This is a genomic window from Allobosea sp. 2KB_26, assembly GCF_052115715.1.
GTDB lineage: Bacteria > Pseudomonadota > Alphaproteobacteria > Rhizobiales > Beijerinckiaceae > Allobosea.
In genome coordinates this window covers 113,958-170,676 of record NZ_JBFRHE010000011.1, presented here as the reverse complement: position 1 = coordinate 170,676, position 56,719 = coordinate 113,958, and the positions used below count along the sequence as shown (strand labels likewise).

Genomic DNA, 56,719 nt, shown 5'->3' with positions numbered 1-56,719 from the left:
GGTGAAGACGCGCAGATCCTCGATGCCCTGCTCGCGCAAATCGTCGAGCAGGGCTTTGACATGGCGGAAATCCTCGACCCAGAGCGAGACCGGCGAATGGTCGAACAGGCCGCGCGCATAGGCCTCGCTCGCCACCAGCTCGCGCCGCGCCTGCTCGCGTTCGGTGATGTCGTCGATGGCGACCAGCACCCGGTCCCAGCTCGCCTCGTGTCCCGGCAGGATGCGCCCCTTGATCTGGACGTCGAGCCGGCCGCCCGCCAGCGTGTAATTGACGGTGCGGCTGCTGAAATCGAGCTTGCCCTCCCAGAGCTGGACGAGCTCGTCGGCATGGCTATTCAACATGTCGGCCCGGAAGACCTGGTCGAGATTGGCCATCAGGTGCTCGGTGTCGTCAGCACCGAACAGGGCCAGGGTCTGCTGGTTGACCTTGAGCAGGCGGATGCGGCTCGAGCAGGCCTTGACCCGCCCAATATCGGCTTCGAGGAAGGCGCGCAGATCGCTGACGCCTTGCCCCCGCCATTCCGTAAACAGCGCCCGTATCCCGCTGTAATCTTCCAGCCAGAGCGAGACCGGCGCGAGATCGAACATATGTCGATCATCTGCCGCAACGGGAGAGATGGCAGGGAGCACGCTTGTCATCGACCGTTCCATTTCCGGTTTGCCCGGAGAGCTTAAGCCGCCAATCGCCGCGCCAGCCAAGCCTGATTCGTTGGCACCATGATACCGCAAGTGCCGGCGCAGGTTGGCCCGTCGGGTCGCTGGCCGATCGGCCGGCCCGAAAACTGACGTCACAGATGTCGGCAAGGGGCCGCGCGCTCGTCCTCTTTGCCGACATCCGCGACGGGTGGATTGCCCATGGTCGCGGCCCTATCTGCGGGTGACGATCGCCGCCCTCGCCTGGAGAGGGTGACCTTCAGATCGGAGGCTTGTTTCCTCTGGGGAAGGCTGGCCAGGCGAAGCTGGCGGCGCTCAGACGCTGGGCTCGAGCATCGGCCCGAAGAAGTGGATTGCGGTTCTCGGGAAAGCCGATGCAAACACAAAGGGTTAGATCATTGGACCGGATACGATATCCGGTCCTAATGGCGCGTCCATGCGACGACCCAAGCATTCGCGCGCCCACCGAGAGCACCGACCTTCGCCGCCAGTCCAAGCAACAGCGTGAGTGTGCCACAGACCAGCATGATCCGCCCGGTTATCGGGGTGCCGGGATAGAGTTCGGCTTCGATCGAGAAGCCCCACCAACAGTAAACCAGCAGGCTCCCAGCCAATAAGGCAAAGCGGTGTATGTCAGACCAATCCCCCGCCCCGGAAGACCAGCTGATGAGGGCGATCGAGCCTCCAGCGGCAGCCAGGATCAACAGGACTTCCACGATCGGGAAAATCCCCCAATCCGCCGCGGAATCGTGAAGCAGGTAGAAGCCATATCCGGTGAGGAAGGCGACCACCCCGATCAACCATGGTTTCGGTGCCCGGCGGAGGGCGCTGGGGGGCCGTTGAAGTTCAGCCTCGGTCCGCGGCGGAAACAGCCGAAACGCCGCAATGACCAACGCCACCACGATCGCGCCACTGATCCCGAACTGTCGCGGTGTTGCGACAAACGACGACTTCCAGATCATGAAGGCCATGATCAGGATCAGACCGAATACGAACAAGGCTCCGACCAATATCAGCCCACGCCGCCCAAGCCATGGATGGTTCCGGCGTTCGCGGAACAGGAGTTCGGTCAATGCGATCGGCGTTGCGATACTCCACACGACATGGAGCGTGACAGTGAAGACGGTCCACGGCCCACTTATTCCCAGTGCGGGCACGTAACCATAATCGAGCAGCCTCAATCCCTCGAAATTCGGATTGAAGATCGACTGAGTGGCAAACGCCTCTTCAAGGACGCCATAGGCGGTGGCCAGCATCAAAATGCTGGGCCACCCCCGACCGGTTTGCCGGGTCACCTCACGGATGAGGACGGCCCCTGAGCCATAGAGCAGGCTCAAAGGGGGCAGCAGCGCGATCATCGTCGTCGGCACATTTCCGAGAAGGTACTCGGCGATCAGGGGAGCGATGACAAACAGGACGATAACAGGTGCCACGTGCGTTGTTCCCGACCGTCCCCTTCAGCCGCCCGCCCCCCCGATCGGGGGCGGAGGCAAACCTGCAGAACGGACACTGTTCAGACCATTCTGCGTTCAGCCCATTCAATACGGTGCCGGTGAAGGCGCCGCGCCCGTCGCGCAATGGAACGACGAACTCACCAGGCGTCGGGCTCGCGCACCACGTGAACGATATTCGCGGGGTTCATGATCCATCCCCCGCGGAACTCTTCGCCGGGCGCCTCGAGCGTCTCGATCGGGTCGCAGCGGATCACGTCAGCCCTGGCGAGATGATCCGAGGCGCCGGGAAAATCCTCCGTGAAGAGCTCGAGCCATATCTCAGCCTGGCTCACGGTTGGTACGTCGTCCAACCAGAGTCGATTGGGCCCCAACTCGAAGCCGATGGCCGGGGCCTTGGCCGTAATGGGCTTCAAACCGATCACGTCCCGATAGAATGCAACCGTTGCGGCGTGCTGATGCGAGGGGATCTTCATCGCAATGTTGAGCCCCCCTCTGATCGCGGCAGTCATGAGATCCCTCCAGGTTCAGGTTGTAAAAATCAGAGATTGTCTTCGCTTGCAGGCACGCCCTTGAGTTCGCTGCGGTAATAGCCCTCCCTCAGATTGATGCCGTATTCGAGATAGGCCTTCATGCAGCAGAGCATCTGCGACCAGCCTGCGCAGTTGAGATAAGACCGGCCGACCGCCTTGGCGTCCGTGCGCCAACCGGTCTCAGCGATCGTGACCAAGGTGGCTCCGTCCTCGAGCGGCTCAAAACTCATGTCGATCCGCGTCTTGTAGGAGGCCTCGACGCCCGCTCCGTCCCATCGCAACACCAGGCGGCTGCACGGTTCGACCTCGTCCACTTCGACGGGAACCTCCCCCCACCAGACCACCGTCGAACCCGGTACCAACGGGGCGCTGGCGCCACCCACGGTGGTGAAATAGCCCGAAAGCGTCTTCGGGTTGACGACAGCGTCGAAGACATCAGCCACCGGCTTCGAAATGCGTGCGGAAACTCTGAATTCCGGCGTCATGGTCATCCTCTGCCCTTGCCCTTGCATGAGCAGACCATATGTTATAAAAAAATAACATGTCAACAGACTCGCTCGATGACCTGGTTTTCAAGGCGCTCGCCCATCCCCGGCGGCGCGGAATCCTCGATTTGCTGAAGGGTGAGCCGTTCACCACCGGCATGCTGGTCGACGCGTTTCCAGACCTGGATCGGTGTACGGTCATGATGCACCTGAAGGTGCTCGAAGCAGCCGATCTCATCATTGTTCAACGTGAGGGTCGCGAGCGCTGGAACCACCTCAACGCGATGCCGATCAAGCAGATCCATGATCGCTGGATCGGCGAATATGCGACCCATGCGCTGAACATACTCGACAGGCTGAGGTCTGATCTGACGGAGTGAAGCGCGATCTCGCTAGCGGCGCCTGGAGAGACGAAGCGGGCCGACTGAAACTGCAGGCGCAGGGCTCCGCCCCCCCTTTGTGTTTGCATCGGCTTTCCCGAAATCCGCAATCCATTTTTCGGGCCGATGCTTAGTACGATCGCGAAGCGTCCGGCGATTGCTCGGCCTTGCCACGCAATATGGCAACATCTCCTCCCGCCTTGGCGGCCTCGGCCATGAGGAAGCGCAAGCGAGCCTGGCGCGAATTCGACCGACCCGTCCGGTCCAGCCAGGCGGTATAATCCCTGGCCCGAAGGGTAATCAGTTGAATTGCGTGTCCCTTGGCGAGAAGACGTTCCGTGGCTGCCGTGGCTGCCCGTTTCCAACTTTCAAAGTCCGTCGGAAGTCGCGGTTCGTCGGACGCCAACCGCACCAATTCGGCGAAGTCAGCTTCCTCGTACCACGGCACGACAATCACCGTGCTCAGCCGATTGCTTCGCTCCAAACCCATCCCCTCGTCTGCGCCGGGGCTCCTGAACCATGTCAGTCACCCGTCCAGGTCAACATCGCCGTTCAGCGCGGTTCTCACAACCCAGGACTGTGTCAGCCCAAGAATTCCCGCGCCTCCCGGGATATCGCAAGGGGGGATCCTGCGCTGCGCGTGAGGGAGTCCGACCGATGGCGGCGTTCGCGTTTCGCCGCCTCACCCAACATGACTTCGTGGCCTGCTTGGGGGGCATCGTCCCCTATGCGGCAACGCCGGACATGCGGGGGAAGCGGATGTCAGCATCTGCAATGGGCGGCGCATACTGTCCGAGACGCTGGATTATCCTCCGAAGACCCGATCCACTGTCCCGGTCATCCGGTGGGCGATGCCTCCCGCCCCTCATAGGCGAGGATCGCGGCCTTTAGCGCTGCCCGCTCGAGTTCCTCGAGCGTGTCGGGTTTCGCATCCTCGATCTCGCCGATGCGCTGACGCGCATAGCAATAATCCTCGTGGCAGGTGATGCAGACAGTCGGCGTTTCCGATTTGAGGGCGGGAACCGCGGTCATTGGATTTCTCCTTCCGTGGCTGGTGCCGAGACTTTTCCCGAGGCTCGTCCGTTTCAAGTCGGACGCGGCCCCGGGGAGCCCCGGCTCTTCGCTGGGAAGCGGAACCAGGGCGGGATCGTCCTGAATGATCGCGTCCCCAGGGGTGCGAAGGCCGTGGTGCTGCCAGCCTGAAGCAGGACGGTGCGAGGGGGGATAGCTCAGGGCGCCTCGCCCATGAGGGCGTCGATACCGGCCGCCAGTGCCTCCCGCGAGATCTCGCCGGTATGGAGCGAGGCGAGCGTGCCGTCGCGGCGCAGGAACAGCGTCACCGGCAGGCCAGGCGCTGCGTAATGGCGTGACAGTGCCATCGCGGCATCGAGCAGGACATGGTCGAGCTTCAGCCGGTCGGCGGAGAGATAGCTCCGGATCTTCTCGGCGCTCTCGCCCTGGTTCACGAAGACAAAGCCGACATCCGCCCGCTCGGCCGCTTCGCGCGCCAGCATCGGCATCTCGCGGCGGCAGGGCGGACACCAGGTCGCCCAGAGATTGAGAACGAGCGGCTTGCCCTCGTAGTCGCGGATCGAGCGGACGGTGCCGTCCAGGGTGGCCATGCGGGTTGCCGGCGCCTGCTGGCCATAGGTCGCCTTGGTCAGCTCCAGCGTCACCAGTCCGACGAGGCCGGCGACCAGCACCGCCCCGACGGCCCCGGCGGCGAAGCGAAGCGACCGAACATAGATTGCGCTGACAAACGCCATCCCGAGCAACCCGGCGGGGATCGAGAATCCGCCTTGCCAGATCGCCAGCATTCGCGACGGCTCCTCGGCAAAGCTCGACCAATGCAGGACGACATGGCCGAGGCGAGCGGCGACGATCGCGGCAAGGATCGCCGACGACGCCCACCCGTTCAAGCGGGCGTCCAAGCGCCGGGACAGGAGCGCGGCTGCCAGCAGCAGGGTCGCGATCGCGAGGATCGCGGCGAAGCGGTCCGGCGCGAAGACGAAGGGACCGATGCTGACTGCGTTCATTCGATGGCGCTCCTGCTCTCGCGCGATAAGGCCGGCCGATCCGAGGGCCGGTTCCGGCTGCATCGGGCGGGCGCCTTAAGCCAGGCTTAAGCTCAGTTTCCTCTCGGGCTTCGCAGGCAAGAGAGCAAGGCATCGCTATGACGCAAGACGACATCCGGCAGGACAGCAGGCCCGCGAGCCCGATCCTGCATCGCCGCCAGGTCCTGCTGGGCAGCTTGCTGCTGGGCGGATCGGCCGGGGCGATCTCGCTGTTGCCGCCGCGGGCGCTGGCGGCTCCGCCGCCCTTCGTGACCGAAGCCGGCGGGCAATTCATCGAACTCGACCCGCGCGAGGATGTCTCGGCCATCTCGCTCACGGATTTCAACGGCCGGACCCGGTCGTTCGCCAGCTATCGTGGCCGTCCCTGTCTCGTGGCCTTCTGGGCGAGCTGGTGCCCGCCCTGTCTTCGCGAGCTGCCGATCCTGCATCGCCTGCAGCAGAGACGCGATCTCGGCTTCGCCGTCGTCCCCGTCTCGATCGACCGCGACGCGGCCGCGGCCCAACGGCTCATCGACCGCCTGGGCTTGGGCGGCTTTGCGAGCTTCATCGATCGCGACGGCCGCGTCGCCTCGGGTCCGAAATCGCAGATGCAGACGCCCTTCCAGCTCTACGGGATGCCGATGAGTTATGTCGTCGATGCCAGGGGCAGGACGGCCGGCCATCTCGCCGGCGCGGCGGACTGGGGCACGCCGGAGGCGATCCGGTTCATGCACTATTTCGCGCGCGAGGGCTGACCAGGACGCACTTCGCCCGCATACTGGAGCCTGTTGGCTTCGGCGTCATGGGAGATGCCCGAAGAACAGGCGGACGAACGAAAGGACCGAGGTCTCGACCCGCACCAGGCCGCGCGGCGCGCTCGCCGTTCGAGGCCCTCCGCCTGGCATCAAAGTGCCGTGGGGCAGGAACTTGCGAGACCGTCATCGGTTGAATGTTCGGGGGCTGTCGTCGACAACCTCCGACGACGTGGGATGGTTGCCATGATCGAGAGAGACGGCGATGTATTCCGTTTATTTTCAGAGGATTATCGAAGCTTTTCGCAGGAGGAGATGAGCCTGCGGGAATACCTGCTGGCCTGCCGCGAAGACAAATCGATGTATGCCTCCGCTCCTGAGCGGATGGTCGACGCGATTGGCGCGCCAAAGCTTTTCGATACGAGCCAGGACGAGCGCCTCGGCCGGATATTCTCCAACCGGACGGTCAAGCTCTACCCGTCCTTTACCGATTTCTTCGGCATGGAGGATACGATCGAGAGGATCGCCGGCTATTTCCGCTACGCATCGCAGGGCCTGGAGGAGCGCAAGCAAATCCTCTATCTGCTCGGCCCCGTCGGCGGCGGCAAATCCTCCCTCGCCGAGCGGCTGAAGAAGCTGATGGAGGAGCGCCCCTTCTACACGCTCAAGGTCGGGGACCGGATCAGCCCGGTCTTCGAATCGCCTCTGGGCCTGTTCCGTCCCGATCGCATGGGCGATCTCTTCGAGGACAAGTACGGGATCGCGCGGCGCCGACTGACCGGCCTGATCTCGCCCTGGGCGGCGAAGCGGCTCGACGAGCTCTCGGGCGATATCTCCGGGTTCAGCGTCGTCAAACTGAACCCCTCGCGCTTGCGGCAGGTCGGCATCGCGAAAAGCGAACCAGGCGACGAGAACAATCAGGATGTCTCGACGCTCGTCGGCAAGGTCGATATCCGCCAGCTCGAAAACTTCAGCCAGTCGGACCCGGACGCCTATTCCTACAGCGGCGGGCTGAACCGGACGACGCAGGGCCTGCTCGAATTCGTCGAGATGTTCAAGGCGCCGATCAAGGTGCTGCATCCCCTGCTGACCGCGACCCAGGAAGGCAGCTACAACGGCACCGAGAATTTCGGAGCCTTTCCCTACCAGGGCATCGTCCTGGCGCACTCCAACGAGTCCGAATGGCTCCAGTTCAAGAACAACAAGAACAACGAGGCGTTCCTCGACCGCATTCTGGTGGTCAAGGTGCCCTATTGCCTGCGCGTCACCGAAGAGCGGCAGATCTACGAGAAACTGCTGCGCGAGAGTGAACTGGCCGGCAGCCCCTGCACACCGGAAGTGCTCGACATCCTCAGCCGCTTCTCGGTCTCGACGCGGCTGGCCGAGTTCGAGAACTCGCCGCTCTATACCAAGATGCGCGTCTATGACGGCGAGAACCTCAAGGAAGTGGAGCCAAAGGCGAAGGCCATCCAGGAATATCGCGACGCCGCCGGGGTCGACGAGGGCATGACCGGCGTCAGCACGCGCTTTGCCTTCAAGATTCTCTCGCAGACCTTCAACTACGACACCGGGGAACTGGCCGCCGACCCGGTGCACCTGATGTACATCCTGGAAGGCGCGATCAAGCGCGAGCAATTCCCCAAGGAGATGGAAGCGGCCTATCTCGACTTCATCAAGTCGGAGCTCGCGACGCGCTATGCCGAGTTCATCGGCCACGAGATCCAGAAAGCCTATCTGGAATCCTATGGCGAATACGGTCAGAACCTGTTCGACCGCTACATCGCCTATGCCGACGCCTGGGTCGAGGATCAGGATTACAAGGATCCCGATACCGGCCAGCTCCTCAACCGGCAGGTCCTGGACAATGAATTGTCGCAGATCGAAAAGCCGGCGGGCATCGCCAATCCCAAGGACTTTCGCAACGAGGTCGTGAAGTTCACCTTGCGCGCCCGGGCCAGGAACAATGGCCGCAACCCGTCCTGGACCAGCTATGAGAAGCTGCGCCAGGTGATCGAAAAGCGGATGTTCGGTCAGGTCGAGGATCTGCTGCCCGTCATCAGCTTCGGCTCGAAGCAGGACAGCGTGACCGAGAAGCGCCACCAGGGATTCGTCCAGCGCATGGTCGAGCGTGGCTATACCGAGCGCCAGGTCCGGCGCCTGGTGGACTGGTACATGCGTGTGAACAAGGCGGGCTGAACGCGGCCGGAGCGTGCCATGCCGATTTTCATCGACCGCCGCCTGAACCCGAAGGACAAGAGCCTGGGAAATCGCCAGCGCTTCCTGCAGCGCGTGCGCGCGGAGCTGAAGCGAAGCGTCCAGGAACAGATCCGGGCCGGCAAGATCGCCGATGCAGACGGGACGCACGCCGTTTCGCTCCCGGCGAAGCGCACGAGCGAGCCGCGCTTCCGCGATGCCGGGGACAGCGGCCGGCGCCAGCATGTCCTGCCCGGAAACAGGCATTTCGCGCCGGGGGACAGGATGCCGAAGCCGGGTCGGGGCGGCGGATCCGGATCGGGTTCGTCACCCGGCCTGGAGGAGTCCGAGGACGATTTCCGCTTCGTGCTGTCGCGCGAGGAGGTGCTCGATCTGTTCTTCGAAGATCTCGCGCTTCCCGACATGGTCAAGCTCAATCTCAAGGAGATCGTCGCCTTCAAGCCGCGGCGGGCCGGCTTCTCGGCGAGCGGTTCGCCGACGAACATCAACATCGCCCGCACCATGCGAAACAGCCATGGCCGCCGCATCGCCCTCCAGCGGCCCAGGCGCGAGGAGGTCGAGGCCATCCTGCGCGAACTGGCCAGGATCGAGGCCGACGAGCCAGACGCCGCCCGCGCCGACGTCGCAGCCCTGCGCGCCGAACTCGACCGGCTGGAACGCCGGCGCCGGGTGATTTCCTTCGTCGACCCGGTCGATATCCGCTTCAATCGCTTCGACGCGCAGCCTCAGCCCAACGCGAACGCGGTGATGTTCTGCCTGATGGACGTCTCAGGCTCGATGGGCGAACGCGAGAAGGACCTGGCCAAGCGCTTCTTCGTCCTGCTGCATCTGTTCCTGAAGCGGCGCTACGATCGCACGGACATCGTCTTCATCCGCCATACCCACCTGGCGCAGGAGGTGGACGAGGACACCTTCTTCTTCAGCATGCAGAGCGGCGGCACCGTGGTTTCCACAGCTCTGGAGGAGATGCAGCGCATCATCGCGCAGCGCTATCCCAGCCGGGAATGGAACATCTACGCCGCCCAGGCGTCGGACGGCGACAATCTCGCGACCGACTCCAGGCGCTGCCTCAAACTGATGGATGGCGAGATCATGCGCCTGTGCCAGTATTTTGCCTATGTCGAGATCATCGACGAACGCGAGAGCGAGATCTTCGGCTCCACGGACAACGGCACCTCGCTCTGGCGCGCCTATCTCACGGTCAAGGAGAGATGGCCGAACTTTGGCATGAGCCGCATCGCCAGGGCCGCCGACATCTACCCGGTCTTCCGGCATCTCTTCACCCGCCAACCGGCGCGGCTGCGCAAGTGAGGGAAGCGCCGATGGCGAGGCAAACGCCCCGATCCGATCTGCTGTTCTCCGGCTCGGACTGGAACTTCGCAACCTTGTCGCATGCCTACGACGTCATCGAGGCTGTGGCGAAGGAGGAACTCCGGCTCGATGTCTACCCGGTGCAGATGGAGGTCATCTCCTCGGAGCAGATGCTCGATGCCTATTCGTCCATCGGCATGCCGTTGATGTACCGCCACTGGTCGTTCGGCAAGCACTTCCTCCGCGAGGAACTGCTCTATCGCAAGGCCGGTCGCGGCCTCGCCTATGAAGTGGTGATCAACTCCAATCCCTGCATCGTCTATCTGATGGAAGAGAACACCATGGCCCTGCAGGCCCTGGTGACCGCGCATGCAGCCCTTGGCCACAACCATTTCTTCAAGAACAACTACCTGTTCCAGCAATGGGCCGATGCCGGCGCGATCCTCGGCTATCTCGATTTCGCCAAGGGCTTCATCGCTCGCTGCGAGGAAAAGCATGGCATTGCCGCCGTCGAGGCCATTCTCGACGCTGCCCATGCACTGATGGAACAGGGCGTGTTCCGCTATCGCCGCCCTCCCCGGCTCTCGTCCGACAGGCACCGCGAGGGGCTTCGCGAGCGGCTGGAATACGAAGAGCGTTCCTATAACGACCTATGGCGCACCGTCCCGCGCTTGGCGGACGACGCCAAGCCCGACGAGAGCGAGGCCTCGATCGCCGAACGGAAAAGGGCGCTCAATCTTCCCGAGGAGAACCTGCTCTATTTCCTGGAGAAGAACAGCCTGATCCTCGATCCCTGGCAACGCGAGATCCTGAGGATCGTCCGGGTCATCGCGCAGTATTTCTATCCCCAGCGGCAGACGCAGGTGATGAACGAAGGCTGCGCGACCTTCGTGCACTACACGATCATGAATGCGCTGTTCGACCGTGGGCGGATCAGCGAAGGCGCCATGCTGGAAATCCTGCGCAACCACTCGAACGTCGTCTTCCAGCCAGCCTTCGACGATCCCCGCTTTTCCGGAATCAACCCTTATGCGCTGGGGCTGGACATGATGCAGGACATCCAGCGTGTCGTGACCGAGCCGACCGCGGAAGATCGCGACTGGTTTCCCGAGATCGCGGGAACCGGCGACTGGCGCACGATCCTGCTCGACGCCTGGGCCAACCACCGCGACGAATCCTTCATTCGCCAGTATCTCAGCCCGGCCCTGATCCGGAAGTGGCGGCTGTTCTTGCTCTCCGACACGGCGAACGACTCGTTCTACAGCGTGGCTTCGATCCATAACGAGCGCGGTTACGCGTCCATACGCACGGCCCTGGCCCAGAAATACGACATCGGTGCGAGCCATACGGACATCCAGGTCGTGGATGTGGACCTGCTCGGCCAGCGGCATCTGCGCCTGCAGCACAAGGTCAATGACGGCATCCTGCTGGAAAGCACCGGCTGCGATGCGACGCTGCGGCATGTCCATGAGCTATGGGGCTATGAGGTCAGCCTGGAAGGCGTTGACGCGCAGACGGGGGTCACGGTCTTCGAACGGTCCAGCCGTCAGCTTGCCTGATCACTATGGCTCATTGCACCGGGACGCGCATTGCGCCGCGCCCCCAGGCGGTTGAGGCAGCCCGTTCCAACCCTTTCATCAGAAGCAGGTGCTCATGATCACATAAAGCCCGGATTACGCGGCAAGTACCGCGTCCAGGTTCCAAACCCCTGCGATGCCATCAGCAGCATCGGAAAGGTGATGCGCATGCCCTGGCTGACGGCAAGGCTCAACGCGCTTTCGCATGTGCCGGGCAGGAACGCCGATACGGTCTCGCAGGGCCTGTCGGCCGCTATCCTCAATGCCGCCGCAAAGACAGCCCCGAGGTCGTCGACCTCCCTGACGGCGAGAGGTCCGATATGCCCGCTGGAACTGACATAGCTGTAGCCGAGACAATCTTTGCCGGCGCAGAGCAAGACCCCGGTGGTGGCCGGGTCATCGAGCAGGTAGCGGTGATGCTTCTCTCGCGGGACGCCGATCGCACGGGAATCGATCTCGGCCAGCCTCTCCAGGGTCGCAGCGCTGCCGTCGATCGGGATGCTCTGCAACGCAGGCTCCGGCAGTCCCTCCATCACCCGCTCTCGCGCCGCACTGAGAAAATAGATCGGCATCCTTGGAAAGAGGCCATGCCGGATGTAGAGACCCTGCGAGACCCTGTTGAAGGTGAAAGTGATGAGTGCCTTGTGAGCCACGGCTGATGTCCGGGCATGCTCCAAGGTTAATTTCAGTAACTCATTGCCGATGCCACGACCCTGCTGGGCCGGATCGACGAATAACTGGGCAAGAAACCATAGATCCCCGCACACCCAACTCCAGGCAAAACCCAGGAGATCACCGTCATCCTCCGCGATCCATAAGCCGTCAGGGTCGTCCTTGAGTGAAAACAGTTGAAGGTTGGGAGCGCTCGGCGTCGCCATCAGACCGAAACCATGGCGCGTGGTCAGATCATTGATGCTGGCAACGACGAGGGCATCGGCCGTCGCCAAATCCTCCGCTCGGGCAGGCCTGTAGACGAGTGACATGGGACAGCTCCGTCAGAGCAATTCAGATCAGTCTTGGCGTCGAATCTCCCGCTGACAAGGCCAAGACTATCGCGCCGCGTTACGCTCTGGTCGAAAACCCATGACACGCTCCGCCTTGGACTTGGCTCGGGTCGTCCTGCCTGATCGACGCGGTTGCGCCGCACTGGCGTAGTGCGCTCGGATCACAAGAAGATGCGTTCGTCCCGACACCGAACGGCCGGGCACCGGACGTCCATCGATCCTAGCGCAATCCTCGGGTGTTTGCCGTCCATGAATTCTGAATCGCCCAGCAGCACAGCCGCGAACCGATCAAGCGCAAGCGCGACAGGGCCCAGGCGGAAGTGGTCGGGGTCACGGTGGCACGGGACTTCCCGCACCTGCCGTTTACGCCAGACGAACTGCCCATGCTGCCGAAACCGCTCGTCGAAGCCGCAGGCCCGCTCTTTCGCGCGCCTGCCTGACGACCGAGATGCGTCGCACCTTCCCCCCGCCGGCTTGGCCAAGAGGACCCGAGGATAGGGTCCAGCCCCCTGGTGCCCGCCCCGCGCTACTTCACCTTCTCGACATCGCCGGGCACCCAGCTCTGGTCGAAGAAGGGCTTCGTCGGGCCGTAGAGGCGCAGGATCACGAAGAAGCCCTGGCCGGAGACCGTCTTCAGCCAGTTCTTGTCCTTGCCTGACGGTGCATCGGGTCCGAAGTAGAGATCGAGCGAGCCGTCTGCATTCATCTCCGGCTTGTCCATCGTGTTGAGCGACGGGAAGGGCTGACCATTGGCCAATCCCGAGGCTGTCTCCGGCCGATAGACGGTGACCGACCAGAAAATCCCGGCCGGAATATCCTTCGGCAGATGCAGCTTGTAGGATTTGCCGCCCGAAAGCGGGTCGCCGTCGGCATCGGTGAAGGCGACAGGATATTTCGCCCCCATTCCGGCCATGTTGACCGCCATCGCCGGGCTTGCCGAATAGGCCAGCGCGAAAAAGCCGGTGCGCAGATCGAGATATTTGAAGGACGGCCCGGTGAATTCGGTATTTGCCGGGAACGGGTTTACCCATTGCCTGTCTTTGTACCAGCGGGTGTTCGGCACGATCGGCGGCGGGTCATAGGCGATGGCGCGGCCGATGCGGAAGGCGGTGCGCCCGGCGCGGTCGAGGATCTCGCGCGCCCGTGCATCCGGCGCGAAGGGCTGGCCCTTGATGATGCCGATGCTGGCGAGCATGCCGCGCATGTCGGCATCGGTGGGATCGACATATTCGCTGTCGATGAACCGCGAGAGCATGTCGAACGCGCTGCCATCCGTCGGATAGAGCATGTTCGGCGCCGCCGCCGAGCCATCGGGGAATTGCATCGGCTTGGCGCTGTCCTTCTTGCCGAGCGGATAGATGCGGGTCTGCGTGACGAGATTGACCGGCCCCGACAGATCCTTGGGATCCTTGAAGAACGCACGCCAGAAGACGAAGACATTATAGGTGCGCGACTTGTAGACGATATGGTCCTTCGGGATCTCCCCGGTATAGTCGGGCGGGATCACGAGGTAGTTCGCGCCCTTGCCCTTGTCCGGCCCGGGCAGGCCGACATCGCCGCACCAGATGTCCTTCGAATAGGGTTCCGGATACCAGGTCTTCTCCTCGACGGGCGCCGGATTGCAGATCGGGCGCTGGAAGAAATCGTCGAGAATGCCCTGAAGGCCCGGCGGCACCTCCAGCACCATCGGCCCGTCCTGCTTCAGGTCGAGATAGCCCATCGCGTAGATGACGTCAGAATTCGGCGTGGTGACCTGGGTGTTGGCGTTGAGGCGTTCCTTCCAGACCGGAAGGACGTTGTAGCCCTTGCCGAAGAGCTTCTCGGAACCTTCCTTCATCGCAAAGATGTTCAGCGCCGGCTGGGCCCAGAGATAGGATTGGACTGCGCGCTGGAACAGCAACTCGTCCTTGAGCTTCGCCGTGTCGGCCTTCGACAGGTAGCCTTCCGTCAGCGGCAGGGTCGACAGTTCCTCATAGTGCGACGACTGGGCCTGGGCGGAGGGGCCGAACCCCAGCGCGGCGGCAAACGCTGCTGCGACAATCGTCCTGGCAAGATTGAGCGTCATGCTGCTGTTCCTCACTTGGCGCGGTTGACGATCGGCGGAGCCCATTGACGCCTAAGGACAGCCTCCTTCGGCCAATAGGCCCGGATATAGAGCTCGAAATCGCCCGTCGGTGCCGGCAGCCAATTCGAGACCTTGTCGCCGCTCGGACGATTGCGCTGCACATAGAGTGTCAGCGAGCCGTCGGGATTGAGCTTGAGGTCCTTGTTCTTGGTGCCCAGCGAAAAGCGCCTGAGCTCGTTGGGCGCGAAGAAATGGTCGGCGTCATAGAGCGTCAGCGACCAGAACCCGTCGACCGGCGGCACCTCGCCCTTGGCGAAGGTCACGGTATAGGCGCTTTTGCCGTTCAGTCGCTTCTTGTCGCCATCGTATTCCTGATAGAAATACGCGGTCTCGTTGGGCGCATTGACGAAGATGTTGGTCCGCGCGACGGCGGTTCGGGTGTAGTAGTCGGTGCCGAAATTCGCGCCGTTGAGCGGCGAGGTCCAGCCGTTCTGAACCGGCACTCCGGAATAGCGGAAGGCCTTGAGCGGGGTCAGGATCTCCTTGTCGGCCTCGAGCGCCGCCTGTTTCAGCGTCGCCTTGAGATCGGGATCCTTGGCTGCCGCCTCGAGGATCGAGCCGAGCCAGCCATAGAGCGCCTCCTCGCCGGGCAGCGGCGGCACTTCCTTGAGGATGGCCGGCAGCTCGTCGAAGAATCTGTCCGGCTTCACCCATTGCGTTTCGGCACCGCCGCCCTGCTTGCCTCAGGCGGGATCGGCGAGCTTCGGGATCTTGCTCCAGTCCTTGGTCATCTGCTTGCCGTCGAACTGGCTCAGCGGATAGGCCATGATCTGGCTGATCACCGGCTGGATCGCCCGCTTGTCTTCGGCCGTATCGTCGACGAAGGCGCGCGGGATGATATAGGCCAGATTGGTCGGCGACCGGAAAACACCGGCGATGCCGTCCGGAACGGTGCCGTTCCAGTCCGGGCCGACGACCATGTAGAAGCCCGGCTTGGTGCCGTACATCTTGCCGGCCTGGCCGATGGAGTCGGTGCGCTGGTTGCCGAGCTGGTAGACCCAGAAGCGGTCGCCGAAATCGGGTACCTGGAAGACCGCCGGCTCCTTGTCGAGCGAGAAGATGCCGAAACCGTACACGACATCCTGGTTCGGGCAGGCGACCGCCCTTTCCTCGGGCGCGATATAGTCGGTCAACATCGTCAGGTGGTTGAGCGGCGCGACGGGCAGGACGCCGTCACCGAGACCGGATTCAGGAACCTGTGAAAAGACGAGCCGCCGGTTGTGCAAGTTGACCAGCGGCCAGCCCCAGACATAGGCGGCCTTTGCCATCTCGCGCACATAGGCCTTCTGCAGCACGGTGCCGGGCACCGGGCCCGCAGGCCGCGCCTGGGAGAGCGCCGGAACGGCTGGCTGAGCCATGGCTGCCGGAACAAGCAATGGACCGGAGAGGGCGGCACCGAGACATGTTGCCACGAGCGCCCTTGCGCGGATCTGCCAAAGCATCGTCGATATCCTCGCTGGTGATCCCCCCGGCGACGAAATCTAGAGCCTCGACACTCCTCTCGCACGAGAGCAGAGAGGTTGTAACAGTTACGGTCTGTTTTGCGTCGGGTGCAGCGATACCATGGGCAATTGGGTGTTGGAGAACGCCCCTGCCGTAACGTATCGGCAAATCGCTGACCTGGCCTGGAGCCGTCCAAGCTCTCCATCGGGCACCTGCCCTGACGTAGAGAACAGTCCCGGTGGCGCAACGCCCGCTCTAGCGCGGGAGGCCGCCGCGCGACCGCAAAGCACCCTCCCCGGCCGGCCTGATCGCCGATATCCGGCGCCCCGCCGGTGCGCGCCTTGAGCCCGGCGCAATGGCGCCAAGCGTGCCGCCGGGGGCAGAACGCTTGCGCCGCGACGGGGCCGAAGGCACAGGTTGCGCCGTGCCGAAGGTCATGAAGACCGCATGATGAGGGAATGCCAGTGCAGCGCGATCACGCCTCCGAAATTGCCGCGATCACCCGCCATCCGGCCTTCAAGGAGGCGGTCAGGGTGCTCGAAGCCGAGCATGACCGCACCATTGCCGACATCATCACGCTGACCGAGATTCCCGCGCCCCCCTTCAAGGAGGAGAAACGCGCCGCCGCCTATCTGGAGATGCTGCAGGCGCATGGCCTGGAGGATGTCGAGCAGGACGAGATCGGCAATGTGATGGGCCTCAGGCGCGGCACCGGCAACGGTGGATTGATCGTCATCGCCGCCCATCTCGATACGGTTTTCCCTGAGGGAACCGATGTCACCGTGCGCCGCGAGGGCACGAAGCTCTTTGCGCCGGGCGTTGGCGACGACACCCGCAGCCTTGCCGTGCTCCTGGCCTTCGTGCGCGCGATGGACGCCGCCGGGATCCGGACCCGCAACGATATTCTGTTCGTAGGCGATGTCGGTGAGGAAGGGCTCGGCGACCTGCGTGGCGTCCGGCATCTCTTCACCAAGGGGCGGTATCGCGACAAGATTGCAGCCTTCATCACCGTCGACAGTCCGCAGGTGGAGAAGATCGTCGTCGGCGGCGTCGGCTCGAAGCGCTATTCCGTCAGGTTCAAGGGACCGGGCGGGCACAGCTTCCAGGCGTTCGGCATCGTGAACCCGATGTATGCCATGGCGCAGGCGATCGTGGAGCTTGGCCGCATCCAGGTGCCGGCGACACCGCGCACCACGTTCTGCGCCTCCATTGTCGGCGGCGGCTCATCCGTCAACGCCATCCCTGAGGAAACCTGGATCGACATCGACCTACGGTCGGAATCGGCGGACGAGCTTGCCAGGCTGGACGCCCGTTGCCGCGCGATCGTGGCTGCTGCGGTGGAGCAGGAGAACGCGACCCGCTCGACCAGCGAAGGGGCGATCACCGTCGAAATCAAAGCATTGGGCGACCGTCCCGCGGGCAACACGCCCGTGGACGCCGATATCGTGCAATACGCGACCGCAGCCCTTCAGGCCCATGGCTTTGCGCCCAGGCACGAAGCCTCCTCCACCGACGCGAATATTCCGATGAGCCTGGGCATCCCGGCCATCAAGATCGGTTCGGGCGGCACCGGCGGGAGGGCCCATTCTCTCGGCGAATGGATCGATGTCGAAAAGACAGCCAGCGTATCCGGCATGACGGCCAGCCTTGCCACGATCCTGGCCACGGCGGGCTTCCCCACCGAATGAACAGTCTTGCCGACCGGTCGTTGCCGCTGGACTCGATCTTGCGGCTCGACCGGTTGCGGCGCGCCTTGCGAGCAGACGATATGGCGTCTTGGGTCATCGCGGCATGTTCCGCTCTGTCCCCTAACGGCGGCCTCCCACCCAAGCCAGCCCTTGAGCTCGGTCGGGTGTTTCGGGGGGCCGCGTAGCGGCTGCTCGGGGCGTCGTGGTCTGGCACCTCGCAGGCCGCCATGGGATCGCACGTCCCTGCTGGTGACCTTGCCAATCGCCCTCGCCGGCCGAGGGCATGCCGTCCCGGGGTCGAGACCGTCGACGAGATCCAACCATTGGTCTTCTTCGCGTTCGCGCGTTTCGGCGTTCAGACTGCCTGCCCCCCCAAGGCGGGCCTCGTCCTGGCCGCCCACATGTCCGCGGCAGCGTCGTGGGGATCTGAGGAGGCAGCCACATTGCCCCCACGCAAGCAGGCTATTGGAGATTCGTATTGTGATTCGTACGCACTGCCTGCCATTTTGAAAGTACAGAGGATTGACATGGTAAAGGTGACCAGAATTGCCACGACCGCTTGTGCCCTTGGTGCCTTCCTGGCCACAGCTGGATTAGATCAAACGGCATTGGCCCAAACTCAAGCCGAGGCCACTACTGTCGCACCCTTGGCCACTGGCTTGACCGATGGCGGGTCCGCGGAAGCCCAAGTCGTCGAAGCTGTCCGATCCGGCGATATTCTTACGATCAAGCTTCGCTTCAAGCCAATCGCCACGAACAAGCTGGAACGGCTCTATGATTCGATCAGCAAGGACGCCTATGAAAACAGCTTCTATGTTCTTGCCGGCAAGAAGAAATACCTGCTTCTGACAGATAGCAACGACAAGCCGCTGACAAATCCTAACCTGGTCATCAAGGCCAACAAGGATTCTCCGATCGCGGGCTCATGGCATGGCAGGTTCCCTGCTCCACCGAAGGACGTCACGGACGTGTCGCTGACGATCCCGGGGGTCGAAACTCTCGACGCGATCAAAATCACCGACCGATAGCCATGGCCGGTGCTACCAAGTCCTCCATCGCGATCATCGTGTTTCTGGCAGCGACAAGTGGCTCGTTTGCCCAAGAGCCCCCTGACCATCGCGAAATACGCGATCTCAAAGCCACGGTTCTGGATCTTAAGGCCACGGCTCTGGATCTGAAGGGCCTCCCCTCCGACGTGAACGGCGCGGTATCCGATCTGTCGGCGAAAGCCGGCGGACTTGCCGCCCGGCACGGTGGTCTTTCCGTACGACAGGATGCGACGACCGTCAGGGTGTCGATGACGGGCGATATCCTGTTCGATTTCGACAAGGCCGATATCAAGTCGGCTGCCGAACCGACACTCACGGATATCGCGCGTCTCATCGCATCTGCCCCCGCCGGCACGATCGTCATCGAGGGGCATACCGATTCAAAGGGGTCAGCTCGGTATAATCAGGACCTGTCCCTTCGACGGGCTCGGGTCGTCGCGCAATGGCTTGCGAGACACGGAGCAGATCAAGCACGGCTTTCGGTCAAAGCGCTCGGTGATAGTCGTCCGATCGAACCCAATACGCTCAAAACCGGAGCCGACAATCCCGAAGGGCGTGCTCTGAACCGACGCGTCGAGTTCGTCTTGCCGAAGCAGTAGACGATGGACTCTGCGGGCCGACAACAACACGTCGGCCCGCTCCCGGCCTTCGGCAAAACCGCCGCTCCGCCACATCCACTTAGCGCCGGAGGCGATTTCAGGACCGACTCTATCAACGGCATCGCCCCGTTGCGGACCATTCGGCGACGAAGCATGAAGTAATTCTGGAGGTATCGGGACGTGGAAATGACCAATATCCAAGAACGAGCGCAGCAAATATTGCGCTCCGAAGCGGCAGCCATCGCGGCCGTCGAGGTGAATTCGGCTTTCGATGCTGCGATTGAAGCCATAGAAGCCTGTCGCGGCAAGGTGATCGTCACCGGCATGGGGAAAGCCGGTTTTTCTGCAAATCGTTTTGCAGCCGTCCTCTGTTCGACCGGGACGCCAGCGGTCTTTGTGCACCCGGGCGAGGCCGCACATGGCGACCTGGGCGTCGTCGGCCCAGGGGATTGCCTGTTCGCATTCTCCACTTCAGGAAAAACGCGGGAAGTGGTTGAGATGGTCGAACTGTCCCGGCATCTGGGACCTCACAAGGTCATTGCCGTTACCTCGCATCCTCAGTCCGATCTTCGTCTTGTCAGCGATATCATCATCGACATGGGACAGATCGCAGAGCCCTGTCCCTTGGGACTGACCCCGACTGCAAGCATTGCAGTGATGTCGGCAATTGCGGATGCCCTTGCGCTGATCGTCATGGAGCGGCGCGGCTTCACGCGAAAGGACTATGGCCTCCGGCACCATGGGGGTTACCTTGGCGCCAAGGCCCGTTTGGACAACGTCTAAAGCATCGGCCCGAAAAGCGGATTGCGGCGTTCGGGAAAGGCGATGCAAACACAGACGGTTAGATCATTGGACCGAACGCGATATCCGGCCCGATGATCCAAGTGCCTGACTCAAACTCTACGAGGGATAGCGATACCTTGCGAGGCGGGCGAGTGAGGAGCCCGAGAGTTGCGACGAGGGTCCCGGCCTCGGCACTGGCGATGGTTCTCTCGACGCCCTTTGCGAGCCTGCGGCACGGCCGAGCCAAGCGTATCCCGATCGCTCAGATCGCTTGAATAGCGCATCCCTCGCCGTGCATAATCGCGCCGAGCGGTCTCGGTCCAGGGCATCGTCGCCTCCATCAAGTCTCGCAACCTGACGGAGTCGCAGCCCACTGAACCCGCTCGGCTCTTTTCGGGGTGGGCTCCAATGGCCGACCTGCGCAGCGGAGTTGCGAACGCCCATGATGGAAACGCCGATGAATTGGATCACCGCGGTGGTGCGTCCAAAGGTCCGCACTCTTCTGCGGAAGCAAACCTCCGAAAATCTCTGGATCAAGTGCCCGGAAACCGGCGAGCTCGTCTTCCAGAAAGATGTCGAGGCCAACCTGTGGGTGATTCCGGGCTCGAAACACCATCTGCGCATCACGGCAGCGCAACGCCTGTCGATCACGCTCGATCTGGGCTCCCAGGAGGATGTGCCCTTACCAGACGTGCCGGTTGATCCGCTGCGCTTCCGCGACAAGAAGCGCTATGTGGACCGCCTCAAGGAGGCGAGAGCGATGACCGGGCTGCAGGACGCCGTCAAAGTGGCCCGCGGCACACTCGAGGGCATTCCTGTTACGGTAGCGGTCCAGGACTTCCATTTCATGACCGGCTCGCATGGCATGGCGGCCGGTGAAGCCATCATCACAGCAGCAGAAGCCGCCATCTCGCACCGCACGCCTTTGATCCTGTTCGCGTGCGGCGGCGGGATGCGCATGCAGGAAGGAGTGCTGTCCTTGATGCAGATGCCGCGCACCACCGTGGCCGTGCGGCGTTTGCGGGCGGCGAAATTGCCATATCTCGTGGTGCTGACGGACCCGACGACCGGCGGCATCACGGCTTCCTATGCAATGCTGGGGGATGTGCATCTCGCGGAGCCTGGCGCCCTCATAGGCTTCGCGGGACAGCGGGTCATCGAGCAGACGATCCGAGAAAAGCTGCCGGAGGGCTTCCAGAGGGCCGAATACCTCAAGGAGCACGGCATGGTCGATATGGTCGTGCCCAGAGCCGACATGCGCGCCACGCTCGCGAGGCTTTGCGGCTTGCTGACCCGCAGACCGGCTGCCAAAGCCGCCTCCGTCGTGAAAAAACCCATCTTGGCGGCCGCCGCCAAGTAGTCGTCAGCCTCGATCGCACGCTTCGCCCGCCACGTTATGGGGAGGCAAGGCTCGACAGTCCACGGCGCTCCCTTTGCGGGCGGTTTGGATGCGGGACTGGGCACAGCCGCCGCGCGCGTGTTCCGGGCCGCCGCCCCCCCCTCCGCTCATGGCTCCGCCCTGCCTACCCGCCCGAGCGCAGCATCCGCCTCCACCACGGGATCGTTGAAGGTCCAGCGCGGGATCGAGCGCATGCGGTCGAGGCCGGCAAAGACAGCCGCAAAGCCGCCATCCGGCGAAACCTCGCGGAGCGCGGCATCGAACGCCTGGCCGAACCCGTTGAAGCCGTCGGCTTCCACTTCGCAGAGATGAATCTGGTTCCAGTCGGTCCTCAGCGCTGGGTCACGGTAGAGCACAGCCGCCGTCTCCATTGTCCTGAACGTCCCAATCCTGTTCGCCTGGACGAGCTTCGCAGCGGCCGGTCCGATATAGTTGCGCATGATCTCCCTGTATTCGCCGAGATAGGGCGAGTGCACCTCGATATATTCCAGCGATGCCTGCCGTTCGGGCCGATCGGCCGAGCCCTGCCAGTTTCGCGGCATGACGAAGGCCGAGGGGGTGGTCAGGAGAATCTCCGCGCGCAGCAATTGGACCTCCGGCGGTTGCTGCTTGACCACGAGCTCGTGAATGGCGTCGGCAGGAACGATGTCTTGGAAGTAGCTCAGCTCCAGATGGCTCCACACAGCCGCATCGGAAGCGTTCCGAAAGACGGAGCGATGGCGATAGAGTGCCTGCCCGAGACATGTTTCCCCAAAGCGCGCCCAGTCGACGACGCGGTGCTTGAGTTCGGCTTCCGCTGCGGGATCCGCTTGTAGCGTCCGGGCAAGCACCACGAGGCGGTCCTCGGGCTCGATCCGGGCCAGATGCGCCCCGTCAAGGGGATGGATATTCTCAGCCATGGGACGCCTCAGTTCAAAACCTGTCTGGAAGGGTTGAGCGGCAATCGCGTGATTGCAAGGCGTTGTTCGACGCATCAGGGGACGCGGGCGATGTGGCCTCCTGCCCCTCGCCGGCAGCATAGTCGCGCGGGGCTTCGAACGGATGTCCGCAATCTGGTTGGACGCCGATATCCGCTCCCGACGCTTGCCGGACGCTACCGGCGTCCGCTTCGGGAAGCGCCAGAGGCTGCCAAGGCTGGGATAGGCGTCCGGAGCCGCAGCATGGGCCCGGACGCCAGGATCAGAAGGTCAACCCGCACGCTTGACGGATGGCGATCTGAACGGGCGAGGGAGGCAAGGACGGATCAAACTCGCTCCGTGGCAACAGCGGCGGCTGCGCCATGAATCGCGGATGCTGGCCGCAATGGGGTTGTGCTGCATGGACCAGGAACGGGTGGCACAGGTAGACCGTGCCCGCCGTTCCGGTTGCGATTTCGACCGCACAATCCGCGGTCGAGGCGTAGCCGTTCGCAGAGAGCTGCCGGAGTGTGGCTCCCGCCTCGCCATAGGGCAGAAGCTCCCGGGCGATCATGGCATGCGAGCCCCGGCGAATTCTCGTGGGAGCATCGTCGGGCCCGACATCCGATAGCAGGAAAAGCATGAGCAGGGCTCGTCCGCTGCTCCTTACATTGGCTCGCCATTCCATGAAATCCGGATTGTCCAGGCCAAAGCTCACATCCACATGCCAGCCATCGTCCCCCGGGGCTTGCGCCGAGGGGAACCGGATCGGGAAGGTCCCAAGCCCCTTAGGGGCAATCCAACGCTCTGTGCCGACGAGCTGATCGAAGGCTCTTTGCAGGAGCAGCGTATTGGCCGCCTGGATGAAAGGGGGCGAGGATTTCGAGCTCACCCGGATGACCGGTCTCGTCCAGCCTTCCGGTTGGCTGGGTGACAAGCCGATATCCGCCCACAATTCATCCCTGCATTGCCTTGCAAGGTCGGCACTGAAGGCGTTCTCGATTTTGACGAATCCGTCGTCGATGAAGCTCTGGACCCGACGGGATGTCAGGCCAATCTGCGCATCATGGGGCATTGCGCGTCTCTCCGCTCGGCTAGCGCATCAGCGAAGCCGTTTTGATCTGATCGGCGCAACAGCGCCGGACGGCTGGGGCCGTTCAGATCAGGGGAAAGAATGTCGAGGTGAACATCATGACGAGCCCGCATTACACGGCAATAGGAGCGGCCTCAAGGTCACCATTGTCCGACTCTTCCCCATCAAGACGCCAAGAGGTAACTCTGGGTCATCGCCCGGAAGCGGTCGTTCCGGATCAATCTGTTCAAGACCCGGTCTCGAGCCGTGGGGATTCCCGGCGGTCTTCTCGACAGGCTAGTCAGTGCTCGCCTCGACGGGCCATCGTGATAGGGAGGAGGCTATGGCCTTCACCCTCCACTGCTTTGCCGACATCCCCACCTCCGACTGGCTGGCTCTGCTGAACCATCCTGATGTCATCCGTCACATGCCGCTCGCCGATGGCAGCTGGACTGAAGCTTCTGCCCGCGACTGGGCCAAGGGCAAGGACGCCCAGTGGCATCAAAACGGCTATGGTCCATGGTCCATCCGCATTGACGACCGCTTTGCTGGCTGGGGTGGTTTTCAGAAAGAGGCAGATGGCGCTGATCTCGCCCTCGTTCTGCTTCCCCAATTCTGGGGGCACGGCGCCGAGCTATTTCGCGGCTTCATGGACCGTCGGATCGCGCTTGGCATCGGCAATGTCAGCATCCTGCTGCCGCCGAGCAGGTCGCGAGTGAAGGGCCTTGCCCGACTTGGCTTCATTGCCGACGGTGAATTGGATTACGAAGGCCAACGCTTCATGAAGTTCCGGACGACGGCGTGAACGGTCGATCATCCCTGGGTCGTGGTTGCCGCCGCCAGCCGAATGATGCCCCTCGCGACCGGGCTTCCCGTGACATGAACCACGATGTGCCCCGCTCCATTTGCTTTGCGGGGCTCGGACGGACGGCCTCAACGCTCTGTCATGTGCCAGGTGTCGCGTGTGCACGGAGCAGCACGGCTGTCGTAAGACAATCCGAGGCTGCCGGAATGTGCCGCGCGCCGGAGACGGGCGCGCGGCACAGGGAACCGAGACTTCAGCGATAGTCGCGGTAGTCGTAGGCCGGGGCATAGTAGCGCCTGCCGTAAACCGGCGCGGCATAAACCGGCCCGCCATAGACCGGTGCGGCATAGTAGCCATTGTCGTAATAATACGGGTCAGCATAGGCGCGGCGGTTCGCGGCGATCGCTGCGGCACCCAGAATTCCGAGGCCAACGGCGCCCGCTACGGCAGCGCCACGGCCGCCATACCAGCCGCTCCGGTAGCCACGATAGCCACCGCGATACCCGCGGTAGCGATATTGCGAATATTCCGCCGCTGCCTTGTCCAGCCGCGACGCATCCACCACCGGACGCGCTTCGCCAGCGAAGGCCGGCACGGCCGAGCCTGCCGTGACCACGCTCGCGGAAGTCAGCGCGATGATGGCGGTTTTCCTGAGAGACATCATGATCAAATCTCCTTTTATCGGGCTCTCCTCCTCCCGAAGATGAGGACAGGTTCGCGCCGGCCGGTTGAATGGCGGGTGAACCAATCGCGGCTGGATTGCGGCAGAGCGCAAAGCCATCTGCCTCGCGCGCATGTCGCCGGACAGCCGCCGTGACAGGAAGCGATCGACGCTTCCGAAGCTGCACCTGTTCATCAACGACGGGCGCAGCCCGTTGTTCCGGCTCGTCCCGGATGGGCACCATCCGTCAAGCCGCGTCCAGCGTCCCGAAGAACTCGCCGACTTGGCTCCTGATCCGCCTTGCCTCGTCATCGAGATCGCGGGCCAGCGCCATCACATCGACCGCGCTGGTATTGGACAGGTCGGCCGCCTCGCGCACGGCCCTGGCGCTGGCCAGCACGCCCTGCGCCGCCCGGATGGTCAGCGCGATCTGCGCGGTCGAGCGGCTCTGCCCGGCGATCCGGTCGGAGACGCCCTCGCCGATCGTCTGCGTGTCCAGCATCCGGCCCGGGATGCTCTCCACTCCGTTGCGGACTTTCGCTCTACGCAGCCCATGTTTCGATTTCGTGCAAAGCCTTTAGTCCGGGATAGTCGAGTTTCTCCGGGTAGAGATGCCGGTGATAGGCATCCCAGTAGCTGGTCGCGCGCGCCCGAAGCGTCCGAAACGGAGTCCGGTTCTCGCGAACAAGATTTGCATAGAGCTCCCGGTTCAATTCCGGCAGGCCGTTGTGAATGACTTCCACTATCTCACGCACATAGTCGGCGAGAAGCGTCGCGACGTAAGGGGCAGCCCAAGCTTCTTCGACCCCGAGAAGTGACGCGACTGCGCGTTGCCGCAAGTATCCGTCGGTCGCGCGGGCAACCAAGCACAGCGCTGGCTGGGGCATGCTGTCGATCGCAATATGGGGCGGGATCAGGCCGGGAAAATGCAGGCGGCCAGGAAGCCGAACGCGCTGCCCCAAAATATCAAGTTCCGATGATCGGATTCGGTAGGTGTCATCCACAAACGGAGTCAGATAGGAAATGGCCTGTTCTGCCAAAGCACGATTGGCTGCCGGAAATGCTGCTCGTGCAGCTTCCGCAAATGGCTTCGGCGAGTTTTGGTCCATGATCGGACACATTCTAGGGGGCGCCGCTAAAGTCTGCAAACCACCCCAGCCAGTCATTGAGCGCTGTCGGGTGTTTTGGGGGCCTCGGTGGTGCCACACGCGGATAGGGCCGGTTGCCGAGAATCGGTCATCGCCCCGCCATGACTGCGAGAGCGCCAGAGCGTACGCCAGCGGCGCTGATGCCGGTAGACGGTCACGGACCTGAAACCGGGCGTTGCCCGTCACACCATACGCAGCACCATATTTCGCTGGCAAAGCGTCCGGCATGCTGTAAAGCGCGCGGCGCGACCGTCGAAGTCTTTCGGCTCGCCGCCCACGGAGTGAGCCATGCGCATCGGCGTCATCGCGGACATACACGGCAATCTGCTGGCTCTCGAGGCGGTGCTGGACCGTCTTCAGCGCGCCTCGCCCGATCTGATCGTCAATCTCGGCGATTGCGCCTCGGGGCCGTTATGGCCGGCAGAAACGGTCGCGCGTCTCAGGGCAGTCGAGATGCTTCACGTCCGCGGCAACCATGACCGCGCCATGGGAGCAGCCTCGCCCGACGGGCTCGGTCGCTCCGACCGCTTCGCCTGGGAGAGGCTCGACGTGGCCGATCGCGCCTGGTTGTCCGCGCTGCCACAAGAGCAGTTCGCCGCCGGTGCGCAATGCGTCCATGCCTCGCCCGGCGACGATGAAGCCTATCTGATGGAAGCCGTTGCGGGGGGCCGCCTCCTTCCCGACACGGTCGCCGCCGTCGAGGCGCGGCTGGCCGGCACGAAGGGGCCGCTCCTGCTCTGCGGCCACAGCCACCTGCCCCGGGTCTTGTGGCTCTCCAGCGGCATGGTCGTCGTCAACCCCGGCAGTGTCGGGAACCCGGCCTATCAGGACGAGACGCCGCCTGCCCATGTCTGCGAGAGCGGAAGCCCGCATGCCCGCTTCGCGATTGTGACGATCGCGGGCGCGATTTCGGTCGAGCATCACGCCATCGCCTATGACTGGGAGGCGGCCTCGGCCGAGGCCCGGCGGAATGGGCGGGATGACTGGGCCCATGCTCTGTCGACGGGCACCGCGCGCCGGTGAGCCTCGCGATCTTCCTCACCGTGCTCGCGGCAGCAGCGATGCATGCGGGCTGGAACGCCTTCGTGAAGGTGAAGCTCGATCCGCTTCACGCCATGGCGATGATTTCGCTCACATCCGGGCTTCTCGCCCTCCCCGCGCTGCTGGTGACGGGCTGGCCGAGGCCCGAGGCCTGGCCCTGGCTCATCGGCTCGCTGATCCTGCATCTCGGCTATTATGTCGGCCTGTCCGGAGCCTACCGCCGTGCCGATATGAGCCAGATCTATCCGATGGCGCGCGGCGGCGCCCCGCTCCTGACCGCGGCGATCGCGCTCGCCGTCTTCGGCGAGCATCTCGCCCTCCCGCAGCTCGCGGCCATCGGCCTGCTCGGCACCGGCATCATGCTGATCTCAATTCTCGGACGCCGGCACGGCGCCGCCTTCGATCCCGGCGCGCTCGGCTTTGCCGCGCTGACGGCCGTCATGATCAGCGGCTACACCCTCGTCGATGGGCTCGGCGCACGCGCGGCGGGTGACCCGCACGCCTATTCGGCGGCGCTGTTCGTGATCAATGGCACGCCGCTGATCGCCTATGTCGCCTTGCGCCATGGACGGGATGCGCTGACGGCGATGCGACCGTTCTGGCTGGAGGGCGCGGCCGGCGGCGTCCTGTCGCTCGGCGCCTATTGGATCGCGATCTGGGCGATGACGGTCGCGCCGATCCCGCTCGTCGCGGCCGTGCGCGAGAGCTCCGTGCTGTTTGCCGCCGTGATCGCCCATGTCTGGCTGAAGGAGCCGTTGCAGGCCTCGCGCCTGGTCGCCTGCGGCTTCATCGTCGCCGCGCTCGCGCTGATGCGGCTCGCCTGAGTTCAGCGCGCGATCGCAGCCTCGGCCTCGACGAGGTCCTGGACCGTCTCGAAAAAGCCGCGCACCAATGGAATGCGCCGGCGCTCGGCCCGGCAGGCCGCATATTCGCCGACCGCGAAATCGGCGCCGGTGATGACCAGCCGCTTCAGCGCGGGGTCGGGCCGGAACTCCGCCTCGAAAATCACGCCGATGCCGAAGCCGGCGGCGACGGCCTCGCGCACCGCCTCGCGCGACTGGACCTCGAGCAGATTCGCCGGCTTGATGCCGGCCTCGGACAGGCGGGCCTCGAAGGTCTCGCGCGTGATCGAGCCGCGTTCCCTCAACACGATGTCCTGGCCCGCGAAGGCCTCGATCGGGATGCTCTCATGCTGCGCCAGGCGGTGCTCGTTCGATGCGAAGGCGACCAGCCGGTCCGAGCGCAGCTTCACCGTATGGAGGCGCGGATCCGAACTCTGCCGCGCGGTGATCGCCACGTCGGCGGCGAAGTCCATGATCTGATCGACGACCTCCGACGAATTCCCGATCGTCAGCGAGAATGTCAGGCCGGGATAGCTTTCGCGCATCCGGGCGAGCGCGGCCATGACATGGGTGGCGCTGTCGGCGGCAATGCGCAGATGGCCGCGCTGCAGCGTCCGGCTGCCGGCGAGCAGCGATTGCGCCTCGTCCTGGGCGGAAAACAGCCGGGCCGTGATGGCGAAAAGGCTCTGGCCCAACGGGGTGAGTTTTGTCTTGCGACCGACACGATCGAACAGGCGCACGCCGTAGGCGTCCTCGAGCGAGCGAACCTGCGCCGAAAGCGTCGGCTGGCTGACATGGCGCGCCTTGGCCGCTCCGGTGAAGCTCTCGGCCTCCGCCACCGCATGGAACGCCGACAGGCCGGAATAGCTGATCGCCATGTCATAGATCCCTTCTATGGATCGCATGGATAAGATGTATTGGAGCTATGTCAAATCCCGCCCTACCGTTTCGCCATCGGCTGCAACGACACAAGCGAGATCGACATGGCCCAAGCCCGCCGCCCCGCCGTTTCCGAGACCGGTGATCCCCTCCTCCTGACGCCCGGACCGCTGACGACCAGCAAGGCGGTCAAGGAAGCCATGGTGCATGACTGGGGTTCCCGGGACGCAACCTTCGTCGGCATCAACAAAGCCGTGATGGAGGAGCTGCCGAAGGTCATCCATGGCGAGGGCAGCTTCGTCACCGTGCCGATGCAGGGCTCGGGCACCTTCGCGGTCGAGGCCATGCTGACGAGCTTCGTGCCGCGCAGCGGCAAGGCGCTGGTCCTGATCAACGGCGCCTATGGCCAGCGCGCCAAGCGCATCCTCGAGATCGCCGGTCGCGACGTCGTCGTCCACGAGACGGCCGAGGACATGCCGCCCGATCTTGCCGAGGTCGACCGGATGCTCGTCGCCGATGCCGCGATCAGCCATGTCTTCGTCGTCCATTGCGAAACGACGAGCGGCATCCGCAACCCGATCGAGGCGGTGGCCGCACTGGTCAAGCGCCATGGCAGGCGCCTGCTGGTCGACTCGATGAGCGCCTTCGGGGCGCTGGCGCTCGACAGCCGCGAGGTCCATTTCGACGCGGTCGCCGCCTCTTCGAACAAGTGCATCCAGGGCGTGCCCGGTCTCGGCTTCGTCATCGCCCGCCGCAGCGCCCTGGCGGAGACCAAGGGCAACGCCACCACGTTGGTGCTCGATCTCCACGACCAGCACGCCGCCTTCGAGCGCACCGGGCAGTACCGCTTCACCCCGCCGATCCATGTCATCGTCGCCTTCCATGCGGCGCTGCAGGAATTCTGGACGGAAGGCGGCGTCGCCGGGCGCGGCGAGCGCTATGCCGACAATGCGCGCATCCTGATCGAGGGCATGCAGGAGCTCGGCTTCCGGACGCTGCTGCCGGCGCATCACCAGGCGCCGATCATCGTCACCTTCCACATGCCGCAGGACAAGAACTTCGTCTTCCAGCGCTTCTACGACACGCTGAAGGATGCCGGCTACGTGATCTATCCGGGCAAGCTGACCGTCGCCGACAGCTTCCGCATCGGCTGCATCGGCGCCCTCGGCGCGCAGGACATGAAGGCCTTCGTCGCCACGGTCTCGGACGTGCTTGCCGAGATGGGCGTCGGCCTGAAGTCGGCGGCGTGAAGGAGCAGATGATGAACATGCATTCAAAGGTCGGGTCGGATGTCGTGGCGAACGGGCGGGCCTATGCCCGGCCGCAGCGTGCGACGGTCGTGATCTGCATGGACGGCTCGGAGCCGGCCTATATCGAGGCCGCAAGCGCCAAGGGCCTGACGCCCAATCTCGACCGGATCATGCGGGCTGGCGCCAGCACGCATGCCTATTCGGTGATCCCAAGCTTCACCAACCCGAACAATCTCTCGATCATCACCGGCCGCCCGCCGGCGGTCCATGGCATCGCCGGCAACTTCTTCTATGACCGCGAGGCCAAGGAAGAGGTGATGATGAACGATGCCCGCTTCCTGCGGGCGCCGACCATCCTGGCGGAGTTCCAGAAGGCAGGCTTCAAGGTCGCGATGGTGACGGCGAAGGACAAGCTGCGCACCCTGCTGGGCAAGGGGCTCGACTTCACCAGCGGCACGGCGATCGCCTTCTCCTCCGAGAAGGCCGACAAGGCCAACCCGGCAGAGAACGGCATCGACGGGGTGCTCGCCTTCGTCGGCATGCCGGTCCCCTCGGTCTATTCGGCGGATCTCTCCGAGTTCGTCTTCGCGGCCGGCGTCAAGCTGCTGGAAAGCTTCAAGCCGGACCTGATGTATCTCTCGACGACCGATTATGTGCAGCACAAGGCGGCGCCGGGCTCCGAGACGGCGGACGCGTTCTACGCCATGTTCGACTCTTATGTCGGCAGGCTCGATGCGCTCGGCTGCACGCTGGTCATCACCGCCGACCACGGCATGAACGACAAGCACCTGCCGAATGGCGAGCCGGACGTGGTCTATCTGCAAACGCTGATGGACGAATGGTATGGCAAGAGCACGATGCGCGTGATCCTGCCGATCACCGACCCTTATGTCGTGCATCACGGCGCGCTCGGTTCCTTCGCCACGGTCTACCTGCCCGAGGGCGCCGACCAGACCGAGGTTGCGGCCCGCATCTCAGGCATCGACGGCATCGCGCTCGCGGTCACCGCGGCGGAGGCCTGTGAGCGTTTCGAGCTGCCGGCCGACCGGATCGGCGACGTGGTCGCGATCTCGACGCGCTCGAAGGTGATCGGCACCTCGCCGGAGCGGCACGATCTCTCGGGGCTGACCGAGCCGCTGCGCTCGCATGGCGGCATCACCGAGCAGCGCGTGCCGATGATCGCCAACCGGCCGATCTCCGTGCCGGAGGGGCGCACGCTCCGCAATTTCGACGTCTTCGACGTCGCCCTCAATCTGGTGCTCTGAGATGAACGCGAATGTGAATCCGCCCGTGCGCCGCGAGACGATGCGGATCGCCGGCAAGCTCGTCTCGACCGACGACATGGTCGAGGTCCGCAACCCCTACGACAATTCCGTCGTCGGCCTGGTGCCGGCGGCGCGGCCCGAGCATGTCCGCGAGGCCTTCGCCAAGGCGCGCGCCTTCAAGCCGACGCTGACCCGCTATGAGCGCCAGCAGATCCTGCAGAAGACGGCCGAGCTGCTGCGCGACCGCAAGGAAGAGTTCGCCCGGCTGATCACGGCCGAAGCCGGGCTGTGCTGGAAGGACTCGCTCTACGAGGCGAGCCGCGCCTATGACGTCTGGTCGTTTGCGGCCCAGCTCACCATCAAGGATGATGGCGAGATGTTCTCCTGCGACATCTCGCCGAACGGCAAGGCACGCAAGATCTTCACGACGCGACAGCCCTTGCTCGGCGTGATCTCGGCGATCACGCCGTTCAACCACCCGCTCAACATGGTCAGCCACAAGTTGGCGCCGGCAATCGCCACCAATAACCGCCTCGTGCTGAAGCCGACGGAACTGACCCCGCTGACCGCGCTCGCACTGGCCGACGTGCTCTACGAGGCCGGCCTGCCGCCCGAGATGCTCTCGGTCGTCACCGGCAACCCCTCGACCATGGGCGATGCGATGATCACCGATCCCGATGCGGATCTGGTGACCTTCACCGGCTCGGTGCGCGTCGGCAAGCACATCGCCAACACCGCCGGCTACAAGCGCATCGTCCTCGAGCTTGGCGGCAATGACCCGCTGATCGTCATGGAGGATGCCGATCTCGACAAGGCGGCCGAGCTCGCGGTCACTGGTGCGACCAAGAATTCCGGGCAGCGCTGCACCGCGGTGAAGCGCATCCTGGTGGTCGAGAGCGTCGCCGACGCCTTCGCCAAGCTGGTCGTCGAGAAGGCGAAGAAGCTGAAATGCGGCAACCCGATGGATCCGGCGACCGATGTCGGCACCGTCATCAACGCCCGCTCGGCCGCGCTCTTCCAGGCCCGCGTCGACGACGCCGTGAGCAAGGGCGCCGAGGTGCTCTACGGCAAGCGGGCCGAGGGTGCGCTGTTCCATCCGACCGTGGTCGACCGCATCCCCTATACCTGCGAGCTGGTGCATGAGGAAACCTTCGGCCCGGTGATCCCGATCATCCGCGTGCCCGACGACATCGCCGAGGTCATCCGGATCTCGAATTCCACGGCCTATGGCCTGTCCTCGGGCGTCTGCACCAACCGCTTCGACTATATCCAGCGTTTCGTCGCGGAGCTCGAGGTCGGCACCGTCAACCTCTGGGAGGTTCCCGGCTACCGCATCGAGATGTCACCCTTCGGCGGCATCAAGGATTCAGGCCTCGGCTACAAGGAGGGCGTCGTCGAAGCCATGAAGAGCTTCACCAACGTCAAGACCTGGTCCCTGCCCTGGACCGCATGACGAAGAAGACCAGCGCAGGCGGAGCGATCCGCCTGCGTTTTAGTATCTCAGGGGAAAACGCCGAAAGAGCGCTCTAATCGATCACCACGAGGGGATGAGAACATGAAGAACTGGCTTGCTTCCTGCGTCATCGGGGCATTCGCGCTCGCAATTCCCGGCGTCGCCCTGGCGCAGAAAACGAAGGTAACGATCTACACCGCTCTCGAGAACGACCAGCTCGGACCGTTCAAGGCCTCGATCGAGAAGGCCGTGCCGGAGGCAGAGGTGGTCTGGGTCCGCGACTCCACCGGAGTCATCACCGCCCGCTTCCTGGCCGAAAAGGACAATCCGCGGGCGGACATGGTGATGGGGCTCGCGGCGTCCAGCCTGCTCATGTTCGAGAAGGCCGGGCTGCTGGAAACCTACAAGCCGGCCGGCGCCGATGCGCTGAAGCCGGTCTTCCGCGATCCCAACAGTCCCTATACCTGGACAGGCATGGACGCCTATCTCGGCGTCGTCTGCTACAATACGGCCGAGGCCAAGGGCGTGCCCGTGCCGGCCTCGTGGAAGGACCTGCTCAACCCGGCGTTCAAAGGCAAGATCGTGATGCCCCACCCAGCCTCCTCCGGCACCGGCTATCTGATGGTCGCCGGCTGGCTGCAGAGCATGGGCGAGGCCGAAGGCTGGAAGTTCATGGACGGGCTACACGAGAATATCGGCGCCTATCTCCATTCCGGTTCCGCGCCTTGCGTGCAGGCAGCCCGCGGCGAGCGCACCATCGGTCTGGCGCTCGACATGCGCGGCGCATCCGAGAAGACCAAGGGCGCGCCGATCGAGGTCGTGATTCCGAAGGAGGGCGTGGGCTGGGAAATGGAAGCCAGCGCCATCGTCAAGGGCAGCAAGAACCTCGCCGTCTCCAAGAAGATCGCCGACTGGTCGACGACCAAGGCGGCGAACGAGCTCTATTCGCAGACCTACGCCATCGTGGCTGCGCCGGGTGTCGAGAACAAGCCGGCCAACTATCCCGTCAATGCCGAGGCCGGGATGATCAAGAACGACCTCAGCTGGATGGCCGATAATCGCGAGCGCGTGCTCGCCGAATGGTCGAAGCGCTACGAGTCGAAGTCGGCGCCGAAGAACTGAGCCTTTGCCAGGCCGTCGGCCCACGCAAGCGGCCGGCGGCATGGTCTGTGCAAGACGCCAAGCGTGCGGCCTCGCCGTTGCCGGCGAGCCTGATCACTGCCTGTTCAGATGAAGGTCGGTCCCGATGTCCACGACTGCCCCCCCGTTCCTCTCGATCCGCGACCTCTCCAAGAATTACGGCGCGTTCCGGGCGTTGCACGATATCGATCTCGACATAAGCCGCGGCGAGTTCGTCTGCTTTCTCGGGCCGTCGGGCTGCGGCAAGACGACATTGCTGCGGGCCATCGCCGGCCTCGACCAGCAGGATGGCGGCACCATCCTCATGGGCGGGCGCGACGTGTCGCGGGCCAGCCCGTCGGAGCGCGATTTCGGGATCGTCTTCCAATCCTACGCGCTCTTCCCCAATCTCACCGTCACCGACAATATCGGCTATGGCCTCGTCAACCGGCGTCGCTCGTCCGCCGAGATCGCCCGCCGCGTCGAGGAATTGCTGACGCTGGTCGGCCTGCCCGAGCAGGGCAAGAAATATCCGATCCAGCTTTCGGGCGGCCAGCAGCAGCGCGTGGCGCTGGCGCGCGCGCTTGCCACCTCGCCGGAGCTGCTGCTGCTCGACGAGCCGCTTTCGGCCCTCGACGCCAAGGTCCGCGTGCGCCTGCGCGATGAAATGCGCTCGCTGCAGCAGCGGCTCGGCGTGACCACGATCATGGTGACGCATGATCAGGAGGAGGCGCTTGCGATGGCCGACCGCATCGTCGTGATGCGGGACGGTGGCGTCGAGCAGGTCGGTACGCCCGAGGAGATCTACCGGCGCCCTGCCACGCCCTTCGTCGCCGATTTCGTCGGGCATATGACCTTCATGGATGCGATCGTGACCGGGCCGGGCCGGGTCCGTGTCGACGAACTCGACCTGCTCGTCGCCAATGCCACCCCCTTCGCCGTGGGCACGCCGGTGCGGCTGGCGATGCGGCCAGAAGAGGTTCGCACCCGCAGCATCGGGGAGGATACGCCGAACCGCTTCGAAGCGCGGATCGGGGACCTCGCTTTCCTCGGTTCCTACTGCCGGGCGCATCTGGAGCCGACAAGTTCCCGTTCGACCCGGATCGCGGCCGATTTCTCGACCAATGCGATGCGCGATCTCGGCATCACGGCGGGACAGGTCTGCACCGTCGCCTTTCCGCCCGAGGCCCTGCATGTCTTTGCGGGGGGCGCACGATGAGCGACCTCGCACCACGGCTGACGATGATCGATGCGTCCGTGAAGGTGGCGCCGGTGCGGATCAGCGAGCGCCATGTCGCCGGGGTCCTGATCGTCGCGCTCTGCGCGGTGCTGGTCCTGATCATCGCCCTGCCCCTCTGGGCCCTGCTCTCCAAGAGTCTCGAGGACACGCACGGGAACTTCGTCGGCCTGGCGAATTTCGTCAGCTATGCGACGACGCCGACGCTGTTCTTCTCGCTGCTCAACAGCCTCGCGGTCGCCAGTGCGACCACGGTCATCGTGGTGCCGCTCGCCTTTCTCTATGCCTATGCGCTGCGCCGCAGCTGCATTCCCGCCAAGGGCGTCTTCTATGCGGCGGCAATGATCCCTGTCTTCGCCCCGTCCCTGCTGTCGGGCCTCGCGCTGATCTATGTCTTCGGCAACCAGGGGCTGCTCAAGTCCTGGATGATGGGCGCCTCGCTCTACGGCCCGGTCGGCATCATCGCAGCGGAGACGCTCTACAGCTTTCCGCACGCCATGCTGATCCTCGTCACGGCGCTCGCCCTTTCGGACGGCCGGCTGCGCGAAGCGGCCGACGCGATGGGTACCTCGCGCTGGCGGATTTTCCGGACGATCACCCTTCCCGGCGCGCGCTATGGCGTGATCAGCGCCGTCTTCGTCGTCTTCACGCTGGTCATCACCGATTTCGGCATTCCCAAGGTGATCGGCGGGCAGTTCAACGTGCTGGCGACCGACGCCTACAAGCAGGTCGTTGGCCAGCAGAATTTCCCGATGGGCGCCGTGGTCGGCATCATCCTGCTGGTGCCGGCGGTGCTGGCCTTCTTCGTCGACCGCGTGGTGCAGCGGCGCCAGGGCGCCATGCTCTCGGCCCGCGCCGTTCCCTATGTGCCGCGCCCTGACCGGCGCCGCGATCTCGCCCTGCTCGGCTTCGTCGGCGTGATCGCCTTCGCGATCGTCAGCCCCTACGCGATCGCCTTCTGGGGCTCCTTCGTCAAATATTGGCCCTACAACCTGTCCCTGACCTTGAGCAATTACAACTTCGCCGCGGTCGAGCCGGATGGCTGGAAGACCTATGGCAACTCGTTGCTGCTCGCGTCCCTGACGGCGGTGATCGGCACGGCGCTGATCTTCATCGGCGCCTATCTGATCGAGAAGGTGAAGCTCTACCCGCGGCTGCGCGCCTTCGCCCAGTTCCTGGCGATGCTGCCCATGGCCGTGCCCGGCCTGGTGCTCGGCCTGGGCTATGTCTTCTTCTTCAATGCGGGGTGGAATCCGCTCGGCTTCCTCTACGGGACGCTGACGATCCTCGTGATCAACACCATCGCCCATTTCTACACGGTCGGGCACATCACCGCGCTGACGAGCCTGAAGCAGCTCGACAGCGAGTTCGAGTCGGTTTCGGCCTCGCTCAAGGTGCCGTTCTGGTCGACATTCCGACGGGTGACGGCGCCGATCTGCATGCCGGCGATCCTCGACATCGCGGTCTATGTCTTCGTCAACGCACTGACCACGGTCTCGGCCGTGATCTTCCTCTATGGCGCCGACACCAAGCTCGCCTCGATCGCGATCGTGCATATGGATGAGGCGGGCGCCATGGCCTCGGCGGCCGGCATGGCGAGCATCATCATGTTCACGGCCATTGCCGTGAAACTCGCCCATGCCGGCCTCGACCGTCTGGTCTTCGGCCGCCTGCAGCACTGGCGGCAACGCTAGATCGTCGGGCGGGATATCGCATCCGGTCCGATGATCCAGCCTTCTGTGGCGCATCGGCTTTCCCGAAAACCGCAATCCACTTTTCGGGCCGATGCTCTAGCGGCGCATCGGTTTTCCCGAAAACCGGCATCCACTTTTCGGGCCGATGCTTTAGCGGCGCGCGGGAGAACGCGATCATGACAGGGCAGACGCCGACCCAGATCCTGCTCGCGCTCGCCGGCGAGGTCGCCCTGCTGCTCTGGAGCGTGCAGCTGGTGACGGCGGGGGTCACGGCCGCCTTCGGCAGCCGGTTGCGCGCGCTGCTGGCGACAGGTCTCGACAGTCGCTGGCGTGCCTTCGGCGCGGGGCTTCTGGTGACGGCCGGCCTGCAATCCAGCACGGCGACCGCGATGATGATCGCCTCGTTCTCCGGCGCCGGATTGATCGCGCTGGCGCCGGCCCTGGCGATGATGCTCGGCGCCAATGTCGGGACGACGCTGATCGTCCAGCTCGTCGGCTTCGACACCAGCATGATGGTGCCGCTCCTGCTCCTCGTCGGCTATCTCGGCATGCGTCGCTTTGGCCGGCTGGCCGCCAATGAAATGGCGAAGGCGCTGTTCGGGCTGGGCCTGATGCTGCTGTCCCTGCGCCTGATGCAGGGCACGATGGCGCCGGTCGAGCACTCGCAGGTGCTGCGCACGGTTCTCGGCGCGCTCTCGGGCGATCCGCTGATTGCCTTGCTCCTGGCCGCGGTGCTCAGCTTTGCCGCTCATTCCTCGCTTGCGGCGATCCTGGTCGTGATGAGCCTTGCCGCGACCGGGGTCGTCGGAACCCAGACCATGCTGGCGATGGTGCTGGGCTGCAATCTCGGCACGGCGCTCAATCCGCTCGTCCAGGCGATGAACGGCAATGCCGCGGCCAGGCGCGTGCCGGTTGGCAACCTCGCCAACCGCCTTCTGGGCTGTGCAGCCGGCCTGCTGCTCCTGCCCGTGCTCACACCGCTTGCGGAGCGGTTCGCGAGCCATCCCGCGCAAACGGCGGCGCTGTTCCACCTTGGCTTCAACATCGTGATGGCTGCGCTCTTCCTTGTCCCGCTGCCGGCTTTCGCGGGCGTCCTGACGCGCCTCCTGCCCGATCCCGCGCCGGAAGCGGACCCTTCGCGCCCGCGCTATCTCGATGCCGCGGCGCTCACCACGCCGACGCTCGCGCTCGCCAACGCGACCCGCGAAGTGCTGCATATGGCCGATGTCGTCGACGGGATGCTGAAGACGTCGCTGACGGCGTTCAGGGGCGACGACCCGGCCCGGGTGGCCGAGGTCAGCCGGGCCGACGACGTGCTCGACAACCTCTATAACCAGATCCAGCTCTATGTCGGCGCGATCGCGCACGAGACGCTGTCGCAATCCGACGAGCACCGGCTCTCGGAGGTGCTGACTTTGGCGATCAATCTCGAGCATATCGGCGACATCATCGAGAAGAACCTGATGCAGATGGCCGGCAAGCGCATCCGCGACCAGCGCCGGTTGCCCGAGGACGCGCTTGCCCGCATCGCCGATACCCATGACCGGTTACGGGATCATCTGCGCCTGGCGCTCACAGTCTTCATCTCGCAGGACGAAGCGACCGCGCGCCGGATCGTGCGCGAGAAGGAAACCTTCCGCGAGCTGGAGCGGGAAGCGATCGAGGCCCATCTCGCGGAGATGCGCACCGGCAGCCGCGAGGCCGTGATCGTCAGCGCGCTGCAGCTTGATATCGCGCGGGATCTGAAGCGCATCGACGCCCATATCGCCGCCACCGTGCACGGACTTCTCGAACAGCGCGGCGCCCTGATGGGAAGCCGCCTGATGCGGGCGGCCGAGTGAAGGCAGCGCACTGAAGGCGGCCGAGTGAAAGCACTTACGGCCCGCGCTCTGTTTGGATGCGATGAAATCATCCCGTTCCCGCACCCGGCCGACTTTACCAGCAGCATGGTGACCGTTATCGGCGACGCCGCCCAGAACCGGCGTGATGGAGGGGCTCCTGGAGCAATTCCCACAAGACTGCGTCGCGGCTTTGCCTCCGGAACTGCGTGAAGACAAAGCGCTAAAGGATTGCAGGTGAATCCGATTTTCGAGGGACGTTCTAGCGGAAGATGACGGTCCGCCGGCCGGCCAGCATCACCCGCCGCTCAACATGCAGGCGCAGAGCACGCGCGAGCACGACCGCCTCGATATCGCGCCCGACACTGACGAGATCGTCGGGAGCCAGCGAATGATCGGCGCGCGCGACGTCCTGGTCGATGATCGGGCCCTCGTCCAGATCCGGCGTCACGTAATGCGCCGTCGCGCCGATCAGCTTCACGCCGCGGTCATAGGCCTGATGGTAGGGCTTGGCGCCCTTGAAGCTCGGCAGGAAGGAATGGTGGATGTTGATCGCCCGCCCGTCGAGCGCGCGGCAGAGATCGTTGGAGAGCACCTGCATATAGCGGGCGAGCACGACCAGCGACGCATCGGTCTGTGCAACCAGCTCCAGCAGCCTTGCCTCCTGCTCCGCCTTGGTCTCCGTCGTGACCGGCAGATAGTGGAACGGGATGCCGTAATTCTGCGCCAGAGGCTCGAAATCCCGGTGGTTCGAGACGATCGCGGGAATCGTGATGTTGAGATTCCCCGTCGCCTGGCGGAAGAGCAGGTCGTTCAGGCAATGGCCGAAGCGTGACACCATCAGCAGGACGCGGGCCGGGCGGGCCGTGTCGACCGCCTCCCAGCTCATCTTGAAGGTGCCGGCCACGCCGTCGAACTCGCGTCGAAAGGCCGTGTCGTCGAAACGGTCGCCGGCGGCGAAGGCGACGCGCATGAAGAAGCGGGCGTCGCGCGGGTCGCTGAACTGCGCGCTTTCCAGGATGTTGCAGCCGTGCCGATAGAGCACGCCGCTGACGGCATGCACGATGCCGGGCCGGTCCTCGCAGGAGAGGTTGAGGACACGGGCGGGCTTGCGCAGGACGATGTCCCTGGGAATGGCGGGGGCGAGCGGCGTGAGATCGGTCATCCCCTCAGGCTCCGCGCGCCTGCAAACGGTCGAGCGGTGCAGCCAGGCTCGCCGTCACGGGTATCGCCGTACCCGCGAGATCGATCGTCCAGTTGCGCGCGTCGAGCCAGGCCTGGTCGATGGGCTCATCGCTTTGGGCCCAGCCGAGCGCGACGATGCCGTCGACGCTTGCGCCGAAGGCCGCGGAGGTGATCTCGCCGACCGGCCTGCCATCGGCCAGGATCGCCTCGCCCCCCCAGGCCATCTGGCCGTTCGGACGGGGGCCGACAAGCGCGACCAGCCGCTTGGTGCGCGGCGCCGCGCGGGCGATGGTGAGGGCGTCGCGGCCGATGAAATCGCCCTTGTTCAGCTTCACGGCAAAGCCGAGGCCGGCCTCGTAGGGATTGATGTCCGGCGTCAGCTCGCGGCCCCAGGCGCGGAAGCCCTTCTCGATGCGCAGCGAGTCGACCGCATAATATCCGACATCGACGAGCCCGAGATCGGCGCCGGCCTCGTGCAGCAGATCGTAGATCGCGGCTGCGAATTCCGCCGGCACGTAGAGTTCGAACCCCTCCCCCAGATAGGAGCGGCGGCAGGCCCAGGTCGTGGCATAGCCGATGGTCATCTGCCGGATCGCGTTGGCCGGGAAATCGACGGGATCGAAGGAGACGGGCGAGACGCGAGCGAGGATCTCGACGACCTTCGGGCCGGCCAGCGAGAGCACGGCATAGGCCGATGTCACGTCGGTCAGCGTTGCTCCCTCCGGGAGCTGGCGCCTGATCCAGTGCGCGTCGCGCGTCGCCTGGGCGGTGCCGGTCAGGAGCAGGTAGGTGTCGGGCGCGATGCGGGCGGCCGTGAGGTCGCTTTCGAAGGTGCCGCGCGCGTTGAGCAAGGCCGTGTAGACCGAGCTGCCCACCGGAACCGCCACATCATTGGCGGAGAGGCGCTGCAAGGCCGCTTCGGCCTGCGGACCCTGCAGCAGGAACTTGGCGAAGCTGCTCATGTCGACGAGCCCGGCCGCCTCGCGGCAAGCACGATGCTCCGCGGCGACCGTTTCGAACCAGTTCTGCTGGCCGAAGGAATAGCGGATCGTGCGCTCATCCTCGGTGCGGGCAAAATAATTCGCGCGTTCCCAGCCCATCCTGGAGCCGAAGACAGCCTGTTTAGCGGCCAGGCGCTCATAGAGCGGCGAGCGGCGGAAGGGCCTTGCGGTATCGAGTTCGCGGTTCGGCCAGGGCATGGCGTAGTGAAGGCCGAGCGTCTCCTTGATGCGATCCTTCAACCAGGCCGGATTGTTGTTGAAATTCGCGAAGCGGCGGATGTCGACGGGCCAGAGATCGCTCGTGGCCTCGCCCGCGACGATCCATTCGGCCAGTGCGCTGCCGGCGCCGCCGGCGGACGCGATCCCCATCGAGTTGAAGCCGGCGCCCACATAGATGCCGGCCACTTCCGGAGCCTCGCCCAGGAGGAAGTTGTTGTCCGGCGTGAAGCTCTCGGGACCGTTGAGGAAGGTCTTGATCTGCGCCGTTTCCAGGGCCGGCACGCGCTGCAGCGCGTTTTCCATCAGGATCGCGAACTGGTCCCAGTCATCGGGCAGGAGCTGGAACTCGAAGGGATAGGGGATGCCGTCCATGCCCCAGGGCTTCGCATCGGGCTCGAAGCCGCCCATGACGAGGCCGCCGACCTCCTCCTTGTAATAGGTGTAGCCATCGGGATCGCGCATCACCGGCAGGTCCGGCGTCACGCCCTCGATCTTGTCGGTGACGATGTACATGTGCTCGGCCGAATGCAGCGGCACCGAGACGCCGCACATCTGGCCGACCGCGCGTGACCATTGCCCGGCGCAGATGACCAGGACCTCGCATTCGACCCGGCCCTGGTCGGTCTGCACCGCCCTCACCCGGCCCTTCTCAGTCTCGATGGCGGTGACGCGGATGCCTTCGCGCACGATTGCGCCGCGGCTACGGCCGCCGCGCGCCAGCGCCTGGGTGATGTCGGACGGGTTCGCCTTGCCGTCTCCGGGGAGCCAGACGCCGCCGACGAGATCGTCGGTGCGCATCACCGGCCATTTCTCGCCGGCCTCCTTAGGGCTCAGCTCCTCGATCTCCACCCCTTGAGCGCGCGCCGCCGAAATGGTCCGGCGCAGCTGCGTCATGCGTTCGGGCGTGCGAGCGACCGAAACCGAGCCGCAGCGCTTCCAGCCCGTGGCGAGCTCGGTCTCCTGCTCCAGCGACCCGTAGAGCTCGGTGGAATAGCGGATCAGGCGCGTCATGCTCGACTGGCTGCGCAGCTGCCCGACCAGACCGGCCGCGTGCCAGGTGGTGCCGGAGGACAGGCGCCCCTGCTCGAGCAGGAGCACATCGCGCCAGCCGAGCTTGGTCAGATGATAGGCGACGGAACAGCCGACGATACCGCCGCCGATGATGACGACACGAGATTGGGTGGGAATGGACATGAGCGCCTCCGCGATGGAGGCAGCCTAGCAGCTCAAATCCACAAAACAACAAAAAACCACAAAACGGGCAAAATCAGGAAACGAACAGACGAACCCCGTTCTTCGTCAGGTTGGCAGTGATCGGGTCCGGCGGAAGCCGGTCGAGCAGCAGGCCCGCGCAAGCTTCGTCTCCGCCGATCCGGCTCGGCAGGACAAGGCCGAACTTGCTGCTGTCGGCCATCAGGAAGCCTTGCTCGGCGGCGCCGAGCAGCGCGCTCCGGATGGCTGCTCCGGCGCGCGTGTAGTCGGTGAGCCGCCCCTCCGCATCGACGCCGCCGACGCTGACGAAGGAGACATCAGCCGAGAGGCGCGCGATCGCCCGCAGGGCCTCCGTGCCCGAGGTCGCATCCTCGTTGGGGTCGAATTCGCCACCGATCAGGAAGACGCGGGCACCCGACAGCCGGCTGGCCAGCCGCGCGTTCTCGAGCGAAGTGGTGTGCACGACCAGCCGCTTTCGGTCCGTTCGCGCCAGCGCGCGCACCACCGCTTCGGTCGTGGTGCCGGAATCGAGCAGAATGGTCATGCCATCGCCGAGCATGGAGGCGGCGAGAGTGGCGATCAGTTCCTTGCCTGCACGGTTCACGGTCCGGCGGCTGGCAAAGGATGCTTCCGAACGCTCGGCCCGGATTGCTCCGCCGTGAACGACCGCGAGCAGCCCGTCAGCCGACAAGGCCTTGAGGTCGCGCCGGATCGTCTCGCGGGAGACGTCGAGCGACAGGGCCAGTTCCTCGACGCTGATCGATTCCTGTCTTTCGAGACTGTCGAGGATGATGCGATGCCGTCGCGCAGCGATGTCGCGGGTCATGAAAACGAAGCCAAAAATCCTGATCGCCGGAAGAAGCGATCCCAATCTGCCACATGTCGTCGATTCGCGCTTGGCAATCGAACGGAGCACGGCCGGGGTTCGATCGCAGCCCGGCCGGACAAGCTTTGCCTCCGCACACTGTGCCCCCGCGACTTTCATCAGTTGAGGATATCGACTGTTTCCAGCCGAGCTTCGATGGCTCAGGCTCCTCGACATCCTTGAAGAACATGGCAGGCGACGACGGAATCGAGTGAGCTGAAGCCCCCGCCCGCGCGAAAGCGCGCAACCACAGAGAATTCATAATATAAAAGAGCCATAAACTTACTTAACCGAGAAATCACTCCCAGCGACACCGAAGAGCGTCCGCGTTAATAAAAGTTCTTATTCACCCTCGCAGGGATAAAACTTAGTACATACCGTAATCGTCTCGCTTGACTTCGGGACTACGACATTCCACGTACATCTCATGCGGATCGATTCCCTTACTCTTCTCTTCGAGCGGGCGTGCCCCATCACGGGGGACTGACCCCGACCCGGCTGCGTCGCGGCCCGGTCCGGGCAGAGGCTCGCGTTCCCGCGTACCGGGTTTGCGCAGGCCACAGAGCGGCAACCCATTCAGACATTTCCCTCATGACTGCCTGCAACCCGCTGGTGGCAAATATGATTTTCACATTGAAACGACCGGTCGCCGTGCTTCCTGCCGGCGATTATGCGCGGCTGCAAGAACTGGCGCGCTTGCTCGAGGAGCAGATTCATCCGCTCGCGTCCGCGCTTTTCCGCAAGCTGGACCGCGCCGAGTGGCGTGAGGCGGACGATATGCCGGAGCAAACGGTCTTGCTGGATGGCTTCGTCACCTATCGTGTCGGGGGCACGGGACAGCCCGAACGCCGACGCTTGATCGATCCCGCAGACGAAATGTGGCCGCCAGCGGAGATATCGGTGATCACCCCTCTGGGCATCACATTGCTTGGACTTTCGGTGGGCGATCGAATCCCGATAATCGGGGCCGACCTTCGCGCGCCGCCATGGGTCGACGTCCTGGCCGTCGACCCTATGACGACGTCGGGAATCGTCCGAGGGCTGGCCCCCTCGAACGCGCCTGCGACCCGCTCGTCGTTGGCGGATCAGCCTCGATGGCCTAAGAACGGACGACGCCTCCCAGGCAAAGGAGAATGATGGAACTTTCCCCGCTACTGCTGATCCTCATTCTGCCTTTCGTAGCCAGTCTGGCCGTGGTCCTGTCTCCGGGGGCCTCCCGCGAACCGGTGACCTGGATCACCGGTCTCACCTTGCTGGCCTGCCTCATCGTGACCTTGTCGCTCTACCCATCCGTGAGCGGCGGAGAGGCCGTCCGGCTTCAGATCGACTGGATCCCTTCTCTCGGGCTGAACTTCACCCTGAGAATGGACGGCTTCGCCTGGATCTTTGCGGCTCTGATCAGCGGTATCGGCCTCCTGGTCGTCATGTACGCCCGGTATTACATGTCCGCCGACGATCCGGTCCGGCGCTTCTATCTGTTCTTTCTGGCGTTCACGGGATCGATGCTGGGGGTGGTCCTTTCGGGCAACCTGGTGCTCCTGGTCGTGTTCTGGGAACTGACCAGCATCTTTTCCTTCCTGCTGATCGGCTACTGGCAGCAGAGCCAGGCGGCGCGCGACGGCGCCCGAATGGCCATGACCGTCACGGGCATGGGGGGCCTCGCTCTGCTGGGTGGCGTGCTGATCGTCGGTCATATCGTCGGCAGTTACGACCTCGACGACGTCCTCCGATCGGGCAACCTCATCCGGTCGCACTCTCTATACGTCCCGGCGCTTCTGCTGATCCTCCTCGGCACGCTCACGAAAAGCGCGCAGTTTCCCTTTCATTTCTGGCTACCCAACGCCATGGCGGCGCCGACGCCCGTATCGGCGTTCCTGCATTCGGCCACCATGGTCAAGGCAGGGGTCTTCCTCATGGCGCGGCTGTGGCCGGTACTCTCCGGTACGCCGGAATGGTTCATGATCCTCGGCATCGCGGGAATGACGTCGTTCGTGCTCGGCGCTTACCTCGCCATGTTCCAGAATGACCTGAAGGGACTTCTCGCCTACTCCACGATCAGCCATCTGGGCCTGATCACGCTGCTGCTCAGCCTCGGCAGCCCGCTCGCCGCCGGCGCGGCCATCTTCCACATGCTCAACCACGCGACGTTCAAGGCATCGCTGTTCATGGCGGCCGGCATCATCGACCACGAGACCGGCACGCGCGATATGAGGCGGCTCTCCGGACTGTTCCGGTACATGCCGATCACCGGCACGCTGGCGATGGTGGCCTGCGCCGCCATGGCTGGCGTACCGCTGCTGAACGGCTTCCTGTCGAAGGAGATGTTCTTCGCCGAAGCCGTTGAGACCCACGCCGATTCCTGGCTGGACACCGCCGCCCCCTACGCGGCCGTGCTCGGCAGCGCGCTCGCCGTTACCTATTCCCTACGGCTGATCCATTCGATCTTCCTGGGAACGCCGCCCGAGAGCTTTCCCCGGGAACCCCACGAGCCGCCGTTCTGGATGCGGTTCCCGGTCATGTTCCTGGTCGTCGCCTGTCTCGTGGTCGGGATCATGCCCGCCCAAACCATCGGCCCGTTCCTGCACGTTGCCGTGTCGTCCGTGCTCGGTGGCGCCGCGCCGGAATACAGCCTGGCTCTGTGGCACGGCTTCAACCTTCCCCTGGCGATGAGCATCGTCGCGCTGGTCGCTGGCGTGCTGCTGTATCGCGTCGCCGGCGATTACCTCGAACGTTCCGAGCGTCCTCCGCTTTTTGGTCGGATTCAGGGACAGCGCATCTTCGAGCGGGTCATGGTCGCGATTTCGTGGCGATGGGCGCATCTGTTCGAGGGCGCGTTCGGCACCAATCGGCTTCAGCCCCAGATGCGCCTTCTGGTGGCGGTGGCCGTCGCCGCAGGGGCCGTTCCGCTGCTCGCTTCGGGCCTCTCCTTCGGTCCTCTCGGCAATGGGACGACGGATTTCGCCTTCACCGGCCTTTGGTCCGTCGGCATGATCTGCGCCGTCGCAGCCGCCTATCAGGCCAAGTTCCATCGGCTCGCGGCCCTTGCCCTGCTCGGCGGGACAGGGCTCGTGACCTGCCTGACCTTCGTCTGGCTTTCGGCGCCGGACCTTGCTGCCACCCAGCTCGTCGTCGAAATCGTGACCACGGTGCTCATCCTGCTCGGTCTGCGGTGGCTGCCCAAGCGCTCGCTGGACGTGCCCGAACCGGGAGGCTGGCGACCGCGCCTGCGCCGCTTCCGGGACCTTGCCATCGCCGTCGTCGCAGGCCTGGGCATGACGGCGATCTCCTACGCGGTGATGACGCGGACGCCACCGGACTCGATCGCGAAATTCTTCGTCGAGAAGGCCTATAGCGAAGGCGGCGGCCTGAATGTCGTCAACGTCATTCTCGTCGATTTCCGCGGCTTCGACACGCTCGGCGAGATCACGGTCCTCGCCGTCGTGGCACTGACCGTCTTCGCGCTGCTCCGGCGTTTCCGCCCCGCACCGGACAGCATCGAGAGGCCCGAGCAGCAGCGCATCCAGCGCTCCAATGACGAGGCTGAGCCGGACACGGAGGTCGGAGCGACCAAGGCGGAATATCTCTACGTGCCGTCCGTCATCATGCAGTGGATGTTCCCGGTCGTGATCGTACTGGCCGCCTATCTCTTCCTGCGCGGTCATGACGCTCCGGGGGGTGGCTTCGCCGCAGGCGTCGCGATGGCGGCGGGCTTCATCCTGCAATACATGGCGGCGGGCACGGTCTGGGTCGAGGACAGGCTGCGCATCCTTCCCGTTGCCTGGATCGGCGGCGGCCTCCTGCTGGCGGCGTTCACCGGGGCGGCCTCGATGCTCCTGGGCGATTCTTTCCTCACCTCGTATTTCCGGTATCTGGAGCTGCCGATCGTCGGGAAGGTTCCCCTGGCGAGCGCGACCCTGTTCGATCTCGGCGTGTTCGGCGTCGTGGTCGGGGCGACGGTTCTGATGCTGATCGCGATCGCCCACCAATCCATCCGCCGCCTGCGCGCGGCCCGTCTTGAAGAGGAGCGCCAGCGATGGAACTGACGCTTGCGATCGCCATAGGCGTGCTCACCGGATCGGGAGTCTGGCTCGTCCTGCGTCCACGGACGTATCAGCTCGTCATCGGCCTTTCGCTCCTCGCCTATGCGGTGAACCTCTTCATCTTCAGCATGGGCCGGTTGCGGGTCGGTGCAGCCCCGGTGCTCGGCCCTGGCGGCGCAGGCGATCCGGCGGCTCTGGCCGACCCGGTTCCGCAGGCGCTCGTGCTCACGGCGATCGTGATCGGCTTTGCCACGACCGCGCTCCTCCTCGTGGTGCTGCTCGTCGCCCGCGGGCTGACCCGTAACGATCACGTCGACGGGCGAGAGCCGAACTGATGGACTGGACGAGACACCTTCTCATCGTCCCGATCCTGCTCCCGTTGATCACGGGGGCGGCTCTCCTGCTGATCGACGAGCTGCGCCATACGCTGAAGGCGTTTCTCAGCATCGCGTCGGGCGTGCTGCTCCTTGTGACGGCGATCGCCCTGATGCGACTGGCGGATGGGGTTGTCGACGGAGGCGGCGCCCTTTCCTCATCCTATGCCCTCGCCAATTGGCCAGCGCCGTTTGCCATCGTGCTCGTGCTCGATCGGTTGTCGGCGCTGATGCTCGCCCTCGTATCCACGCTGGCGGTCGCCGCGCTCGTCTTCTCGACGGCGCGCTGGGACCGGGCCGGGCCACATTTCCACACGCTCTTCCAGTTCATGCTCATGGGGCTCGCAGGCGCGTTCCTCACGGGCGACCTCTTCAATCTTTTCGTCTTCTTCGAGGTCACGCTGGCGGCGTCCTACGGCCTGCTGCTGCACGGATCGGGCGCGTTCCGGGTGCGCGCCGGCCTCCATTATATCGCGATCAACCTGGCCGCTTCGCTTCTCTTCCTCATCGGCGTCAGCCTGATTTACGGGACCGCCGGAACGCTGAACATGGCAGACCTCGCCGTCCGCCTCCCGGGACTGTCCGCAGAGGACCGCGCGCTCCTTCACACAGGCGCCGCGATCCTTGGCATCGCGTTCCTGGTCAAGGCCGGCATGTGGCCGCTCTGCTTCTGGCTGCCTTCCGCCTATATGGCGGCGGCCGCCCCCGTTGCCGCGATCTTCGTCGTGCTCACCAAGGTCGGCACCTATGTGCTTCTGCGCCTCTCCCTGCTGCTTTTTGCACCCGAGGCCGGGGCCACGGCGGGGTTCGGCGGAACGGTGCTGCTCTGGGGCGGGATGGCGACGATCCTCTTCGCGACATCCGGGGTGCTTTCGTCCCAGGCGTTGGGCCGGCTCGCGGGCTTCAGCGTTCTCATCTCCTCGGGGACCCTGCTCGCGGCGGTCGGCATCGGCAACACTGCGGTCGTGTCGGGCGCCTTGTTCTACCTCGTCAGTTCGAGCCTCAGCGTCGCTGCCTTCTTCCTGCTGATCGAGCTGGTCGAGCGGACGCGCGAACCGGCGGCCGACGTGCTGTCCGTCACCATGGAAGCATATGGCGACGAGACCGACGAGCGCGAGGAGCACGAGGATCAGGAGGTCGGCGTGACCGTACCGGGGGCGCTCGCCATCCTGAGCGTCTCGTTCGGATGCGTCGCGCTCCTGCTCGCGGGCTTGCCGCCGCTATCGGGGTTCATCGCCAAGTTCGCGATGCTGACGGGCCTGTTGAATCCGGACGGACTGGGCTCTGTCGCCGAGATCCCGGGGCGTATTTGGCTGCTGGTTGCGGTGGTCATCCTGTCGGGCCTCGCGACCCTTGTGGCCATGATGCGCAGCGGCGTCCGGATCTTCTGGGCGCCCCTCGAGGAACTCGTTCCGCGCGTGGTCATGGTCGAGGTCGCGCCGATCGTCGCACTGCTGGCCCTCTGCGCGGTCCTGGCCGTGTGGGGCGGTCCGATGCTCAGTTACACGGAGGCTGCGGCCCGTTCCCTTCACGCCCCGTCGACCTATATCCAGAGCGTACTGGGGACGGGGCATCCGCCGGGCGGTGCGCGATGAACCGCCTTCTGCCCTATCCGCTTCTCACCGCGGCGCTGCTGCTGATGTGGCTCCTGCTGACCTCTTTCTCGACCGGGCAATTCCTCGTCGGGACGGCCGTCGCGATCGGAGCCTCCCGTGCGATGGCGGCGCTTCATCCATCGAAGCCCCGGCTGAGGCGATGGCAGCTGCTTCCGAAGCTTCTGGGAATCGTCACGCTGGACATCCTGCGATCGAACATCGCCGTCGCCAGCATCATCATCCGAGGAGATCGTCGTGACCGCGTCGCGGGCTTCGTCGCCATACCGCTCGACCTGCGCGACAAGACGGCGCTGGCCGTGCTGGCCTGCATCGTGACCAGCACGCCGGGGACGGCCTGGGTTGAATATGCCCCCGAGTCCGGCGTGCTCCTGCTCCATGTCCTCGACCTCTCCGACGAGGCTGAATGGATCGCCGTAATCAAGAACCGCTATGAGGCGCTGCTGATGGACATTTTCGAATGACGGCCGCGATCCTCCTGTGGTCGGTGACGGCCGCCCAGGCCATGCTCGTCGCTGCCATGGGGTGCTACGCCTACAGGGTCATCCGGGGGCCGCGAGCGCAGGACCGGGTCCTCTGCCTGGACGCCATGTATGTTACCGCCATGCTCCTGGTGCTGACGATCGGCATCCGCTCGGGAAGCGCGATCTATTTCGAGGCGGCGCTGATCATCGCAGTACTGGGTTTCGTATCGAGCATCGCGCTCGCCAAATTTCTCATGCGCGGCGAGGTGATCGAATGACCCACGCCGAGAACCTCCCCGCCTGGGCGGCCCTGCTGACGGCCTTTTTGGTCCTCCTCGGTTCCGGACTGACACTCCTCGGAGCCATCGGAACATTGCGCTTTCGCAGGTTCTTCGAGCGCGTTCATGCCCCCACGCTGGGCACGAGCTGGGGGACGGGTGCGATCGGGCTCGCGTCCATTGTCTGCTTCTCGGTGCTGGGTTCCCGGCCCGTGGTGCATGAACTCCTGATCGGCGTCTTCATGATCGTCACGACGCCGGTCACCCTGATGCTGCTCGCCCGCGCGGCCCTCTATCGCGACCGAACGGAGGGAAACCGAGAGGCGCCTCCGCGCTCGCTCCTGCGCCGCACTCACGGTGGATAGGGGCAGCATCGCAACTGGAACCGGCGGCCAGCGCTGCCGTGGATGCAGCAAGACACTATCGGCCAGAGCCCGGCGCGGCGCGAAAGATCGATGCGGTGGCGTCGTCGCCGACCAGCAAAGCGCCGACCGGCGGCCGACAAGGCCTTGAGCCGCGCCAGATCGTCTCACGAACGACAGGGCCGGCTCCTCGACGCTGATCGATTCCTGTCCTTCGAGACTGTCGAAGACGATGCGATGCCGTCGCGCAGCGATGTCGCGGATCATGGAAACGACGCCAAAGATCCTGGTCGGCGGAAGAAGCCATCCCAATCTGCCACATGTCGTCGTTTCGCGCTTGGCAAGCGAACGGGCATGGCCGGGTTCAATCGCAGCCCGGCCGGAGGTCTTGAATCACGATCCGGCTGATTTGCGGGATCCCAATTCCGCTGAAAATCAGCATCGGAGCGTGGTCGCCAGGGCAGAAAGCAACTGGCGGATGCCATAGCTTTGCGGAATGGCTTAGGCAGAAAAACGACTTTGACGAATAATCGACTCCCCTCCTAAGTTCGCTGCCACGGTGCAAGCTCAGGTATGGATCGATTTTGGAACCGCTGATCACGAACGGGCATGCGCCAAGGGCGTGTTCATCCCCAACGGCCGGGCCGCGAAGCCTCATGCTTTTTCCGGGCGCCATCGGCGAGATTCAAACCGTGGCGTTGCTCTCGCGACCGGGGCGCGGACCGCTGTTTTCCATCGGGTCGCAGCCTTCGACCAAGATCAATCCATCACCATGACGAGCTTCGTCCTCAGGCGCCTGCTGTTCGCCATCCCGACGCTGCTGGTCATGTTGACGGCGATCTTCGTCCTCGTGCGGATGGTTCCCGGCGATGCCGCCCAGGTGGTTCTCGGCGACCAGGCCAGTGCGGCCTCGCTCGCCGCGCTCCGGGCGAAGCTCGGCCTCGACCAGCCGGTCTACGTCCAATACGTCTCGTTCCTGCTCAACGTCGCCCGTGGCGATCTCGGTCAGTCGTTGAGCAGCGGTCGCAGCGTCATCGAGGAAGTGGGGCAGGTGCTGCCGTCGACGATCGAGCTGACGGCAGCCGCGATCGCGATCGGCCTCCTCTTCGGCCTGCCTCTGGGCGTGGCGGCGGCACTCAGCCGCAACGGCTGGATCGACTACGTCTCACGCGTCGTCTCGCTGATCGGCCTGTCCTTTCCCGCCTTCGTCTCCGGCATCCTGATGCTGATCGTGTTCGCAATCCAGCTCGGCTGGTTCCCCGTGCTCGGCGGTTCCGGCGGCCGTCAGAGCTTCGCCGAGCACCTGCGCGGCCTGGCGCTGCCGGCGCTCAATCTCGGGCTGATCATGACTGCCTATGTCATGCGGGTGACGCGCGCTGCGATGCTGGGTGTCCTCACCGAGGATTACATCCGCACCGCCCGCGCCAAGGGCGTCGGCCCGGTCCGGCTCGTCGCCCGGCACGCGCTGCGCAACAGCCTGATCCCGATCATCACGGTGGTCGGTCTCTATTTCGGGACGCTGATCGGCAATTCGGTCCTGACCGAGATCATCTTCAACCGCCCCGGGCTGGGCAAGCTGATCCTCGGCGCTCTCAACTCGCGCGACTACACGCTGCTTCAGGGGCTGATGATCATCTTCGCCATCTGCGTCATCGCCGTGAACACGCTGACGGACCTGGCCTATGGCCTCGTCGATCCCAGGGTGAAATACTCATGAGCGACGCTGCGGCTCCTTCCTTGGAAAGCAGGCCCGGCCGCCTGTGGCTCGCGCTCTCGCAGAACAGGCTGGCCTGGATCGGGCTCGCCCTGCTGGCGCTGATCGTCCTGGTCGCGCTGCTCGCCCCCTGGCTCGCGCCCTACGACCCGCTGGAACAGAACATCGCCGCCCGCCTCGAACCGCCCTCCGCCGAATACTGGCTCGGCACCGACAGCTATGGCCGCGATGTCCTGTCCCGCCTGATCTACGGGGCAAGGGTCTCGCTCTTCGTCGGCTTCGCCGCGATCGTGGTCGCCATGCTGGTCGGAACGACGATCGGCGTGATCTCCGGCTATGTCGGCGGCCTGTTCGATCAGATCGTGATGGGCGTCCTCGATGTCATGCTCGCCTTCCCGACCCTGCTGCTTGGCCTGATGATTGCCGCCATGCTGGGCGCCAGCCTGGAAAACCTGATCATCGCGATCGCGGTCACCGAGATCGCGCCCTTTGCGCGCGTCGCGCGGGCTCCGACCATCTCGCTGCGCGAGCGCGATTTCGTCGAGGCCTGCCGCTCCTATGGCTGCGGACCGGTCCGGATCATGACGCGCCATATCCTGCCGAACATGATGTCGGACGTGGTCGTGATGAGCTCGCTCTGGCTGGCGTCGGCGATCCGCACGGAGGCGTCCCTCAGCTTCATCGGGCTCGGCGTCCCCCCGCCCACCGCGACCTGGGGCAGTATGATCCGCGAGGGCTTCGAGAACATCCTCGACGCCTGGTGGCTCGCAGTGTTTCCGAGCCTGGCCATCCTGGTGACCGTGCTGGCGCTCAATCTGCTCGGCGACGCCCTGCGCGATGCCTCCGACCCACGGACCCAGTCACGATGACCGAAGCCGCCCCGAAGAAAAACCGCGCCCGGCGACTGGCGGCACCCATTGCAAGACCAAGGAGGACGACAGGAATGAATGCCCGGATCATGGCCGTGATGCTGGCGACGGCCGCTGCCTTCTCGGTCGCGCCCTTGCCGGCCCCTGCCCAGGCCGCGGTGCTGCGCATCAGCCCCAACGGCACGGATATCGCGACGCTGGACCCGCACCGCGCCGTGTCGACGACGGATCAATCCGTCGTCGCATGGATCTTCAACGGCCTGGTCCGCTTCAAGCCCGGCAGTGCGGAGTCCGCCGATCTCGAACCCGACCTCGCCGAGCGCTGGGAGGCCTCGGACGACAAGAAGGCCTGGACGTTCCACTTGCGCCGCAACGTCAAGTTCCATGGCGACTGGGGCGAGCTGACGGCCGACGACGTGGCCTTCTCGCTGAAGCGCGCCGCCAGCCGCGACACCTCCACCTTCGCAGCAAGCCTCGCCAATATGCTCAGCGTCGAGGCTCTCGATAGCCATACGGTGAAGGTCACGCTGCGCGAGCCGGACGCGTCCTTACTCAATCTGGTCAGCAATTATCGCGGCGGATACATCGTCAGCCGCAAGGCGGTCGAGGCGCTGGGCAACCGCTTCGCCACCAGCCCCGTCGGCACCGGGCCGTTCAGCTTCGTCGAGCACATCACGCAGCAGCGGGTGAAGCTCGCCGCCAACAAGGCCTATTTCCGCGGAGAGCCGAAGATCGACGGCATCGACTACCGCTTCATCCCGTCCGACAGCAGCCGCGAACTGGCCTATTCCTCGGGCGAGCTCGACATCTTCTACGCCAAGCGCGAGCAGAAATGGGTCGATCAGGCCCGCCGTCGCGGCAATGTCGTCGTCGACATCTTCCGGCCGGGCGAATACCGCACCCTCCACATCAACCGCACGGTCGCGCCGCTGGACGACCTTCGCGTGCGGCAGGCACTCGCCCATGCCATCGACACCGCCCAGATCGAGCGCTTCGTCGGCATCGATGTCGGCCCACGCGGCTGCTCGGTCGTACCGGACGGCTATCTCGGCTCGGATTGCTCCTATGGTGCCTACACATTCGATCCGGCCAAGGCGGCTGCCCTGCTGAAGGAGGCGGGGCATCCCAACGGCATCACGATCCGGGCGACCACCTCCAATATCTCGGCCCATCTGCCGGCCATGGAGATCATCCAGGCCCAGTTGGCCAAGGTCGGCATCAAGCTCGAGCTCAACGTGGTCGACCATCCGACCTATCACGACCAGATCCGCAAGAATGCGAGCGCCCTTGTCTTCTACGGCGCGGCCCGCTTCCCGGTGGCCGATACCTATCTGTCGGAGTTCTACGCCTCGAAGTCGGCGGTGGGCAAACCGACTGCGGTGGCCAATTTCTCCCATTGCACGGTCGCCGATGCCGAGATCGACGCCGCCAGGCACGAGCCCGATCAGGCGAAGCAGATCGCCCTCTGGCATGAGGCGCAACGCAAGATCCACGAGGATGTCTGCTCGGTGCCGATCAACGACATCCTCCAGGTCTGGGGGCGCAGCAGCAAGGTCGACTATGGCTATCCGCTCAAGGGCGCCTTGAACCTGTCGCTGCCGATCACCGAGGTCACGACCCTGGCAGAACGTTGAAAACCTCGCCCATCATGGCCGCGATCGCCTCCTGCGCGACGCGAAGGAAGGTCTCGACGAAGATCTTGTTTCGCGCCTCGCGCGGGTAGCAGAGCCAAAGGTCGGTCTCGATCTCGAAGGAAAGACGCCGGATCTCCACGCGGTCACGGACCGCGTGGGCGAACACCGGGTCGAGGATCGAGATGCCCAGCCCCGAGGCGACGAACTCGCAGATCGTGCCGGTCAGGTTCGCATCGGCAACGATACGGGGCTGGACGCGGTGCTCGGCCAGCCTGGCTTCGATCTGCACCCTCGTCTTGTTCTCCGACGCCAGGGCGATGAACGGGGTCCCCGCGATATCCTGAGGAGTAACGACATGCTTGCTGGCGAGGCGATGGCCGCGCGGCATGATGCAGACGAGCGGATGCGTCGTCAGCGGAACCGCATTCAGATACGGGTTCTCCATCGGCGCGCTGACGATGCCGACATCGATCTGGCGTCTGACGAGCCAGTCGATCACGACCTGGGAGCTGCGGCCCAGGATCGACACATAGGCGTCCGGATGCTTCGCGAGGAACCGGCTGGTGGCCTGCTGCGTCAGGTGGCCCGTCAAGGCCGGAAGCACGCCGACGGACAATTGGCCGATGTCTTCGCGCTGGATGGAATCGATGGCGCGCTCGATCTGCCGCAAGCCTGCGAAGGTCCTGTCGACCTCCTCATAGAGGCGGATGCCCCGCTCCGAAGGGACCAGGCGCCCGCGCAGGCGCTCGAACAGCTGCAGGCCCGCATCCTCTTCGAGATGGGAGATGAGCTTGCTGACGGAGGGCTGCGAGATGCCGAGGACATCGGCCGCCGCCGTCACCGATCCCGTTTCCACGACGGCCTTGAAGGCCTCGATTTGCCTGAGCTGCAGGGGCCGCTTCATCGCCTCGCCTCGTTGCCTTCCAGCGCTCCGTCCGGAGCGAGCCGGCGCGAATCCCTACCGCCAGAAGAATGGGTTTCGGCTTTGAAGGTCAACGCCGAGGCTGGTTTCCAGGCAGCTTCGGATCGCGCTGCCGATCTTTCATGCCCGTCCGCGCCCGGCACAGGCATGGGCCGGGCCGTCTCGTTTCATTCGATCACATTGGAATAGTCATATGCGTGTCGCCATCATCGGCTCGGGCGGAATCGGGCGCGGCTATGCCGCCTACCTGTCGAACCATGGCCACCACCCCGTGCTCTGGTCGCCGAGCGGGGCGGCCCAGGCCGAATTCGCAGGGGCGGCGCTGCTGTCCGTGACGGGCAAGATCGAAGGGGAGTTTCCGCTCGTCGTGGCACGGAGCTGCGCCGAGGCCGTGGCGGGCGCGGATGCGGTGATCATCGCCGTGCAGGCCAACGGTTTCCGCACGGTGTGCGATGCACTCGCGGCGCATCTGCGAGAAGGTCAGGCCGTCATCTTCAGCGCCCATTGCTCGTTTGCGGCGCTCTATCTGCATCGCCTGCTGAAGCAGCGCGGATTGGAACTTCCGATCGCCGCCTGGGCGACCACGGCCCTGACCGCCCGGAAAAGCGGTCCCCGCAGCGTGCATGTCTCCGGCATCCGCAAGCGGTTGGACGTCGCCACCCTGCCCGTTCGGCATGGCGCAGCCGGACTGGCGCTCTGCGAGGCCCTGTTCGGGAACCGCTTCCAGCTGCGCGAGGACATGCTGGCGATCATGCTCAGCAACCTCAATCCGCCCGCGCATATGGCCAACATGCTCGGCAATTTGACGCGAGCGGAACGCGGCGAGGTCTGGCCGAATTACGGCTCGATCACCCCGGGGGTCGGGCGCATCATCGAGGCTCTGGATGTTGAAAGGCTGGCCCTGGCCAACGCTTTCGGCCTCAGCGTGCGCAGCGTGCAGGAGCATTATGCGCTGTCCTTCGGGGTCGAGCCCGGTCCGGTCGGAGACATGGCCGCAGCGGTCTATCGCATGCGGCCGGAGCTGGCCGGGCCCAAGACGCTCGATACGCGCTTCATCACCGAGGATGTTCCGTTCGGCCTCGTTCCCCTCGAATTCCTCGGCGCGATCTGCGCTGTGCCCCTGCCGGTCCATCAGGCCGGAATTGCCCTGTTCGACGCGATCGCGGCTCGCGATTTCCGGGCCGAGAACGATCTCCTGCCGGCGCTCGACCTCGCAGCGCTGAGCCCCGCAGAGCTGCATGACGAGCTTCGGAAGGGCTGATGGCC

Annotated in this window: 51 protein-coding genes and 1 pseudogene (1 of these 52 running past the window's edge); 31 read left to right on the top strand and 21 right to left on the bottom strand. The window is 64.6% G+C overall.

Annotated features, from left to right (window positions below; genetic code table 11):
• The 4 genes from AB4099_RS25170 to AB4099_RS25155 all read right to left on the bottom strand — a co-directional run.
• On the bottom strand, window positions 1-588 hold the 5' end (the start) of the coding sequence (locus tag AB4099_RS25170) for a sensor domain-containing diguanylate cyclase (RefSeq protein WP_441480062.1). The gene continues 855 nt to the left of window position 1, outside the view; 588 of the gene's 1,443 nt are visible here — the first part of the coding sequence; it begins with the start codon at window positions 586-588; the stop codon falls past the left edge of the window.
• 488 nt (window positions 589-1,076) lie between these two features.
• Complete coding sequence (locus AB4099_RS25165) at window positions 1,077-2,087, bottom strand: hypothetical protein (protein WP_441480061.1); 1,011 nt, start codon at window positions 2,085-2,087, stop codon at window positions 1,077-1,079.
• Window positions 2,088-2,245: 158 nt separating this feature from the next.
• Window positions 2,246-2,617, bottom strand: coding sequence for a hypothetical protein (locus AB4099_RS25160; protein WP_113517861.1), 372 nt, complete (start codon window positions 2,615-2,617; stop codon window positions 2,246-2,248).
• Between the two features lie 29 nt (window positions 2,618-2,646).
• Complete coding sequence (locus tag AB4099_RS25155; protein ID WP_441480060.1) at window positions 2,647-3,123, bottom strand: SRPBCC domain-containing protein; 477 nt, start codon at window positions 3,121-3,123, stop codon at window positions 2,647-2,649.
• A 56-nt stretch (window positions 3,124-3,179) separates the two neighbouring features.
• Here AB4099_RS25155 and AB4099_RS25150 point away from each other — a divergent pair, with 56 nt between their 5' ends.
• Entirely contained in the window at window positions 3,180-3,503 is a 324-nt protein-coding gene (locus AB4099_RS25150; protein ID WP_441480059.1) for an ArsR/SmtB family transcription factor, read from the top strand.
• 837 nt (window positions 3,504-4,340) lie between these two features.
• Here AB4099_RS25150 and AB4099_RS25145 read toward each other — a convergent pair.
• On the bottom strand, window positions 4,341-4,535 hold the full coding sequence (locus AB4099_RS25145; RefSeq protein ID WP_441480058.1) for a hypothetical protein: 195 nt from the start codon (window positions 4,533-4,535) through the stop codon (window positions 4,341-4,343).
• 197 nt (window positions 4,536-4,732) lie between these two features.
• Entirely contained in the window at window positions 4,733-5,539 is an 807-nt protein-coding gene (locus AB4099_RS25140) for a TlpA family protein disulfide reductase (RefSeq protein WP_441480057.1), read from the bottom strand.
• A 137-nt stretch (window positions 5,540-5,676) separates the two neighbouring features.
• Here AB4099_RS25140 and AB4099_RS25135 point away from each other — a divergent pair, with 137 nt between their 5' ends.
• The 4 genes from AB4099_RS25135 to AB4099_RS25120 all read left to right on the top strand — a co-directional run bounded on the left by AB4099_RS25135 (window position 5,677) and on the right by AB4099_RS25120 (window position 11,393).
• Complete coding sequence (locus AB4099_RS25135) at window positions 5,677-6,312, top strand: TlpA disulfide reductase family protein (RefSeq protein ID WP_441480056.1); 636 nt, start codon at window positions 5,677-5,679, stop codon at window positions 6,310-6,312.
• A 243-nt stretch (window positions 6,313-6,555) separates the two neighbouring features.
• Window positions 6,556-8,505, top strand: coding sequence for a PrkA family serine protein kinase (locus AB4099_RS25130; RefSeq protein WP_441480055.1), 1,950 nt, complete (start codon window positions 6,556-6,558; stop codon window positions 8,503-8,505).
• Between the two features lie 18 nt (window positions 8,506-8,523).
• The gene (locus AB4099_RS25125; RefSeq protein ID WP_441480054.1) at window positions 8,524-9,834 is read left to right on the top strand and encodes a YeaH/YhbH family protein; all 1,311 of its coding nucleotides are present in this window, start codon (window positions 8,524-8,526) and stop codon (window positions 9,832-9,834) included.
• Window positions 9,835-9,845: 11 nt separating this feature from the next.
• Entirely contained in the window at window positions 9,846-11,393 is a 1,548-nt protein-coding gene (locus AB4099_RS25120; RefSeq protein WP_441480053.1) for a SpoVR family protein, read from the top strand.
• A gap of 98 nt (window positions 11,394-11,491) precedes the next feature.
• Here the strand turns inward: AB4099_RS25120 and AB4099_RS25115 are convergent, their stop codons facing one another.
• The 4 genes from AB4099_RS25115 to AB4099_RS25100 form a co-directional block, all read right to left on the bottom strand.
• The gene (locus tag AB4099_RS25115) at window positions 11,492-12,394 is read right to left on the bottom strand and encodes a GNAT family N-acetyltransferase (RefSeq protein ID WP_441480052.1); all 903 of its coding nucleotides are present in this window, start codon (window positions 12,392-12,394) and stop codon (window positions 11,492-11,494) included.
• Between the two features lie 547 nt (window positions 12,395-12,941).
• Window positions 12,942-14,480, bottom strand: a complete 1,539-nt coding sequence (locus AB4099_RS25110) for a DUF1254 domain-containing protein (protein WP_441480051.1) — start codon at window positions 14,478-14,480, stop codon at window positions 12,942-12,944.
• 11 nt (window positions 14,481-14,491) lie between these two features.
• A complete protein-coding gene (locus AB4099_RS25105) occupies window positions 14,492-15,190 on the bottom strand; it encodes a DUF1214 domain-containing protein (protein WP_441480050.1) in 699 nt (232 codons plus the stop codon).
• Window positions 15,191-15,223: 33 nt separating this feature from the next.
• Complete coding sequence (locus tag AB4099_RS25100) at window positions 15,224-15,982, bottom strand: DUF1254 domain-containing protein (RefSeq protein WP_441480049.1); 759 nt, start codon at window positions 15,980-15,982, stop codon at window positions 15,224-15,226.
• Window positions 15,983-16,441: 459 nt separating this feature from the next.
• Between AB4099_RS25100 and AB4099_RS25095 the strand changes: the two genes are divergently transcribed.
• From AB4099_RS25095 to AB4099_RS25080, 4 genes are all read left to right on the top strand, one after another.
• Window positions 16,442-17,671, top strand: coding sequence for a M20/M25/M40 family metallo-hydrolase (locus AB4099_RS25095; RefSeq protein WP_441480048.1), 1,230 nt, complete (start codon window positions 16,442-16,444; stop codon window positions 17,669-17,671).
• A gap of 527 nt (window positions 17,672-18,198) precedes the next feature.
• A complete protein-coding gene (locus AB4099_RS25090; RefSeq protein ID WP_441480047.1) occupies window positions 18,199-18,699 on the top strand; it encodes a hypothetical protein in 501 nt (166 codons plus the stop codon).
• Window positions 18,597-19,319, top strand: a complete 723-nt coding sequence (locus AB4099_RS25085) for an OmpA family protein (RefSeq protein ID WP_441480046.1) — start codon at window positions 18,597-18,599, stop codon at window positions 19,317-19,319. Before AB4099_RS25090 ends, AB4099_RS25085 begins: the two co-directional genes overlap by 103 nt.
• Before the next feature lie 186 nt (window positions 19,320-19,505).
• Window positions 19,506-20,102: an SIS domain-containing protein gene (locus AB4099_RS25080; RefSeq protein WP_441480045.1), complete on the top strand. Its 597-nt coding sequence runs from the start codon at window positions 19,506-19,508 to the stop codon at window positions 20,100-20,102.
• A 117-nt stretch (window positions 20,103-20,219) separates the two neighbouring features.
• On the opposite strand, the pseudogene AB4099_RS25075 reads toward AB4099_RS25080, so the two are convergent.
• Window positions 20,220-20,354, bottom strand: a pseudogene (locus AB4099_RS25075) (IS5/IS1182 family transposase); the annotation flags it as partial.
• Window positions 20,355-20,547: 193 nt separating this feature from the next.
• On the opposite strand from AB4099_RS25075, the gene accD reads away from it, so the two are divergent.
• Window positions 20,548-21,462, top strand: a complete 915-nt coding sequence (accD, locus tag AB4099_RS25070) for an acetyl-CoA carboxylase, carboxyltransferase subunit beta (protein WP_441480117.1) — start codon at window positions 20,548-20,550, stop codon at window positions 21,460-21,462.
• 146 nt (window positions 21,463-21,608) lie between these two features.
• Here the strand turns inward: accD and AB4099_RS25065 are convergent, their stop codons facing one another.
• Both AB4099_RS25065 and AB4099_RS25060 read right to left on the bottom strand, forming a co-directional pair.
• Window positions 21,609-22,400: a hypothetical protein gene (locus AB4099_RS25065; protein WP_441480044.1), complete on the bottom strand. Its 792-nt coding sequence runs from the start codon at window positions 22,398-22,400 to the stop codon at window positions 21,609-21,611.
• Window positions 22,401-22,680: 280 nt separating this feature from the next.
• Complete coding sequence (locus AB4099_RS25060) at window positions 22,681-23,472, bottom strand: phytanoyl-CoA dioxygenase family protein (RefSeq protein WP_441480043.1); 792 nt, start codon at window positions 23,470-23,472, stop codon at window positions 22,681-22,683.
• A gap of 301 nt (window positions 23,473-23,773) precedes the next feature.
• On the opposite strand from AB4099_RS25060, the gene AB4099_RS25055 reads away from it, so the two are divergent.
• The gene (locus AB4099_RS25055) at window positions 23,774-24,274 is read left to right on the top strand and encodes a GNAT family N-acetyltransferase (RefSeq protein WP_441480042.1); all 501 of its coding nucleotides are present in this window, start codon (window positions 23,774-23,776) and stop codon (window positions 24,272-24,274) included.
• A 253-nt stretch (window positions 24,275-24,527) separates the two neighbouring features.
• On the opposite strand, the gene AB4099_RS25050 is transcribed toward AB4099_RS25055, so the two are convergent.
• The 3 genes from AB4099_RS25050 to AB4099_RS25040 form a co-directional block, all read right to left on the bottom strand.
• Window positions 24,528-24,938 carry a hypothetical protein gene (locus AB4099_RS25050; RefSeq protein WP_441480041.1) on the bottom strand — a complete coding sequence of 137 codons (411 nt, stop codon included), beginning with the start codon at window positions 24,936-24,938 and terminating at the stop codon, window positions 24,528-24,530.
• A 244-nt stretch (window positions 24,939-25,182) separates the two neighbouring features.
• Window positions 25,183-25,437, bottom strand: a complete 255-nt coding sequence (locus tag AB4099_RS25045; protein ID WP_441480040.1) for a hypothetical protein — start codon at window positions 25,435-25,437, stop codon at window positions 25,183-25,185.
• A gap of 40 nt (window positions 25,438-25,477) precedes the next feature.
• Entirely contained in the window at window positions 25,478-26,044 is a 567-nt protein-coding gene (locus AB4099_RS25040; RefSeq protein WP_441480039.1) for a hypothetical protein, read from the bottom strand.
• A 327-nt stretch (window positions 26,045-26,371) separates the two neighbouring features.
• On the opposite strand from AB4099_RS25040, the gene AB4099_RS25035 reads away from it, so the two are divergent.
• Together AB4099_RS25035 and AB4099_RS25030 are read left to right on the top strand one after the other, a co-directional pair.
• Window positions 26,372-27,106, top strand: coding sequence for a metallophosphoesterase family protein (locus AB4099_RS25035; protein WP_441480038.1), 735 nt, complete (start codon window positions 26,372-26,374; stop codon window positions 27,104-27,106).
• Window positions 27,103-27,948 carry an EamA family transporter gene (locus AB4099_RS25030; protein WP_441480037.1) on the top strand — a complete coding sequence of 282 codons (846 nt, stop codon included), beginning with the start codon at window positions 27,103-27,105 and terminating at the stop codon, window positions 27,946-27,948. The genes AB4099_RS25035 and AB4099_RS25030 overlap by 4 nt, the downstream gene beginning before the upstream one ends.
• Before the next feature lie 2 nt (window positions 27,949-27,950).
• On the opposite strand, the gene AB4099_RS25025 is transcribed toward AB4099_RS25030, so the two are convergent.
• A complete protein-coding gene (locus AB4099_RS25025; RefSeq protein ID WP_441480036.1) occupies window positions 27,951-28,844 on the bottom strand; it encodes a LysR substrate-binding domain-containing protein in 894 nt (297 codons plus the stop codon).
• A 105-nt stretch (window positions 28,845-28,949) separates the two neighbouring features.
• On the opposite strand from AB4099_RS25025, the gene AB4099_RS25020 reads away from it, so the two are divergent.
• The 7 genes from AB4099_RS25020 (at window position 28,950) to AB4099_RS24990 (ending at window position 38,704) form a co-directional block, all read left to right on the top strand.
• Window positions 28,950-30,095 (top strand): 2-aminoethylphosphonate--pyruvate transaminase, encoded by a 1,146-nt coding sequence (locus AB4099_RS25020; RefSeq protein ID WP_441480035.1) that lies wholly within the window; start codon window positions 28,950-28,952, stop codon window positions 30,093-30,095.
• A gap of 11 nt (window positions 30,096-30,106) precedes the next feature.
• A complete protein-coding gene (gene phnA / locus AB4099_RS25015; protein WP_441480034.1) occupies window positions 30,107-31,360 on the top strand; it encodes a phosphonoacetate hydrolase in 1,254 nt (417 codons plus the stop codon).
• A 1-nt stretch (window position 31,361) separates the two neighbouring features.
• Complete coding sequence (phnY, locus tag AB4099_RS25010; RefSeq protein ID WP_441480033.1) at window positions 31,362-32,813, top strand: phosphonoacetaldehyde dehydrogenase; 1,452 nt, start codon at window positions 31,362-31,364, stop codon at window positions 32,811-32,813.
• 102 nt (window positions 32,814-32,915) lie between these two features.
• Window positions 32,916-33,935, top strand: coding sequence for a putative 2-aminoethylphosphonate ABC transporter substrate-binding protein (locus AB4099_RS25005; protein ID WP_113517837.1), 1,020 nt, complete (start codon window positions 32,916-32,918; stop codon window positions 33,933-33,935).
• A gap of 124 nt (window positions 33,936-34,059) precedes the next feature.
• Window positions 34,060-35,151 (top strand): putative 2-aminoethylphosphonate ABC transporter ATP-binding protein, encoded by a 1,092-nt coding sequence (locus tag AB4099_RS25000; RefSeq protein ID WP_441480032.1) that lies wholly within the window; start codon window positions 34,060-34,062, stop codon window positions 35,149-35,151.
• Window positions 35,148-36,863 (top strand): putative 2-aminoethylphosphonate ABC transporter permease subunit, encoded by a 1,716-nt coding sequence (locus AB4099_RS24995; RefSeq protein ID WP_441480031.1) that lies wholly within the window; start codon window positions 35,148-35,150, stop codon window positions 36,861-36,863. Before AB4099_RS25000 ends, AB4099_RS24995 begins: the two co-directional genes overlap by 4 nt.
• Before the next feature lie 176 nt (window positions 36,864-37,039).
• Window positions 37,040-38,704 (top strand): Na/Pi cotransporter family protein, encoded by a 1,665-nt coding sequence (locus AB4099_RS24990; RefSeq protein ID WP_441480030.1) that lies wholly within the window; start codon window positions 37,040-37,042, stop codon window positions 38,702-38,704.
• A gap of 259 nt (window positions 38,705-38,963) precedes the next feature.
• Here AB4099_RS24990 and purU read toward each other — a convergent pair whose 3' ends face one another.
• From purU to AB4099_RS24975, 3 genes are all read right to left on the bottom strand, one after another.
• Entirely contained in the window at window positions 38,964-39,866 is a 903-nt protein-coding gene (gene purU / locus AB4099_RS24985; RefSeq protein ID WP_441480029.1) for a formyltetrahydrofolate deformylase, read from the bottom strand.
• 4 nt (window positions 39,867-39,870) lie between these two features.
• A complete protein-coding gene (locus AB4099_RS24980; protein ID WP_441480028.1) occupies window positions 39,871-42,300 on the bottom strand; it encodes a GcvT family protein in 2,430 nt (809 codons plus the stop codon).
• A 73-nt stretch (window positions 42,301-42,373) separates the two neighbouring features.
• Window positions 42,374-43,144, bottom strand: coding sequence for a DeoR/GlpR family DNA-binding transcription regulator (locus AB4099_RS24975; protein WP_162768391.1), 771 nt, complete (start codon window positions 43,142-43,144; stop codon window positions 42,374-42,376).
• Window positions 43,145-43,774: 630 nt separating this feature from the next.
• On the opposite strand from AB4099_RS24975, the gene AB4099_RS24970 reads away from it, so the two are divergent.
• The 10 genes from AB4099_RS24970 (at window position 43,775) to AB4099_RS24925 (ending at window position 54,531) form a co-directional block, all read left to right on the top strand.
• Window positions 43,775-44,320, top strand: coding sequence for a GreA/GreB family elongation factor (locus tag AB4099_RS24970; protein ID WP_441480027.1), 546 nt, complete (start codon window positions 43,775-43,777; stop codon window positions 44,318-44,320).
• Window positions 44,320-47,226: a monovalent cation/H+ antiporter subunit A gene (locus tag AB4099_RS24965; RefSeq protein WP_441480116.1), complete on the top strand. Its 2,907-nt coding sequence runs from the start codon at window positions 44,320-44,322 to the stop codon at window positions 47,224-47,226. Before AB4099_RS24970 ends, AB4099_RS24965 begins: the two co-directional genes overlap by 1 nt.
• Complete coding sequence (locus AB4099_RS24960; RefSeq protein ID WP_113517829.1) at window positions 47,217-47,558, top strand: Na+/H+ antiporter subunit C; 342 nt, start codon at window positions 47,217-47,219, stop codon at window positions 47,556-47,558. Before AB4099_RS24965 ends, AB4099_RS24960 begins: the two co-directional genes overlap by 10 nt.
• Window positions 47,555-49,192: a monovalent cation/H+ antiporter subunit D gene (locus AB4099_RS24955; protein ID WP_441480115.1), complete on the top strand. Its 1,638-nt coding sequence runs from the start codon at window positions 47,555-47,557 to the stop codon at window positions 49,190-49,192. The genes AB4099_RS24960 and AB4099_RS24955 overlap by 4 nt, the downstream gene beginning before the upstream one ends.
• Entirely contained in the window at window positions 49,189-49,674 is a 486-nt protein-coding gene (locus AB4099_RS24950; protein ID WP_441480026.1) for a Na+/H+ antiporter subunit E, read from the top strand. Before AB4099_RS24955 ends, AB4099_RS24950 begins: the two co-directional genes overlap by 4 nt.
• The gene (locus tag AB4099_RS24945) at window positions 49,671-49,952 is read left to right on the top strand and encodes a K+/H+ antiporter subunit F (RefSeq protein ID WP_113517826.1); all 282 of its coding nucleotides are present in this window, start codon (window positions 49,671-49,673) and stop codon (window positions 49,950-49,952) included. Before AB4099_RS24950 ends, AB4099_RS24945 begins: the two co-directional genes overlap by 4 nt.
• A complete protein-coding gene (mnhG, locus tag AB4099_RS24940) occupies window positions 49,949-50,317 on the top strand; it encodes a monovalent cation/H(+) antiporter subunit G (protein WP_441480025.1) in 369 nt (122 codons plus the stop codon). Before AB4099_RS24945 ends, mnhG begins: the two co-directional genes overlap by 4 nt.
• A gap of 769 nt (window positions 50,318-51,086) precedes the next feature.
• Complete coding sequence (locus AB4099_RS24935; protein WP_441480024.1) at window positions 51,087-52,031, top strand: ABC transporter permease; 945 nt, start codon at window positions 51,087-51,089, stop codon at window positions 52,029-52,031.
• A complete protein-coding gene (locus AB4099_RS24930; protein ID WP_113517823.1) occupies window positions 52,028-52,897 on the top strand; it encodes an ABC transporter permease in 870 nt (289 codons plus the stop codon). Before AB4099_RS24935 ends, AB4099_RS24930 begins: the two co-directional genes overlap by 4 nt.
• Before the next feature lie 74 nt (window positions 52,898-52,971).
• Complete coding sequence (locus AB4099_RS24925) at window positions 52,972-54,531, top strand: ABC transporter substrate-binding protein (RefSeq protein ID WP_441480023.1); 1,560 nt, start codon at window positions 52,972-52,974, stop codon at window positions 54,529-54,531.
• Here the strand turns inward: AB4099_RS24925 and AB4099_RS24920 are convergent.
• On the bottom strand, window positions 54,509-55,435 hold the full coding sequence (locus AB4099_RS24920; RefSeq protein ID WP_441480022.1) for a LysR substrate-binding domain-containing protein: 927 nt from the start codon (window positions 55,433-55,435) through the stop codon (window positions 54,509-54,511). The two genes, AB4099_RS24925 and AB4099_RS24920, sit on opposite strands and share 23 nt — an antisense overlap.
• Before the next feature lie 211 nt (window positions 55,436-55,646).
• On the opposite strand from AB4099_RS24920, the gene AB4099_RS24915 reads away from it, so the two are divergent.
• Window positions 55,647-56,714 (top strand): NAD/NADP octopine/nopaline dehydrogenase family protein, encoded by a 1,068-nt coding sequence (locus AB4099_RS24915; RefSeq protein WP_441480021.1) that lies wholly within the window; start codon window positions 55,647-55,649, stop codon window positions 56,712-56,714.
• Window positions 56,715-56,719 lie beyond the last annotated feature (5 nt).

Coding starts and splice junctions, on each gene's coding strand:
- AB4099_RS25130 (WP_441480055.1), top strand. CDS start 6,556: ATGATCGAGAGAGACGGCGATGTATTCCGTTTATTTTCAGAGGATTAT.
- AB4099_RS25040 (WP_441480039.1), bottom strand. CDS start 26,044: ATGGACCAAAACTCGCCGAAGCCATTTGCGGAAGCTGCACGAGCAGCA.
- AB4099_RS24990 (WP_441480030.1), top strand. CDS start 37,040: ATGACAGGGCAGACGCCGACCCAGATCCTGCTCGCGCTCGCCGGCGAG.
- AB4099_RS25085 (WP_441480046.1), top strand. CDS start 18,597: ATGGCATGGCAGGTTCCCTGCTCCACCGAAGGACGTCACGGACGTGTC.
- AB4099_RS25125 (WP_441480054.1), top strand. CDS start 8,524: ATGCCGATTTTCATCGACCGCCGCCTGAACCCGAAGGACAAGAGCCTG.
- AB4099_RS24945 (WP_113517826.1), top strand. CDS start 49,671: ATGACGGCCGCGATCCTCCTGTGGTCGGTGACGGCCGCCCAGGCCATG.
- purU (WP_441480029.1), bottom strand. CDS start 39,866: ATGACCGATCTCACGCCGCTCGCCCCCGCCATTCCCAGGGACATCGTC.
- phnY (WP_441480033.1), top strand. CDS start 31,362: ATGAACGCGAATGTGAATCCGCCCGTGCGCCGCGAGACGATGCGGATC.
- AB4099_RS25095 (WP_441480048.1), top strand. CDS start 16,442: ATGCCAGTGCAGCGCGATCACGCCTCCGAAATTGCCGCGATCACCCGC.
- AB4099_RS25060 (WP_441480043.1), bottom strand. CDS start 23,472: ATGCCCCATGATGCGCAGATTGGCCTGACATCCCGTCGGGTCCAGAGC.
- AB4099_RS25065 (WP_441480044.1), bottom strand. CDS start 22,400: ATGGCTGAGAATATCCATCCCCTTGACGGGGCGCATCTGGCCCGGATC.
- AB4099_RS25025 (WP_441480036.1), bottom strand. CDS start 28,844: ATGGCGATCAGCTATTCCGGCCTGTCGGCGTTCCATGCGGTGGCGGAG.
- AB4099_RS24970 (WP_441480027.1), top strand. CDS start 43,775: ATGACTGCCTGCAACCCGCTGGTGGCAAATATGATTTTCACATTGAAA.
- AB4099_RS24915 (WP_441480021.1), top strand. CDS start 55,647: ATGCGTGTCGCCATCATCGGCTCGGGCGGAATCGGGCGCGGCTATGCC.
- mnhG (WP_441480025.1), top strand. CDS start 49,949: ATGACCCACGCCGAGAACCTCCCCGCCTGGGCGGCCCTGCTGACGGCC.
- AB4099_RS25100 (WP_441480049.1), bottom strand. CDS start 15,982: ATGCTTTGGCAGATCCGCGCAAGGGCGCTCGTGGCAACATGTCTCGGT.
- phnA (WP_441480034.1), top strand. CDS start 30,107: ATGAACATGCATTCAAAGGTCGGGTCGGATGTCGTGGCGAACGGGCGG.
- AB4099_RS25155 (WP_441480060.1), bottom strand. CDS start 3,123: ATGACGCCGGAATTCAGAGTTTCCGCACGCATTTCGAAGCCGGTGGCT.
- AB4099_RS25035 (WP_441480038.1), top strand. CDS start 26,372: ATGCGCATCGGCGTCATCGCGGACATACACGGCAATCTGCTGGCTCTC.
- AB4099_RS25020 (WP_441480035.1), top strand. CDS start 28,950: ATGGCCCAAGCCCGCCGCCCCGCCGTTTCCGAGACCGGTGATCCCCTC.
- AB4099_RS25090 (WP_441480047.1), top strand. CDS start 18,199: ATGGTAAAGGTGACCAGAATTGCCACGACCGCTTGTGCCCTTGGTGCC.
- AB4099_RS24995 (WP_441480031.1), top strand. CDS start 35,148: ATGAGCGACCTCGCACCACGGCTGACGATGATCGATGCGTCCGTGAAG.
- AB4099_RS24935 (WP_441480024.1), top strand. CDS start 51,087: ATGACGAGCTTCGTCCTCAGGCGCCTGCTGTTCGCCATCCCGACGCTG.
- AB4099_RS25145 (WP_441480058.1), bottom strand. CDS start 4,535: ATGACCGCGGTTCCCGCCCTCAAATCGGAAACGCCGACTGTCTGCATC.
- AB4099_RS25150 (WP_441480059.1), top strand. CDS start 3,180: ATGTCAACAGACTCGCTCGATGACCTGGTTTTCAAGGCGCTCGCCCAT.
- AB4099_RS25110 (WP_441480051.1), bottom strand. CDS start 14,480: ATGACGCTCAATCTTGCCAGGACGATTGTCGCAGCAGCGTTTGCCGCC.
- AB4099_RS24925 (WP_441480023.1), top strand. CDS start 52,972: ATGAATGCCCGGATCATGGCCGTGATGCTGGCGACGGCCGCTGCCTTC.
- AB4099_RS25115 (WP_441480052.1), bottom strand. CDS start 12,394: ATGTCACTCGTCTACAGGCCTGCCCGAGCGGAGGATTTGGCGACGGCC.
- AB4099_RS24950 (WP_441480026.1), top strand. CDS start 49,189: ATGAACCGCCTTCTGCCCTATCCGCTTCTCACCGCGGCGCTGCTGCTG.
- AB4099_RS24960 (WP_113517829.1), top strand. CDS start 47,217: ATGGAACTGACGCTTGCGATCGCCATAGGCGTGCTCACCGGATCGGGA.
- AB4099_RS25005 (WP_113517837.1), top strand. CDS start 32,916: ATGAAGAACTGGCTTGCTTCCTGCGTCATCGGGGCATTCGCGCTCGCA.
- AB4099_RS24965 (WP_441480116.1), top strand. CDS start 44,320: ATGGAACTTTCCCCGCTACTGCTGATCCTCATTCTGCCTTTCGTAGCC.
- accD (WP_441480117.1), top strand. CDS start 20,548: ATGGAAACGCCGATGAATTGGATCACCGCGGTGGTGCGTCCAAAGGTC.
- AB4099_RS25000 (WP_441480032.1), top strand. CDS start 34,060: ATGTCCACGACTGCCCCCCCGTTCCTCTCGATCCGCGACCTCTCCAAG.
- AB4099_RS24920 (WP_441480022.1), bottom strand. CDS start 55,435: ATGAAGCGGCCCCTGCAGCTCAGGCAAATCGAGGCCTTCAAGGCCGTC.
- AB4099_RS25135 (WP_441480056.1), top strand. CDS start 5,677: ATGACGCAAGACGACATCCGGCAGGACAGCAGGCCCGCGAGCCCGATC.
- AB4099_RS25080 (WP_441480045.1), top strand. CDS start 19,506: ATGACCAATATCCAAGAACGAGCGCAGCAAATATTGCGCTCCGAAGCG.
- AB4099_RS25120 (WP_441480053.1), top strand. CDS start 9,846: ATGGCGAGGCAAACGCCCCGATCCGATCTGCTGTTCTCCGGCTCGGAC.
- AB4099_RS25140 (WP_441480057.1), bottom strand. CDS start 5,539: ATGAACGCAGTCAGCATCGGTCCCTTCGTCTTCGCGCCGGACCGCTTC.
- AB4099_RS25050 (WP_441480041.1), bottom strand. CDS start 24,938: ATGATGTCTCTCAGGAAAACCGCCATCATCGCGCTGACTTCCGCGAGC.
- AB4099_RS24980 (WP_441480028.1), bottom strand. CDS start 42,300: ATGTCCATTCCCACCCAATCTCGTGTCGTCATCATCGGCGGCGGTATC.
- AB4099_RS25045 (WP_441480040.1), bottom strand. CDS start 25,437: ATGCTGGACACGCAGACGATCGGCGAGGGCGTCTCCGACCGGATCGCC.
- AB4099_RS24930 (WP_113517823.1), top strand. CDS start 52,028: ATGAGCGACGCTGCGGCTCCTTCCTTGGAAAGCAGGCCCGGCCGCCTG.
- AB4099_RS25160 (WP_113517861.1), bottom strand. CDS start 2,617: ATGACTGCCGCGATCAGAGGGGGGCTCAACATTGCGATGAAGATCCCC.
- AB4099_RS24975 (WP_162768391.1), bottom strand. CDS start 43,144: ATGACCCGCGACATCGCTGCGCGACGGCATCGCATCATCCTCGACAGT.